Origin of the sequence: Vibrio eleionomae, from assembly GCF_009874545.1 — a bacterium.
In the GTDB taxonomy this organism is placed as follows: domain Bacteria; phylum Pseudomonadota; class Gammaproteobacteria; order Enterobacterales; family Vibrionaceae; genus Vibrio; species Vibrio nitrifigilis.
This window is the reverse complement of sequence record NZ_WEKT01000026.1, coordinates 1-57,671: the sequence shown is the minus strand read 5'-3', so window position 1 is coordinate 57,671 and position 57,671 is coordinate 1. Positions and strand designations below refer to the sequence as shown.

Annotated in this window: 54 protein-coding genes, 1 tRNA gene and 1 pseudogene (1 of these 56 running past the window's edge); 26 read left to right on the top strand and 30 right to left on the bottom strand. The window is 41.7% G+C overall.

Features of this window, described 5'->3' with window-relative positions:
- Positions 1-482, bottom strand: partial view of a sensor domain-containing diguanylate cyclase gene (locus tag F9817_RS14045; RefSeq protein WP_161156590.1) — the 5' portion only. 1,204 nt of this gene lie to the left of the window's left edge; only the first 482 of its 1,686 coding nucleotides appear in the window; it begins with the start codon at positions 480-482; its stop codon lies off the left edge, out of view.
- A gap of 379 nt (positions 483-861) precedes the next feature.
- Positions 862-2,976, bottom strand: a complete 2,115-nt coding sequence (locus F9817_RS14040; protein ID WP_161156588.1) for a TonB-dependent siderophore receptor — start codon at positions 2,974-2,976, stop codon at positions 862-864.
- 393 nt (positions 2,977-3,369) lie between these two features.
- On the opposite strand from F9817_RS14040, the gene F9817_RS14035 reads away from it, so the two are divergent.
- Positions 3,370-4,029 carry an AraC family transcriptional regulator gene (locus F9817_RS14035; protein ID WP_237476258.1) on the top strand — a complete coding sequence of 220 codons (660 nt, stop codon included), beginning with the start codon at positions 3,370-3,372 and terminating at the stop codon, positions 4,027-4,029.
- 60 nt (positions 4,030-4,089) lie between these two features.
- Here the strand turns inward: F9817_RS14035 and F9817_RS14030 are convergent, their stop codons facing one another.
- Together F9817_RS14030 and F9817_RS14025 are read right to left on the bottom strand one after the other, a co-directional pair.
- Positions 4,090-4,974: an MBL fold metallo-hydrolase gene (locus F9817_RS14030; RefSeq protein ID WP_202436464.1), complete on the bottom strand. Its 885-nt coding sequence runs from the start codon at positions 4,972-4,974 to the stop codon at positions 4,090-4,092.
- A 281-nt stretch (positions 4,975-5,255) separates the two neighbouring features.
- A complete protein-coding gene (locus F9817_RS14025) occupies positions 5,256-6,488 on the bottom strand; it encodes an MFS transporter (RefSeq protein WP_161156586.1) in 1,233 nt (410 codons plus the stop codon).
- A 134-nt stretch (positions 6,489-6,622) separates the two neighbouring features.
- Between F9817_RS14025 and F9817_RS14020 the strand changes: the two genes are divergently transcribed.
- The 5 genes from F9817_RS14020 to F9817_RS14000 all read left to right on the top strand — a co-directional run bounded on the left by F9817_RS14020 (position 6,623) and on the right by F9817_RS14000 (position 11,595).
- Positions 6,623-7,492, top strand: a complete 870-nt coding sequence (locus F9817_RS14020; RefSeq protein ID WP_161156584.1) for a LysR family transcriptional regulator — start codon at positions 6,623-6,625, stop codon at positions 7,490-7,492.
- A gap of 192 nt (positions 7,493-7,684) precedes the next feature.
- Positions 7,685-8,446, top strand: coding sequence for a basic amino acid ABC transporter substrate-binding protein (locus F9817_RS14015; RefSeq protein ID WP_161156582.1), 762 nt, complete (start codon positions 7,685-7,687; stop codon positions 8,444-8,446).
- 71 nt (positions 8,447-8,517) lie between these two features.
- Positions 8,518-9,282: an amino acid ABC transporter permease gene (locus F9817_RS14010; RefSeq protein WP_161156580.1), complete on the top strand. Its 765-nt coding sequence runs from the start codon at positions 8,518-8,520 to the stop codon at positions 9,280-9,282.
- Positions 9,269-9,991: an ATP-binding cassette domain-containing protein gene (locus tag F9817_RS14005; RefSeq protein WP_161156578.1), complete on the top strand. Its 723-nt coding sequence runs from the start codon at positions 9,269-9,271 to the stop codon at positions 9,989-9,991. The genes F9817_RS14010 and F9817_RS14005 overlap by 14 nt, the downstream gene beginning before the upstream one ends.
- A 383-nt stretch (positions 9,992-10,374) precedes the next feature.
- A complete protein-coding gene (locus F9817_RS14000; RefSeq protein ID WP_161156577.1) occupies positions 10,375-11,595 on the top strand; it encodes a phosphoribosyltransferase family protein in 1,221 nt (406 codons plus the stop codon).
- A 343-nt stretch (positions 11,596-11,938) separates the two neighbouring features.
- Here F9817_RS14000 and F9817_RS13995 read toward each other — a convergent pair whose 3' ends face one another.
- A complete protein-coding gene (locus tag F9817_RS13995) occupies positions 11,939-13,966 on the bottom strand; it encodes an alpha/beta hydrolase-fold protein (protein ID WP_161156575.1) in 2,028 nt (675 codons plus the stop codon).
- A gap of 346 nt (positions 13,967-14,312) precedes the next feature.
- Here F9817_RS13995 and F9817_RS13990 point away from each other — a divergent pair, with 346 nt between their 5' ends.
- From F9817_RS13990 to F9817_RS13980, 3 genes and pseudogenes are all read left to right on the top strand, one after another.
- The gene (locus tag F9817_RS13990) at positions 14,313-15,275 is read left to right on the top strand and encodes a transposase (protein ID WP_161156573.1); all 963 of its coding nucleotides are present in this window, start codon (positions 14,313-14,315) and stop codon (positions 15,273-15,275) included.
- Between the two features lie 609 nt (positions 15,276-15,884).
- Entirely contained in the window at positions 15,885-16,841 is a 957-nt protein-coding gene (locus tag F9817_RS13985; RefSeq protein ID WP_161156571.1) for an IS110 family RNA-guided transposase, read from the top strand.
- A 100-nt stretch (positions 16,842-16,941) separates the two neighbouring features.
- Positions 16,942-17,073: pseudogene (locus F9817_RS13980) on the top strand (IS110 family transposase); the annotation flags it as partial.
- A gap of 31 nt (positions 17,074-17,104) precedes the next feature.
- Here F9817_RS13980 and F9817_RS13975 read toward each other — a convergent pair.
- Both F9817_RS13975 and F9817_RS13970 read right to left on the bottom strand, forming a co-directional pair.
- On the bottom strand, positions 17,105-17,863 hold the full coding sequence (locus F9817_RS13975; RefSeq protein WP_161156569.1) for a sensor histidine kinase: 759 nt from the start codon (positions 17,861-17,863) through the stop codon (positions 17,105-17,107).
- Positions 17,863-18,546: a hypothetical protein gene (locus tag F9817_RS13970; protein WP_161156567.1), complete on the bottom strand. Its 684-nt coding sequence runs from the start codon at positions 18,544-18,546 to the stop codon at positions 17,863-17,865. The genes F9817_RS13975 and F9817_RS13970 overlap by 1 nt, the downstream gene beginning before the upstream one ends.
- A gap of 656 nt (positions 18,547-19,202) precedes the next feature.
- Here F9817_RS13970 and F9817_RS13965 point away from each other — a divergent pair.
- Both F9817_RS13965 and F9817_RS13960 read left to right on the top strand, forming a co-directional pair.
- Positions 19,203-19,733: an inorganic diphosphatase gene (locus F9817_RS13965; protein ID WP_161156565.1), complete on the top strand. Its 531-nt coding sequence runs from the start codon at positions 19,203-19,205 to the stop codon at positions 19,731-19,733.
- 347 nt (positions 19,734-20,080) lie between these two features.
- The gene (locus tag F9817_RS13960; RefSeq protein ID WP_161156563.1) at positions 20,081-20,299 is read left to right on the top strand and encodes a CCE_0567 family metalloprotein; all 219 of its coding nucleotides are present in this window, start codon (positions 20,081-20,083) and stop codon (positions 20,297-20,299) included.
- 202 nt (positions 20,300-20,501) lie between these two features.
- On the opposite strand, the gene F9817_RS13955 is transcribed toward F9817_RS13960, so the two are convergent.
- The 6 genes from F9817_RS13955 to F9817_RS13930 form a co-directional block, all read right to left on the bottom strand.
- Positions 20,502-20,870 carry a hypothetical protein gene (locus tag F9817_RS13955; protein ID WP_161156561.1) on the bottom strand — a complete coding sequence of 123 codons (369 nt, stop codon included), beginning with the start codon at positions 20,868-20,870 and terminating at the stop codon, positions 20,502-20,504.
- A gap of 160 nt (positions 20,871-21,030) precedes the next feature.
- Complete coding sequence (locus F9817_RS13950) at positions 21,031-21,993, bottom strand: DUF3137 domain-containing protein (protein WP_161156559.1); 963 nt, start codon at positions 21,991-21,993, stop codon at positions 21,031-21,033.
- A 12-nt stretch (positions 21,994-22,005) separates the two neighbouring features.
- Positions 22,006-22,566 (bottom strand): LemA family protein, encoded by a 561-nt coding sequence (locus F9817_RS13945; protein WP_161156557.1) that lies wholly within the window; start codon positions 22,564-22,566, stop codon positions 22,006-22,008.
- 65 nt (positions 22,567-22,631) lie between these two features.
- Complete coding sequence (locus F9817_RS13940) at positions 22,632-22,958, bottom strand: hypothetical protein (RefSeq protein WP_161156555.1); 327 nt, start codon at positions 22,956-22,958, stop codon at positions 22,632-22,634.
- Positions 22,959-23,189: 231 nt separating this feature from the next.
- Positions 23,190-24,455: a cytosine permease gene (gene codB, locus F9817_RS13935; protein ID WP_161156554.1), complete on the bottom strand. Its 1,266-nt coding sequence runs from the start codon at positions 24,453-24,455 to the stop codon at positions 23,190-23,192.
- A gap of 184 nt (positions 24,456-24,639) precedes the next feature.
- A complete protein-coding gene (locus tag F9817_RS13930) occupies positions 24,640-25,431 on the bottom strand; it encodes a class I SAM-dependent methyltransferase (protein ID WP_161156552.1) in 792 nt (263 codons plus the stop codon).
- A gap of 358 nt (positions 25,432-25,789) precedes the next feature.
- On the opposite strand from F9817_RS13930, the gene F9817_RS13925 reads away from it, so the two are divergent.
- The 4 genes from F9817_RS13925 (at position 25,790) to F9817_RS13910 (ending at position 31,809) form a co-directional block, all read left to right on the top strand.
- A complete protein-coding gene (locus tag F9817_RS13925) occupies positions 25,790-27,130 on the top strand; it encodes a diguanylate cyclase (protein ID WP_161156550.1) in 1,341 nt (446 codons plus the stop codon).
- A 226-nt stretch (positions 27,131-27,356) separates the two neighbouring features.
- Positions 27,357-28,703: a sensor domain-containing diguanylate cyclase gene (locus F9817_RS13920; RefSeq protein ID WP_161156548.1), complete on the top strand. Its 1,347-nt coding sequence runs from the start codon at positions 27,357-27,359 to the stop codon at positions 28,701-28,703.
- Positions 28,704-28,892: 189 nt separating this feature from the next.
- Positions 28,893-30,257 (top strand): sensor domain-containing diguanylate cyclase, encoded by a 1,365-nt coding sequence (locus tag F9817_RS13915; protein ID WP_161156546.1) that lies wholly within the window; start codon positions 28,893-28,895, stop codon positions 30,255-30,257.
- 235 nt (positions 30,258-30,492) lie between these two features.
- The gene (locus F9817_RS13910; RefSeq protein ID WP_161156544.1) at positions 30,493-31,809 is read left to right on the top strand and encodes a glycoside hydrolase family 5 protein; all 1,317 of its coding nucleotides are present in this window, start codon (positions 30,493-30,495) and stop codon (positions 31,807-31,809) included.
- A 52-nt stretch (positions 31,810-31,861) separates the two neighbouring features.
- On the opposite strand, the gene F9817_RS13905 is transcribed toward F9817_RS13910, so the two are convergent.
- Positions 31,862-32,644 (bottom strand): NAD(P)H-dependent oxidoreductase, encoded by a 783-nt coding sequence (locus F9817_RS13905; protein ID WP_161156542.1) that lies wholly within the window; start codon positions 32,642-32,644, stop codon positions 31,862-31,864.
- 90 nt (positions 32,645-32,734) lie between these two features.
- Here F9817_RS13905 and F9817_RS13900 point away from each other — a divergent pair, with 90 nt between their 5' ends.
- Together F9817_RS13900 and F9817_RS13895 are read left to right on the top strand one after the other, a co-directional pair.
- On the top strand, positions 32,735-33,637 hold the full coding sequence (locus tag F9817_RS13900; RefSeq protein WP_161156540.1) for a LysR family transcriptional regulator: 903 nt from the start codon (positions 32,735-32,737) through the stop codon (positions 33,635-33,637).
- Positions 33,638-33,673: 36 nt separating this feature from the next.
- On the top strand, positions 33,674-33,835 hold the full coding sequence (locus F9817_RS13895) for a hypothetical protein (protein WP_196122999.1): 162 nt from the start codon (positions 33,674-33,676) through the stop codon (positions 33,833-33,835).
- Between the two features lie 75 nt (positions 33,836-33,910).
- Here F9817_RS13895 and F9817_RS13890 read toward each other — a convergent pair whose 3' ends face one another.
- Genes F9817_RS13890 through F9817_RS13880 form a run of 3 tightly spaced genes read right to left on the bottom strand, consistent with a single transcriptional unit; the run spans position 33,911 to position 36,673 of the window.
- Positions 33,911-34,633 (bottom strand): DUF554 domain-containing protein, encoded by a 723-nt coding sequence (locus F9817_RS13890; protein WP_161156538.1) that lies wholly within the window; start codon positions 34,631-34,633, stop codon positions 33,911-33,913.
- Positions 34,634-35,227, bottom strand: coding sequence for a UbiX family flavin prenyltransferase (locus F9817_RS13885; protein ID WP_161156536.1), 594 nt, complete (start codon positions 35,225-35,227; stop codon positions 34,634-34,636). It abuts the gene before it with no gap.
- A 30-nt stretch (positions 35,228-35,257) separates the two neighbouring features.
- Positions 35,258-36,673, bottom strand: coding sequence for a UbiD family decarboxylase domain-containing protein (locus F9817_RS13880; RefSeq protein WP_202436463.1), 1,416 nt, complete (start codon positions 36,671-36,673; stop codon positions 35,258-35,260).
- A gap of 301 nt (positions 36,674-36,974) precedes the next feature.
- On the opposite strand from F9817_RS13880, the gene F9817_RS13875 reads away from it, so the two are divergent.
- Complete coding sequence (locus F9817_RS13875) at positions 36,975-37,862, top strand: LysR substrate-binding domain-containing protein (protein WP_161156534.1); 888 nt, start codon at positions 36,975-36,977, stop codon at positions 37,860-37,862.
- Positions 37,863-37,868: 6 nt separating this feature from the next.
- Here F9817_RS13875 and F9817_RS13870 read toward each other — a convergent pair whose 3' ends face one another.
- The 4 genes from F9817_RS13870 to F9817_RS13855 form a co-directional block, all read right to left on the bottom strand.
- Positions 37,869-39,437 carry an EAL domain-containing protein gene (locus tag F9817_RS13870; protein WP_161156532.1) on the bottom strand — a complete coding sequence of 523 codons (1,569 nt, stop codon included), beginning with the start codon at positions 39,435-39,437 and terminating at the stop codon, positions 37,869-37,871.
- Positions 39,438-39,517: 80 nt separating this feature from the next.
- Positions 39,518-40,087, bottom strand: a complete 570-nt coding sequence (locus F9817_RS13865) for a GNAT family N-acetyltransferase (protein ID WP_161156530.1) — start codon at positions 40,085-40,087, stop codon at positions 39,518-39,520.
- Between the two features lie 22 nt (positions 40,088-40,109).
- Positions 40,110-40,955, bottom strand: coding sequence for a DMT family transporter (locus tag F9817_RS13860; RefSeq protein ID WP_161156528.1), 846 nt, complete (start codon positions 40,953-40,955; stop codon positions 40,110-40,112).
- 130 nt (positions 40,956-41,085) lie between these two features.
- Entirely contained in the window at positions 41,086-43,002 is a 1,917-nt protein-coding gene (locus tag F9817_RS13855; protein WP_161156526.1) for a methyl-accepting chemotaxis protein, read from the bottom strand.
- A gap of 349 nt (positions 43,003-43,351) precedes the next feature.
- Between F9817_RS13855 and F9817_RS13850 the strand changes: the two genes are divergently transcribed.
- Positions 43,352-43,978, top strand: coding sequence for a 3'-5' exonuclease (locus F9817_RS13850; protein WP_161156524.1), 627 nt, complete (start codon positions 43,352-43,354; stop codon positions 43,976-43,978).
- Positions 43,979-43,992: 14 nt separating this feature from the next.
- On the opposite strand, the gene F9817_RS13845 is transcribed toward F9817_RS13850, so the two are convergent.
- The 3 genes from F9817_RS13845 to F9817_RS13835 all read right to left on the bottom strand — a co-directional run bounded on the left by F9817_RS13845 (position 43,993) and on the right by F9817_RS13835 (position 45,847).
- Positions 43,993-44,340, bottom strand: coding sequence for a nitroreductase (locus F9817_RS13845; protein ID WP_161156522.1), 348 nt, complete (start codon positions 44,338-44,340; stop codon positions 43,993-43,995).
- 267 nt (positions 44,341-44,607) lie between these two features.
- Positions 44,608-45,210, bottom strand: coding sequence for an alpha/beta hydrolase (locus tag F9817_RS13840; RefSeq protein ID WP_161156520.1), 603 nt, complete (start codon positions 45,208-45,210; stop codon positions 44,608-44,610).
- Positions 45,211-45,229: 19 nt separating this feature from the next.
- Positions 45,230-45,847 carry a LysE family translocator gene (locus F9817_RS13835; RefSeq protein WP_161156518.1) on the bottom strand — a complete coding sequence of 206 codons (618 nt, stop codon included), beginning with the start codon at positions 45,845-45,847 and terminating at the stop codon, positions 45,230-45,232.
- A gap of 239 nt (positions 45,848-46,086) precedes the next feature.
- On the opposite strand from F9817_RS13835, the gene F9817_RS13830 reads away from it, so the two are divergent.
- A complete protein-coding gene (locus F9817_RS13830) occupies positions 46,087-46,605 on the top strand; it encodes a ferritin-like domain-containing protein (RefSeq protein ID WP_161156516.1) in 519 nt (172 codons plus the stop codon).
- A gap of 42 nt (positions 46,606-46,647) precedes the next feature.
- On the opposite strand, the gene F9817_RS13825 is transcribed toward F9817_RS13830, so the two are convergent.
- The 3 genes from F9817_RS13825 to F9817_RS13815 form a co-directional block, all read right to left on the bottom strand.
- A complete protein-coding gene (locus F9817_RS13825) occupies positions 46,648-47,580 on the bottom strand; it encodes a ketopantoate reductase family protein (protein WP_161156513.1) in 933 nt (310 codons plus the stop codon).
- Positions 47,581-47,734: 154 nt separating this feature from the next.
- Positions 47,735-48,547, bottom strand: coding sequence for a heparin lyase I family protein (locus F9817_RS13820; protein WP_161156511.1), 813 nt, complete (start codon positions 48,545-48,547; stop codon positions 47,735-47,737).
- A 185-nt stretch (positions 48,548-48,732) separates the two neighbouring features.
- Positions 48,733-50,685 (bottom strand): PhoX family protein, encoded by a 1,953-nt coding sequence (locus F9817_RS13815; protein WP_161156509.1) that lies wholly within the window; start codon positions 50,683-50,685, stop codon positions 48,733-48,735.
- 470 nt (positions 50,686-51,155) lie between these two features.
- On the opposite strand from F9817_RS13815, the gene F9817_RS13810 reads away from it, so the two are divergent.
- From F9817_RS13810 to F9817_RS13795, 4 genes are read left to right on the top strand one after another with little or no spacing between them, the layout of a single operon-like run.
- The gene (locus F9817_RS13810; RefSeq protein WP_161156507.1) at positions 51,156-51,410 is read left to right on the top strand and encodes an HvfA family oxazolone/thioamide-modified RiPP metallophore; all 255 of its coding nucleotides are present in this window, start codon (positions 51,156-51,158) and stop codon (positions 51,408-51,410) included.
- Between the two features lie 55 nt (positions 51,411-51,465).
- A complete protein-coding gene (locus tag F9817_RS13805; protein WP_161156505.1) occupies positions 51,466-52,329 on the top strand; it encodes an HvfB family MNIO-type RiPP peptide maturase in 864 nt (287 codons plus the stop codon).
- Positions 52,307-53,023: an HvfC family RiPP maturation protein gene (locus F9817_RS13800; RefSeq protein ID WP_161156503.1), complete on the top strand. Its 717-nt coding sequence runs from the start codon at positions 52,307-52,309 to the stop codon at positions 53,021-53,023. The genes F9817_RS13805 and F9817_RS13800 overlap by 23 nt, the downstream gene beginning before the upstream one ends.
- A gap of 21 nt (positions 53,024-53,044) precedes the next feature.
- On the top strand, positions 53,045-53,671 hold the full coding sequence (locus tag F9817_RS13795; RefSeq protein ID WP_202436462.1) for an HvfX family Cu-binding RiPP maturation protein: 627 nt from the start codon (positions 53,045-53,047) through the stop codon (positions 53,669-53,671).
- 62 nt (positions 53,672-53,733) lie between these two features.
- Here F9817_RS13795 and F9817_RS13790 read toward each other — a convergent pair whose 3' ends face one another.
- Entirely contained in the window at positions 53,734-54,486 is a 753-nt protein-coding gene (locus F9817_RS13790; protein ID WP_161156501.1) for an SDR family oxidoreductase, read from the bottom strand.
- Between the two features lie 75 nt (positions 54,487-54,561).
- On the opposite strand from F9817_RS13790, the gene F9817_RS13785 reads away from it, so the two are divergent.
- Both F9817_RS13785 and F9817_RS13780 read left to right on the top strand, forming a co-directional pair.
- Entirely contained in the window at positions 54,562-54,930 is a 369-nt protein-coding gene (locus tag F9817_RS13785; protein WP_161156499.1) for a winged helix-turn-helix transcriptional regulator, read from the top strand.
- A gap of 187 nt (positions 54,931-55,117) precedes the next feature.
- Positions 55,118-55,774: a porin family protein gene (locus F9817_RS13780; protein WP_161156497.1), complete on the top strand. Its 657-nt coding sequence runs from the start codon at positions 55,118-55,120 to the stop codon at positions 55,772-55,774.
- 93 nt (positions 55,775-55,867) lie between these two features.
- Here the strand turns inward: F9817_RS13780 and F9817_RS13775 are convergent, their stop codons facing one another.
- Together F9817_RS13775 and F9817_RS13770 are read right to left on the bottom strand one after the other, a co-directional pair.
- Positions 55,868-57,118: a DEAD/DEAH box helicase gene (locus F9817_RS13775; protein ID WP_161156495.1), complete on the bottom strand. Its 1,251-nt coding sequence runs from the start codon at positions 57,116-57,118 to the stop codon at positions 55,868-55,870.
- A 153-nt stretch (positions 57,119-57,271) separates the two neighbouring features.
- Positions 57,272-57,347, bottom strand: a tRNA-Thr gene (locus F9817_RS13770).
- Positions 57,348-57,671 lie beyond the last annotated feature (324 nt).

Sequence of the window (57,671 nt, the reverse complement as noted above, 5' to 3'; positions counted from 1 at the left end):
AAGGGATCGAGAGAATAACCACGAATATAAATACTGCTCTCTCCAGGGGGAAGCTGAACGTTAAATACATAGCCAATATCTGGCAATAAATGGTGGTTTGCATGTTGCCCATCACCAGTGAGCCAATGAGATAACACTTCTCCATTGTGAACAAGATAAACATCGAGTTTTTCGACCCAAATTTGCCCCGCTCTTAGTCTTCGTTGCACGGTTTGCATCGTATCGTTATATACTGACAAACGTATCCATGTTGCTTTATTGCTAATACCGAATGTCAACGAGCGGGTTTTAGCGCTTATTGCCTCATCATTTTGAAAGCGCTTTTTTGCCTCAAGCAAGGATAATGGACTGTTAGGCTGCTCCTGAAAATAATCCATTGAACTAATGTCTATACGAGCATTGTTACTTTCAATAATGGGATGGGCAAATACGGGAAAAAATGGAAAAAATACAGCCAATAATAGTGCAACATAACGAATCATTATGACCAAAACCCTCTCATATCATTGACCCTAACTAAAGTCCTACAGGTATTACTTTAGTTCATTCCCTGCGCCTTACGACAAAGCAGACACAAAAAGCAAGCTAACGAGTATAAAGGACAAGGTCATAACGTCTCCCATTTCTTGCTTGGGGAGAACTAAGAATTATTGAGAGTCTTAACTATGACACAGTATCACTTTCAGTAATATCATGTTTAACGAGCTTGCAGTGCAATACAGATAATAAGAAAGAAAAAGTAAAAAAATGTCACATTGATTATGCGAATCATTAGGTATGCAAACGTAGCCACCTTTAACAATAGCAAGCGACTACGTTAGACAATGATCATTTCACTAAATAAAACAGAGAAACCGTTGCTTAAAACACATAGTTCATTGACAGAGTGCCACTCAGTGGTTCGCCATAATGAACTTCGTTATCTGAATCTAGATAGTTATAGTATTTTTTATCGAACAGATTATTGAGGGTAAGATTTACCACCACATTATCACTCACTTGATACTTCGCCATCATATCCACCAGGCTGTAAGCGGATTGGCTAACATCACCGGCATACGTTTTATTTTGCCAACGTAGTGATACGCCCATCGTCAATTGAGGTAACCACTGCATAAACTGATAGCTACTCATCAGTTTCAACTGCTTGCGAGCAAAATCCGTATTGACGGCTTCGCCATCTTTGTCTTCTGCTTTGAACTGCGTATAGCCTAAATTCACATCAAGACCTTCTAGCGGTTGTCCCACCAGTTGTACTTCAAAACCTTTACTCGTTACCCCATCAGCGGCAACTTGTGCGGTATTTTGAGAATTAACTATTGTAGCCCCCGTGGGATCGTCTTGCGCAAGGTTATCTTCCTCAGTCTGGAATAGCGCAAGTGATAATCGTAATCTATTGTCGAAATAATGATTCTTCATCCCGACTTCATAAGTATCACCTTCGACAGGACCTAAGAACTCACCGTTACTTTTTTGCGCGTCTTGTGGCTCGTAAATGGTTGCATAACTTGCATAGAGACGCGTGTTTTCATTCCAATCATAGAGCGCACCGGCATAAGGCATAAAAATGCCATTATCAGAGTGTGTTGCATCAACCTCGTAGCTTTGACCTTCTCGTTTCCAGTTCGCAACACGTCCACCAAGAATAAGCTTGAAGTCATCGCGGATATTTAAACGTGTTGAGGCAAACATCCCCTGCTGTTCGGTTTTTAATTCTTCTGCTAAATAAGCACTAGATGACCATGTTGGTTCACTATAATGATTATTCCAACTCGAAAAATTGTTTACCATATCCGAGTAATTATCCGCGTATATCTCATAGGATCTGACTTTTTGGCGGGTATAGGTTAAACCAACCGTAAAATCATGCGCACGTCCTAATACAAGATATTGACCAGTCAGCTGAGTACTGATGCTGTTCTGCTCACTGTTACTATGATCTTTTTCAGGATAGGCTGAAATGGAATCATCGCTAGCGTCTAATGTACTCAAATAAAGAAGCTCATCCTTTTTGTTATATTTTGCATAACTGTAGTTAGTCTTCCATTGCCAGCCATTACTTAACGTATGTTCAAAATCGACAAAAGCGCCCTTGTTTTCTGTATTCCAATAACTCCAATCTGCAGCAGTCGTTTTTGAACGAGCAAAGTGAGTCTCAGTACCATTTGAATAGGCACCCGGCAACCCACCCCATGACGCCCCGTCGATATCATCGCTCTGGTAGTTACCGCCGACGCGTAATAACGTGTCGCTGTTAATGTCCTTTTCTATTACGCCATAAAGTACTTTGCGTTTTGAGCTGTAAAGATCAACGTAAGAGTTTTTCTCACTGTATTTAGTAACAATACGTCCGCGCAGCGAACCATCATCACTTAATGAGTTTTGCACATCAGCCGTCACAGCATGATGATCCCAACTGCCTATGGTTGCTTCCACGTTACCTTTTAACGTGTCACTATCGGCATGTTTACGCACCAAGTTAATCGAAGCAGATGGATCACCGACTCCAGTGGTTAATCCCGTTGCGCCACGAACGACCTCTACTCGATCATAAATGGACATATCCGCCAACGCTTCACCCGAACTATTGCCCACATCTCCCCACGTATAAGGAGTGCCATCAATCTGAATGTTATTAATATCAAAACCGCGAGATTGATATTCAGTACGAACATCATCATCATGCTTAGCCGAAATACCAATCACGCTATCCAACACATCATTGATCGAATCCATGTTCCAATCTTGCATGGTATAAGTATCAACCACGCTGACAGATTGTGGGGTTTCCTCAGGCGACAAAGCCATGCCTGTTCCGCCTGAAACTGGTGTAGATTGTGTATCACTGCCCACCACAGTAATCGTTTCTGTAGATGTATTTTTTGTCGGTAGGCCTGTATCTTGGGCCCATACAGAAAGTACCGGTGAAGCAATCATAACACCAAGGGTAAGGCGTCTAATTGACAAGATTTTCATTCTGATTGTCCTATAGTTTTTCTAATTCTCTATTTTTAATATCGACAGGAAGAGCAAGTAGAGCTTGGATTGTTACCAGCCGTGTTATAAGTAGCAACACGGCTTAAAATCACGTTAAACTCATGATTCAGAAATGATGTAACGAACTAGAAGATAGATAAAATGAGTTCATTGAATATTGATATTGGTTACTCAACACCACTGCAAAAACATGTAGATGCATATCGTTCTCATTTTCATTTCTAAACAAGTGCAATGTACATGATTAGTTCATGATACTATTATCGGTATATTGACATTTAATACGGATATTCGGCCATCATTATCGATATCGAGTCATTTAAACTGACAGAAACCTACGAAACTCCTTGGCATGAACACCAATGGGGGCAATTGTATTGGTTAGAAAACGGCATTATCAATGTTGAAACGGGAAAAGCCCAGTGGTCTGTGACCCCAGGTTCAGTTGGGTGGACACCCAAGGATTGCAATCATAAAGTGAAAATTTTCACGGCAGTCCAAGTGCATGTTCTAAACCTTGATTATTCCTCAGCGCAAGGTTTCCCAGCAGAGCCAGGCGTGTATTGCATGAATGGTTTTCTTGATACCCTGTTGCAACGCGCAATCGAATGCGGTAATTCAAGCTATCCAGACAGCTATATATCACATCTGGTCGCTCTGTTAGCGTTCGAAGTCGCCAGATTACAAGAGCTCCCGTTAGGGCTCCCCCTTCCCATCGATCGCCGCGCAAGAAATATTGCAGATGAATTGCTAAAATCGCCATCTAGCCATTTATCCCAAGAGCAACTGGCAAGTCATTGGGGGGTGAGCGTACGCACTCTCAGCCGTATTTTCATTAAGCAAACCGGCATAACGTTCAGCCAATGGCGTCAACAATCAAAAATTATTACCTCGCTTGCTCTTATCGAAAAAGGGCTGAGTATCAACGAAGTCGCAGCGCAAAGCGGTTACACCAATGTCAGTGCGTATATAGAAGCGTTTCGCCAACGCTTTGGTGAAACACCCGGTAAATTTCAAGCGAAGATGATTTAGAGCCGTGAGAGGAAGTTGCGAGCTAGTCGATACCACTAGCTCAACCCTGCCTAAAATGACTTACTGATGAATATCAGGTCGGAAATTAAAGTAGGACTGGTCGATTAGAGTACGGTAAACGCCTGCAATATTTTCTGGTAACCACTGTTTGTACATCTTGAGGTTGGAATATTCAGGCAACGTTATTTCTTTTTGTAAGGTTTTCAGATCCTTTCCTGCTAACATGCCATCACGGACTTTGGCATAAAGCGCTTTAAGATACCCTAGATAATGTTCCACATCTTTTCTATCACCGGCCTCTGCATGGCCCCCGACTAACAGATCAAATTTGGGGCCATTGAGTAACGCCTCGGTTGAATCTATCATTCCCTGAATATCGTAACCTTGTAGATCTTTATAAGGCATCCGCCCAAGTACAACCCAATCGACGACAAACATGACATTTGCTGGCATAAAATGCATACTCACGTTGCCACGACCATTATTCACCCCATAATATTTCAACTCAACATCACTATCGCCAAGTTTGATATGTAGATGATCCCCAAAAGTGACATCAGGCAACCGTGTTGGTAATTGTGTGAATTTCATATCTTCTGCAGCTAACTCCTGCCCTACGACAATGGTATCAGCATCTGCGAGCTTATCTCCGCCAAGGGAATGATCGACATGATTATGGCTGTATATCATGTAACGAATGGGTAAGTGATAGCGCTTTTTGAGCTCTTGTTTTAACCAAGATGCAGCACTGGGATTAATCGGATCAGTCACCAAAATACCTTGTTTAGTCACCATAAACACTGAGCGATAATGTCCGGCAGTAAAACGATAGACATTACCTTTCATCTGTTCAATGGTATAACGAGATTGCCCTTCCGCAGCAACAGAAGGGAAAGCCATCATTGCACTAATACATGCCACTATTAATACCTGAATAAAACGCATAAACCCATCCTTCTCCAATGAAACCAAACCGCTTAACCAGCCGTTATCATTACTTTTAGATAAAGTAATGTACTGAAATATGTAGAGTTCAGTGATACAGATTTTTAATTTGTATCGAAAGTTAGGTATAACAGAGAGGGGGTAAATTGCCTATTTCAACGCAGGAGTTAAGTCACTAACTATGAGGTACAATCCAAAATATTTATGCAAATTGATGCAAACCAAGGCCATAAAATCAAGCATAATTGGATATCCCCCCATTACTTTGTATGGCGTTTCAATTATTCATTCTTTTGAATTAACGGATTGCAGATGCGCTTTATCGCTATTTGTTCAAAACAGTACAAAATGAAACCTACTAGCATAACCATCCCCATAATAACTAAGCCGAACGTCGATCCTTTGTGATCGATATAAGCACCTATAGATAAAGAAAGCCCACATTGAAAAATGAGCGATATCCCGAGTATGACCGACATCATTCGCCCCATATATTGCTTAGACACCAATTTCATTAATATCGCGCCAATTAAAATGCGTAATGACGAGTTAGAAATGCCCAAAACCAAACTACATAGATAAAGGTTGAACGTCACTGTGTTATGGCTTAGACATAGCAAATTCACAGCAGCGATTAAGAATAACAACCCGATGAGTTTTTCTGATTTTAATTTGCGACTAAACAATGAGATAAGAACGCCTGACACTAGTCCTCCTATCCCATAGGACATATCAGCGAGACCAAAAGTAACACTACCTTTTCGTAATGTATTATTCACATATTCAGGTAATACAACGTTGTACATCATTGTGACTATAAGAGGCACAATAGAAATAATACCTAACAAAAAAATAATTTTATTCCGTGATAGAAATTGAACGCCTCCCTGCAATGAAGATAAATAATCTTCTTTTTTATCGATAAAAATTTGCGATTGGTGATTAAGAAAAATAATGGCAACGGCACTTGCAATGAACATTGCTGTAATGATTAATAAAATCCCAGCGAAACTACAATAGTTGTATAAAACCCCTGCAGCTCCAGCGGCTAAAAACATCCCTACTTGCAAACTCACTTCTAATAGAGAATTGCCCTGAACATAGCTGTTTTCATCAAGTATTTCTTGCAAAAGACTTCGCGATGACGCGATATAAAGAGTCCAACCTATGCCGTTGATAGCAGAAAAGGCATAGAGCACAAAGAGATGAAAACCGTAAAAATGCAATAGAAAAAATATGCCAATAAACCCGATAGCTCTTAATAGGTGTGTCCAAAATATCAAGGTCTTACGCGGTATTCGATCTACTACTCCCCCCAAGATAATGGTTGTGATAAAACCTGCGATCACATTCACTGCGAGTAATGTTCCGACACTGGATGACTCGCCAGTCTTCATAAGTACATACCAATTGGCACTTAGCGTTGCCATCCCAACACCAAAACCAGACAAGATATCTGATATAAAGAAAACGCTAAATTTGGAATTTTTCAGAATTGAAATATTGAGGCTCATAATTATTTTCATATCCACTTAATGTTTTCGAAATATTAAGCAGGCAAATAATATGAATAAATACTGGTTACCGACAAAGACTTAGTACATTATGTTCACAATCCAATAGCCATTGGGATAACAAAATGAACTTCATGAAATCAGTCAGCGCATTTGCTCTTACTGTAGAAAAAGGCAATTTTACTAATGCGGCGAAAGAGCTCGATATCACGCCGAGTATGTTAAGTCGACAAATCCGTGAGCTTGAAGCCTATTTAGATTGTAAGTTAATTAACCGAACCACCCGAAAACAAGGCTTAACGGCCGCAGGTGAATGTTATTATCGATATTGCACTCAACTGCTAGCTACCGCGGAACAAGCCAAAAAAGCGGTACATCAACTCAACGATTCAGTGGTTGGCCATCTAAGGCTAAGTGCGCCCATCGCCTATGGGAATCGTATATTAGCGCCCATCGTGGCGGATTTTATAAAACAATATCCGGCAGTGAGTATTGAAATGAATTTGTCGGATCATCGGGTTGATCTCGTTGAGGATAACTATCAAATTGCAATCCGTATTGGTGATGTGGTTGATGAAGGCGTAGTAGCGTTACCTCTACCACCGTATAGAATGCTACTTGCCGCATCACCAGAATACTTAGAAAGCCATCCGATACCAGAAAATCCTCAGGATTTATTGCAGCATAATTGTATTAGCTTTTCTCAATGGCGTTCCAATAAGTATTGGACATTAAAAAACGCTAATGAAACCCACCAGCTAGAAATCACTCCAACACTACTATGTAATACTGGCGAATCAATACGGCAAGCCGCATTAAGCGGTGCGGGGATTGTGCTTAATTCTGAAGTGATGCTCGATAGAGATATTCAAACTGGCCGCCTAATTCAGATCTTGCCTAATTTCACGATTGCCTCTCATACCATGCACATTCTACGCTGCCAAACGACGCCCGTTCCTCCCGTCATTGACATGTTTATCAAACACGTTTTAAAAGCAGTCTAAGTAGAAAAAAGTCTGAATGAAGGTTCTAGGGGTTCTCTTTCACCCGTTTTAATGGTGTGTGTCGTGTTTGTTTTATTCTAAGGCGCTTTTATACTCTTGAAAAATAAGGGGATAACTATCGAATATGGATTGATTATTAATGCAATAAAATGATACTTTTATTCACACCCCCTCTTAAAAGGATTTATAACAATGAAAAAATTATTGGGCATTCTATGCATTGCTGTTGGCATGGCTCCTTATTTCGTTAATGCAGAGACATATGTTGTAGGTGCGGGAGGTACTTATCGCCCATTTGAATACGAGACACCAAGTAAAGAACTGAAAGGTTTTGATATAGACATCATCAAAGCAATTGCGAAGAAAGAGCATTTCGATATCAAACTCGTTAATACCCCTTGGGAAGGCATCTTTGCCACTTTAAATTCAGGTGACCGCGATATTCTTGTTTCTGGTATCACGATTACCGATAAACGCAAACGAATTGTCGATTTTTCAAACCCATACTTCCCTGCAGAACAAGCGATTGTTGTACCTAAATCATCAAAAGTACATGCCCTTTCCGAGCTAAAAAATGAGAACGTCGGCGTGGTTAACTCAAGTACTGCCGATGTCATTGCTTCTAAAGTATTAGGCATTAACAGCACAGCTATCAAACGTTTTGATAATACACCTCTCATGTTGCAAGAGTTGTATGAAGAAGGATTGAGTTCTGCCATTGGCGATGTAGGTGTCGTGAAATACTACATCAAAACTCACCCAGAAAAAGACTTTAAGCTAGTCTACGATGAACATTTCAAACCACAGTATTTTGGTATAGCTGTAGCAAAAGGCAACGATAAACTTCTGGGCAAAATAAACACTGGTTTGAAAGACATTATTGCAGATGGAACCTATGCGAAAATCTACCAAACTTGGTTTGATACTGACGTTCCAACTCTTCCTGCTCAATAATTTCACTTTTTATATTTATACCGAAAGCGAGTATCTATGCTCGCTTTTTTAGCTGTACTCCAGGAAATACTATGAACGGATTCCATTGGGATATCATACAAGAATATTGGCCACTCTTTATGAGTGGAGCCCAAACCACTTTAGAATGCACGATTATTTGCGTTATCACCGGGACGTTATGGGGTCTCATCCTAGGGTTAGGCCGACTTGCAGAAGCTCCGCACGGACCATGGAAATACATCCTACATTACGGCATTCAATGGCCAGTTCGCATTTATATCAGTGCTTTTCGTGGCACACCGTTATTTGTCCAAATTATGGTTGTTCACTTTGCCTTAATTCCCCTATTAACTAACCCTCGAGACGGGCTTTTTGTCGTTCATGGCATCATGAGTTCAGATTTTGCTCGTGAGTTACGATCGAACTACGGCGCATTTCTTTCCTGTATTGTCGCCATTACACTGAATTCAGGCGCCTATGTATCAGAGATTTTTCGAGCAGGCATTCAATCCATTGATAACGGCCAAATGGAAGCGTCTCGCTCATTAGGAATGAGTTACCTTCGCTCTATGTACAGAGTTATTTTACCGCAAGCTTTTCAACGCATGTTGCCACCACTAGGCAATAACGCGATTGCAATCGTAAAAGACTCCTCACTTGCCTCAGCAATCGGTCTGGCCGATCTTGCGTATGCCGCTCGCACAGCTTCAGGCGCTTACGCTAGTTACTGGGAACCTTACTTAACCATCAGCGTAATTTACTGGGTATTTACCTTTTTACTATCGCTCTTTGTACAATATCTAGAACAAAGGAGTAGCCAAAGTGATCAACGTTAAGAATCTGAGTAAAGCCTTTGGCTCGTATACCGTCTTAGATAATGTTACTTGTGAGATTAACGAACAAGAAGTTGTCTGTATTATTGGACCTTCCGGTTCAGGTAAAAGCACGTTTCTTCGTTGCTTAAATGCCTTAGAAGATTTTCAAGGAGGGAAGGTTTGGATAAATGACCACGCGTTGCATGAACGCCAAACTAATTTAAATGCCATGCGCACTCATGTAGGAATGGTTTTTCAGAAGTTTAACCTATTTCCACATATGACCGTTTTGGACAACCTCACGATGGCTCCGGTCGATGTACTGAAGCAAGACAAAACAGAAGCCCAAGAAAAAGCGCTCAAATTATTAGACAAAGTAGGCTTAAAAGACAAAGCCAATGCATGGCCCTCTACCTTATCGGGCGGCCAACAACAACGCGTCGCCATTGCCCGAGCATTAGCAATGGACCCTTCTGTTATTCTTTTTGACGAACCCACATCGGCGCTCGACCCAGAATTAGTGGGTGAAGTTTTAGAAGTGATGAAACAACTGGCTAATGAAGGTATGACCATGGTGATCGTAACTCACGAAATGGCTTTTGCTCGTGAAGTCGCAGACCGAATTATTTTTATCGATAAAGGCCAGTTTCAAGAAGTGGGAACACCAGAACAAATTTTCACCACACCTACAAACCCTCGCACCGCAGAATTTTTAAGTAAGGTACTATAAAAACACCACAATAACGGTCGCTGTGATATTGGTATTCATTAAGAAATGATTCTAATTTTGACTAAGATATAAAACATAAAAATCCGGTATGGGTAGCCCATATCGGATTTTTAATTTTGAACAAACATCATGACATGGTTCACTAACATTAGTGGCCATAAAGCTGAAGTCAGCCGTTATACAATAATCACCAACGCCGACTTAATGCCAAAATTCCAAGCCTCTGTGATTGAAATGGCGTGTGTCCTGTTTATTTTGTTTATTTCTGGTATTACATAGAAAAAATCATCTATTGACGAAATTATAGTGCAACTCAATGAGGATTTTCTTAGTTGAGGCGTGTAAACTACGCGCAAAACTCAGTTTCCTCGTAAGGACCATCCATGACTTTGTCGACCAGCCCGTCACCCAACGTCGTTGTTGTAAGTAACTCTTCTGATAATCCGTTTGCTATTGATATCGCTTATGCCATGGGACAGCATGAAGACATCGCTGATATCATCAGTATGAAGCAATTTATGAATTCCGAGTTTTGCCCACGCTTCATCTCGGACGAAGCCGATTTCGACAATATCGGTCGTCAGCTTAACGGTAAGGTGGTCGTCATCGTTAGTACAACGAGCCGTATTCAAAGCCGTCAAGAATTAGCCATGGCTAACTTCATTATTGCGCGTGCTGCAAAAGAAAACGGCGCCGAACGCGTCGTATTGGTAGAACCCGATTTATTTTACAGCGCACAGGATCGGGGCGCACACAATGAATTAGGTGAAACCAGCTTCGAACGTGACATCAAAGACATTAAGAAATTTGATGGTCAACCATTTACCGCTAAGCTATACGCGCAAATGTTAAAGCTGTCGGGTGTGGACACTGTCATGACCATTCATAACCACTCAGACTCCGTTCAGAAGATCTTCACTGACGTTTTTGAAGGTAACTTTCATAACCTGATTCCTTACGAAATCTATGCGCATTACTTACTCAACTCCGACATCCTAAACTGCGGAGAGGAAGGGGAAGGCCTAGTGCTTTGCGCACCAGATAAAGGAGCCCGAGACTTCGTTAAAAAAATGTACGACACGCTTGGTTTAAATAAAGCTAAGTTCATCATGTTGGATAAAGAACGGACTGCCGAACGTAAAGTTGAAATCACTCTTCACAAAGAAAGTGAAGACACATTTGAAGGTTTGGAAAACGCCAGCATCGTTCTGTTTGATGACATGGTTCGTACCGGATCTACAATCATTAAATCTTGTAAATTCTTGAAGCAAATTAATCCCGAGCGCATTGTGTTTGCTGTATCGCACTTCTATGCGAGCGTCGAAGGCCGTGATCGTATGGCTCATCCTGCATTAGGAGAGATCTTAACACTGAACACGTTACCAACCATTTTGAACCGAGATGAACAAGGTCGTCTACGTAAAAAAATGGTTGTTTTAAAAGTGGAAAAATGGCTATCTCAAGAGCTTTGCAATATTTTGGATTTACCACAAACGAAAGAAGCAAACCCTTACAAGATTGATATGTCGTCTAAAAACCCTCGCTTTAGACGCAAAATCTGGTCTAGTGAAGAACTACACGACCTTAATAAAAGCCGCCAATAAAGCGACTTAAAGTACATAAAAAGCCGTCTACGTTCTGAACGAGACGGTTTTTTGTGCCATGAAATCAAATGACTTATCGAACAATACCTACAATCATCTTTCTGCTCAAAACACCACAACCTCAACGATATCAATAACCTCTTTCATCTATGGATTGGCTTTAAGTGACTTTGCCGATAAAGTTTTTAAGGTTAGCACTTTTGACACAAGAATAATTAAGGGTGTGTGTCCCTGTTAATTGTACAAGCACTACAAACTATTTTGCGTGAATACAAAAAATAGCCAACGCAGGCACTTCGGTGTCTGCAGTGATTCTCTGCTAAATAAGGTGAAACTTTAGCGGTTATTTTTGCTGAGTGAATAACCAGTCACGAATCGCGTCAATTGAATAGGCGTATTGCCATGTGTAACGGTGATTACCGCCTTTAAAGACCGCGTATTTAATCGACGTTCCTTTATTCATCATATCAATGGCTTGTTTATCCAGCGTTGCAGTAGGTGCTTGTGCATTCCATGTTGCGTTTGCGACCGTTGCACCATGTTTTTTCAACTCTGCTGTAATCGCGTCCATACCAGGTTTTGCTTTCGTGTCGCCTTCCGAAACAACAATCCACAATGGTTTGTTTGCCATAGGAACCACCATCTTAGGTCCCCACTGACAAGCGACTAAATACGACGCGGCAAACAAATCGGGATATTTAATGTTCATCGCAATGGACGCCATTCCTCCCATCGATTGTCCGGTATTGTAAAGACGATTCGCATCGATAGAATATTCGCTGAGCAAATGTTTTACGAGATCGACCGTCACATCCATATCGGCTGTGGTTACAGAATTGTCGCCCGTCATCACTGCATTGTACTGAGGTGCTAAGACAAAGCTTGGATGTTTGGCTTGATCGCGTGCCGATGCCCAAACGACAGCGCCTGAGCCCTGAGTTAAGGTTTCGATCGGGTTATTACTCACAGCGCCAGCATCGTGCATAAACAGCACTAAGGGATAAGACTGGTTAGGATCGTAATTTTTCGGTATGTATAAGTTATACATCAAATCGCGATTTAACTTCTCATCGTGAAATACAAATTGTTTAAAACCTTGAATATCTGGATTTAATGTCTGGTTACTGGTGAGCTTATCTTGGCTTGTTGCAGTTTTAACTCCGTTATCCAGCGTCACTTCACCAGACTGAATCACAGATGCTTTTAGCGTCACAGGTATTGGTGATTTGTTCGAGCGTTCACCTAATTGTGGACCACCGTGACCTACTGGTGCTTTACCTTGATGATGACCTTGACCTTTTTTAGGACCTCCTCCCATTTTACTACTGTCTGGATCAATCACAGTTTTTAGCTGCACAATAACAAAAGACCCCGTTGCTGACGGCTTACCTAGCTCTGCGCTATGACTGAGGTAAATTTCGTTCACTTCACGCCCCGGAACAGTAAAATCAGACAGGTCTAAAGAAGCAGGATCGACATTATGAGTGTATTCAATCGCGACACCAGCCACTTTCTGCCCATCACCAAGCACCTTAACTAAAGCGGTCACATTCATTATTTCTAGATGTTTAGGGTATTGATATTGTGCAATTTTTTCTTTTGCTCCTGCATCTCCCAAAGCAGCCGCTTTCTTATACCAAACTAATGCTTGCTGGGTATCTTTTTCGACACCTAATCCATTTTCATAAACATGACCAAGTGCCAAAATGGCGGGTAAACAAGGTAAATCGCCACGTTTTGCAGATTTTTGGTACCAATCCAATGCCTTGGCATAATCTTGTTTCACACCGTGACCCGTTTCGTAAAGCTTACCTAGGTAGTATTGGCTGGTAATATCTCCTTGAGTAGCACCTTGCTGGTAATATTGTGCCGCCTTTTGCGCATCGACCGCTGTTCCCCAGCCATTTTGATATATCAGACCAAGATAACGCGGCGCTTTCATATCCCCTTTTTGCGCGGCTTTAATAAACCATTGATGGGCGCTTTGTGGATCTTTTTTCACACCAGTGCCATAGAGGTAAAGAATCCCTAAATTCGTCATAGCTCGAGCTTGACCGCTCATTGCCGCTTTTTGGGTATACTCAAACCCTTTTTCTATATTATTCAAGCCATAACGCTGATGTATATAGGACTCTCCTAAACGATCCCATGCCATGGGATCATTGTTTTTAGCCGCTAATTCTAAATAATACAGCGCTTGTTCATCATTGCCTTTCGCATTCTCTTTTTCATACATTTTCATATATTTGGATAGGTTTTGAGAATGCCAGCCATGGTGCGATTTCACTTGATGGTGCTCCGTTGGTGTGGTGCTACAGCCAGCCATTAAAGCTGTTGCAACCAAACATGCAATTGTGGTCATTTTATTCATTCTAAATTGCCTTTATAAATTTTTTACAATAATACTAACGCCTAAAGTTGGAAGATAATGTCATGACCACCGCCATGAGCTCTTTCATGAAACATCATTATTGCGCTAGAGATATAGCTTTTTTACGATCTCTTACATAATTAAAAAAGGGTTGAGAAATTTAATAAGGACAGAAATTTAATAAGGACAGAAATTTAATAAGGACACACGCCCTAACATACGCTCAATTTACCGCTCCGATTACTCGCTATTTCTTTGAATTCGGTCGTAAGTTTTCGCTCGTCTTATATCGCCTCCATCAACAAATTGCCAAGCTTAATCACGCTTAGATTCTCGGAGTGAACGAATGACAACGGCCAGATCTCAACTCATTTGCCCTAACGTAACACCCTACTATCACTGTGTTTCTCGCTGTGTACGCCGTTCCTTTCTCTGTGGTAAAGATAATTCTACTGGCAAGTCTTATGAGCACCGCCGTGCATGGGTTGAACAGCGTATGCTAACCCTCTCTTCTGTGTACTGCATACGTATTTGCTCTTACGCCATTATGAGCAATCATTACCACCTCGTGGCATTCGTTGATAAAGAAGCCGCCCTCGCCCTTTCTGACCTTGAAGTAGTAGAACGTTGGTGCAGTGAGCATCAAACACCAGTGATTATTCAGCGTTGGCTGGCAAACCAGCTCAAGTCAAAAGCTGAATCACACACATGTAAACAGTTGATTGAGACTTGGCGTCACCGTTTGTATTCCCTAAGCTGGTTTATGAGAGAACTCAACTACGACATTGCCGTACAGGCTAACAAAGAAGACCAATGCACAGGCCGCTTCTGGGAAGGTCGATTTAAATCTCAAGCCTTATTAGACGAGAAAGCACTACTGACCGCCATGGCTTACGTCGATCTCAATCCGATAAGAGCAAAAATGGCCGATTCCCCAGAGAAATCCGATCACACCTCAGTAAAAGCACGTTTGAACAGCTTAGAACGCGGCGAAACCACCACGCCATCGCTTGCCAACTTTATGGGATATGAACACCATGATAAACATCACGGGATCCCATTTCGTTTGATGGATTATATAGAGTTGGTTGACTGGGTAGGCAGGCAAATTAGACAAGATAAGCGCGGGTATATTGATAACAGCATGCCGGCCATTCTTGAACGGTTGTCCCTGCCCCAGCAAGAGTGTTTAACGTTATGCACTGAACTAGCAAAGAAGCCCAGAGCTTGGGTTGGCTCAACCAAAGAACTCTATAATGCGAAAGCCAAATTGGGTAAGAAAAGAATGGTGGCCCTACTGATTTCATAATGAATACAACGTTAAGCCATTAGGCTTCAGTAACTAATTGGTTTCTCACAACTCCTACAATCATCTTTCTGCTCAAAACACCACAATCTCACCGATATCAACGACCACATTCATCTCTGAATAAGCTTTAANTGACTTTGCNGNCAAAGTTTTTAAGGTTAGCACTTTTGACACAAGAATAATTAAAGGTGTGTGTCCCAGTTAATTGTTTTTTAATACGAAACCATTAGAAAACAATGAGAATGATCTACAAATCGATCCTTTGTAAATGTAAAAACATGCGAGAAAGGTCAATAAAAATCGTGGTGATATAGATAATTCTGTCCCTAGTTCAGCCCTTTAAAATCAAGGATGTTCATGCGGTTTCCCTGTACTCAAAACACCACAATCTCACCGATATTTGTATGGATAATAATTACCGATTTAGGGTAATGTGAGACCCAGGCTTTAGCTGCAACTAAAGCTTTCTATGTCGTAGTTCGATTGAACGTTGGCTCCTCTATTGAGAGACCGGTAACAAGATGGAACGCGACATAGGACTCCAAGCACCACACTCGAATAGTCTTCTGGGTCTCGAACCCGCATTATGCAAGCAAGAGTTAGCTTATTATGAATACAAACACACTTCAAAACATTAATGTCGGTGTGGATACCGGTAAATCACAACTTGATATCTACATTCGTCCTCTCGATATCTATTTTTCTGTTTCCAATGACAAAGCTGGTATCGATAAGGCCATTAAAAATATCAAAAAGTACTCTCCTCAACGCGTCGTTATCGAAGCAACTGGTCGTCTAGAAATGCCGTTTATTATGGCCTGTGCCGATGCAAAACTTCCCTACGTCATCGCCAATCCATTACACATAAAAAAGTTCGCTGGCGCTATTGGCAGAAAAGCAAAAAACGACCGACTTGATGCAGCACTTATTGCCCACTTTGCTGAAGCCATCAAACCTAAACTCACGCAATTAAAACCAGAAAAAATACGATTAATGAGTGACTTAGTCGCTAGACGTAATCAGCTATTAGCGATGCAAACCATGGAGAAAAACCGACTTCAAATCATGCCTAAAGCATTAGCTTCATCGATTACCCCTGTACTCACTGCTTTCAAAAAACAAGTTCAAAAGATAGAAGAAAAAATCATTAAACTTATTGAACAATGCCCTGAATATACAGCGAAAAATGCCATACTTCAGAGCATGCCCGGCATTGGAAAAATCGCCGCAGCCTCCATCATCAGTAACGTCCCTGAGCTTGGATACATCACTAATAAACAGGCGGCCTCACTGATTGGCGTTGCCCCAATAACTAAAGAAAGCGGCAAGTACAAAGGCAAACGTATTATCCAAGGTGGTCGCCATCAAGTTCGCACCGTTCTCTTCATGGCAATGATGTCAGCAATGCAGTGTAACCCCGTTTTTAAGGCCACATATCAGCGGCTACTTGATGCTGGAAAGCCTAAAAAAGTGGCCATTATCGCCTGCGTTAGAAAGATGGTTGTCATACTAAATTCTATGCTGAGAGATGGAACCATGTGGGATGAAAACACATCAAAAATTTAACGCTTGACGCCATAGTCTCTTGTTAGGCAAATTATTCCCACGGAACTGATACTCAACTTTAAAGTTTGAATAGGGGATTCCGTCTACTTCATACGTATATTTTTCNCGGCTACTTGATGCTGGAAAGCCTAAAAAAGTGGCCATTATCGCCTGCGTTAGAAAGATGGTTGTCATACTAAATTCTATGCTGAGAGATGGAACCATGTGGGATGAAAACACATCAAAAATTTAACGCTTGACGCCATAGTCTCTTGTTAGGCAAATTATTCCCACGGAACTGATAACTCAACTTTAAAGTTTGAATAGGGGATTCCGTCTACTTCATACGTATATTTTTCTGACTCGTATTTCACAGTTATATCATGTAGCTCTGCAATATAGTTTACAAAGTACAAACCAAGCCCTCGCCCAACACAATTTTCAAGATTTAAGGCGTTCCTACCACGAAAATGTTTTTTAGTAAGATTTTTTATTTCATCTGAACCAACAAAAGGACCAGAAGAACTTATCTCTATGCTTGTACAATTAGGGTAATATGTAAATTCCACATAAACATCACTGCGCTCAGGGCTATATTTTATGGCATTATCTAAAAGTAAATACGGGAGAATATCAATTATAGAATAAGCATCCATGACTCTACGCACTTCATTGTCTGCCTCAATATGCACTTTAACTTTCTTCTCTCTCGAAAGAGAGTTTAACATTTTTCTAGCCTTGTAAAATTTGCCGTAGATATTTACTTGTTGAGTTGCCAAGTGTTCAATAGCGTCTGGGTTTAGTTCTACATCGATAAAGTCTAATCTAGTTGTGAACAACTGAGATAAGTTCAGAATACCTTCTGCTACGACACGAACTTGGTCTGCTTGTGAGGGCTTCATATTTATTGGCTTATCTTCGCCAATTTTCTGAGCATGAAGAGCGATACTTAGTTGTTCAGATAGGTTTTTCAACCGTTGATTGAAGTAACGCAATTCATGCATCGATTCAAGCACCAGCTCATTGTAGTCCATATTTGACATTAAAATATTATCCCAGAAATGAAGTTAACTAATAGACCTTTAACGATGTCATTTGCATGAGCAACCGCCTTACTATTTTCAAGTTTGCTTTTATCTTTTCGCAACATTGAAGCGATGAAATCTTGCTCAACTTCCCAAACGTCATATAAGTCCATATTATGTACATTCAGTAGATTATCTCTCAGTCTCAACCATCTGAGTTTATTTGATCGCATCGTATCAACCGCCTTGCTAATAGAGTTGATAACTCGATCAAGGTCTGTATCTCGAATGATCTTATCATCAGCAACTTCTATGATTTTTGCGACATTAATTTTGTAGACAGCTGAAGACATAGCAATAATATATTTTTCAGGGTACAACTGACGCGATTCTTTTATGATGTATGCGCCTTCTAATCGAGATCTAAATTTTTTACCAACACCTTTGATATCACAAACAATAACTGAGTATGATTTGAGCATATCAAAATCTTCAATATCTCTGTAATGTCTGACGTTATACCCACTTCTTTGCAAACTATCTAGATATGGGACATCCATATCATCAATTATTGCTATTTTAATATTTGCCCTATCAATTAAAAGATCGTTACCTTGCCGATTGAGCTGCTCCAAATATAATCTTTTTTTAAACATAACAACCTTATCTGAAAATACGACTATTTGCCTAACAGTTCTCATACAGAACTCTTATACTGATATGCTCTGCTTTTACTTGCTATGTTCTGTATTTGTCACCGAGAAATCGTCTTTCTCACTTAGTTTTGTTGCTCTTGCGCAGGTTATACCGAAACGAAAATCCGGATTCTTTCCATAGTTCATGTACAAAACTAGTCGCTTCACCTATCAACAAGATAGTCAATAATATACATAACATTCACTTGCATATATAAATACCACTTATAGGACTTGTTTTATATGGCATTTATCAAAAAATATACTGTTGGGATGCTTTTTCTTATACATGTGACTAAAAATCAGTATCTTGCATTAACAATTTGATGTTTAGTGGTGTGCTTTCTTTTTAATGGACAAAATACGTCCTTACTATGTGCCTTGTATGTCCCCTATCTTTGCTGGCATTTTGATCGATCTACCACTTATTTTTGCTGAGGAGAGCTAATGTATTGGCAGCTTTAAGCAAACAGCGTTTAGCATCACGCCTCTTGCTGGTGATATTAAGCGGGTTATGTGGTGTGCAGTGTTGTTTGTGATTGACAGGGTTTCTTGGAGTGTCTTCATAATGAGCAGTTGCTTCATCTGTGGATGATTATCGTTACCGCTGAGTAACAAAAACTGCTAAAATGCGCCCCGAAACATTGATATAGGAAGCTGAAATGGCAGATTTTAATAAAATTTTAACTCCAGGCGATTACGAAAATGGCCTAGTGAACGTAGTTGTAGAAATCCCAACTGGTAGCAACCACAAAATTGAATGGAACCGTGAGCTTGCTGTGTTCGAACTTGATCGCGTTGAACCACAGATTTTTGCGAAACCAACTAACTACGGTTTCATCCCACAAACTCTTGATGAAGATGGCGACGAGCTTGATGCACTGATCATCACTAGCGAACCTCTAACAACAGGTATCTTCCTAAAAGCGAAAGTTATCGGTGTAATGAAGTTTGTTGATGATGGCGAAGTTGATGACAAAGTTGTTGTTGTACCTGCGGACGACCGTAGCAACGGTAACGCGATCAACTCTCTAGAAGATCTTCCAGCACAACTTATCAAGCAAATCGAATTCCACTTCAATCACTACAAAGATCTGAAGAAAGCTGGCACAACAACAGTTGAAAGCTGGGGCGACATCGCTGAAGCGAAAGAAGTAATCGCTGAATCAATCAAACGTTGGAACGACCAATAATTGATTGACGCTATTAAGTAACATGCGCCTTTATTAAGAGACACATATTACTTAAGGCTCAGAATAAAGCCGTTGGCCTATTTGTAAGCCAGCGGTTTTTTTATACCTTGTTGTTTACTTCCTTGCTGCTTTGGGCTCTCTTGCCAACTTCCCAACCTGCCCGATTTCACTACCGACACTTTGTCGTATTTCTCCCAATCTCGTGTCTTGTTTGTACCGTTATCCGTACTAATTATTTTTATCTTATTCATTTTTAAACAGATTTTATTTGGTATGAACATTGAAGGTTATTAGATGATTAAGCATGACGTAGAAAATAAAGTCAGCCTCAACAGGGAGTCCAATTCATGGAAGAAGAAGAACTACAGGCATTGCGCAAGCAAGTCAAAAAGGCCAAGCGAATTGCATCGGAGCGCGCAGGTGAACTGCACGATCTTGTCGAAGAGCGTTTACCGCAAGCATTCGATGAAATTCCGGCTTTGGCAAAAGCTTGTTACGATGCCTGCCAACACTGGGCCGATGTTACCCAGCAATTAAAAGAAGCCGAATCGGTAGCAGATCATTAACTGCTAGGCTTTTCACTGTTAAGCGCGTTTTAAAGGACAGGCACCGATTTCGGTGCCTGTCCTTTTTATGAATCTTTTTCAGCACACCACTATCATTTAATAAAGTGAGCACTATCGATGAAAAAAGGCGTTAGCCGATATCACCAGCTAACGCCTTAAACCAAACCATCATAGTATTATGATGGGTATTGAATTCTGAGGATTACTCGTCTTCGGTCGCGCTTTGTAGAGCAATTTCGTGTTCAAAAACTAATGCGTCGTTCCCTTCTTCTAGCAACTCAGCGATTTCGTTTGCGACTTCTTGCTCATCATCAGCTTCGATTTGGTCAGCCAATTCTTCATCTGTGTAACCGTAGAAATTCAGCAGAAGGTAATCGCGAGCTTCTTCTTTAGTACAGGTCACGTTCACTGCAATATCGGCTTCAAGTTTGTCTTGCGCGCTCATCTCAGCGATCTGTGCGAGAACGTCTTCTTTCATAGCAGCCGTTAACCAACCCAGATCGGTACTTGCTTTCGTATTTTTATCGTTAAAACAAGGAAGTTGATGAAAGTAATATTGAAAGTCAGCCATGGTCATATCTTCTCTAAGTGTTGAAGTGGAGGATTATGCGCGTTTTTGAGGAAATTACTACATCAATAACACAAAATCGCTTCAGTACATTAGCTGGAATCGATTAAATCGGTGCCCGTTTACAAGGACAGGCACCGTTATCGCTAATATTGGTAAAGGTTTATTTCTTAGTCCAAATCCGTGTGTTCAAATCCAAATCCTCAACAATATCCGTTAGGAATTTAAGTTGCCCATAAAACTCTTTAACCACCGAAAATGACGTCGCAGGGGTAAATAAGCTAGGTTCAAAATGGTTTACATTGGATTCGATAGCAATAAAAAGCTTTCCGTCAATAAAGGAGATGCGAATAGGATTAATGAACGAACGACGAAACTCGACTAGCCGTTCCATTAACGTAGGAGAAAGGATATACCGCGCGTCAGTTTGATCTGAACCATACACTTCAAACAGCTTTTCGAAATCTGGGTTTTCTAGGGTAACTCTCGTTCCCATGCGGTTAGAGTCACTGCCGAACATTTTTCCTATTGAGGAGAACAACCCACCTTCAGGGACAATAAAGAGCTCAGAAGAAAAACGCTTGTTAAAATCGGCAATAAAAAACACACCTTTAAAAATTGTGTGCCAATCTGTTTTGGTATGGCCCTTAGAATCTTGACTGGTTGTCTTATACTTGGATTCAAGTTCGCAAAATTGTATCGCCGTTTTACCAATATTCCCTTCTATATAATCTTCGCCCTGAATTGAATCAAAGTGATGGTCATAAAGTTCACTTTTCTTATAAAGTTTAGACTCAATATGACCGTTTGGCGTGTATTCCAAATTCGGAAACATCGTCGCTAACATGGTTTCCATTACTTGGATTTTGTAATGGTTTCGATAGTCACCCCACACACTAGAAAAATAGCTATGGTAAATAAACACAGCAACCCCAAATATCGCCAGTCCAATGCGTGGATCATAGTTATTGTATCTAATAATTTCGTAGTCAATAAAACCAATAATTGGGAAGATCAAAATACCAATAAGCATCACCATGACGGCTTTCGTTCGGCGTTTATCGAGTGGTGCTAACTTTGGCTTATAATCCGTTTCAAATGCAGCTTCTAGTTCTTGTAAATTCATGATGACCTCTGACTAGTTTTTAAACAGCTCGCCAACATTTGGATTCACTTTTTCCACTTCAGGGATATCGAATAATTCACGAGTGGTAATCCCCATATATTTAGCAAACAGATTGGTCGGAATCATTTCTACTGCATTATTTAGCTCGTTCACAGCGGCATTAAAAGAGCGACGTGCTGCGGAAATTTGTTCTTCAACATCATTTAAAGAACGCTGTAACATTATGAAATTCTCACTTGCCTTCAAATCAGGATACGCTTCTAGTGAAACTCGCAAGTTGCTCATTTCTTGGTTAAGCTGCTTATCAATCGCCACCTTTTCACCTTGAGTTAAATTGGCTCTCATTCCCTGAGTACGTAGTTCGGTAAGGCGCACAAGCGTTTCGTTTTCATGTTTCAAATAAGACTTAACACTGCTCACTAAGTTTGGAATGAGATCAAACCGTTTTTTAAGCATTACATCAATGCTCGATTCAGCGTTATTCGCGGCGTTCTTTTTTCTGATCAGGGAGTTGTAGGTCCCGAAAATAAAAAGCACCAACACAACAGCGATAATGATAAAAACAACTGACATAGTATTTCTCCAACTCGTTTATTTATTGTCATTCTAGTTAGCAAAAACTAGATTCAAGCTTTTGATTAAAATTCTTTATTACGAGATGCTAAATCAAACTTAGACAGTTGATTAACAATACAGATGAGACCAATAATGATGGCAAAACTGAGGCATAGCCACAACGTAAACACTCGATGTGCTATCGAGTTTCTCGGATAAAACGAATTCGTTTTTAGCTGATAAAAATAGACTGAATATGGATACAGAAAGCAATTTACAACAGCGTATGTACCGAATGCGATCAGTCCAGTTGCAATACTAATGCTAAATGCAATACAGAGTTGAGTGAAAAAATATTTAGGTGGAATACCAAGCAATATGAAGCGAGGTAAGTTTTTTAGTATTTCCATAATTAAGCCTTTTTTAATTTTTATACTCGAGTGCTTTATTGGGAGCCAACTCATTGCCCAATGCACTTATATTGTTGAGTATCGTTTTAGGCTTATATACAGACAGCGCAGAGCTTTGTCATCGGTTTCTCAGGACAAAGCTCCACTTTTTGAACCACATCTACATAAATAGTTACTGTTAACTTACAGTTTCATTATCAAGCCCTAAAGTTCGGCTTTTCCCCTCTACTCTTAGTTAGTCAGATGTACCTGCTCGCTGCTTGTTCTGAAGGAAAAACAATGAGCCAGTAAAGTGTAACTGACACTTGCGGCTATAATCCCCACCAATGGTGGCATCCACGGAGAAAAGTAAGCACAACCTGACCCAATCACATAGGCTCCTAACCCAATCCAATTATAATCAGGCAGTGTGACACTCGCTAATTTGGGGAATGTCCCTCGGTAGGTAAACCAGTAGGAACTCATAATGACCGCCCCGATTGGAGGAATAAAAGTACCTAGCAACACAAGAAATGGAATCAAATAGTTATACATTCCTAATACCGCTAATATGGTGCCAATAGCCGCTCCTACAATGGTGATGGTACGTCTTTTATCACTGCGTAATAAATTACAACCTGCAGCAGCAAAGTTATAAATAGTGTTATCTTGGGTTGTCCATAAGTTGGTAAATAACATAGCAATAGCTAAAAAAAGAAAGCCTTGAGCGACTAGAACATCCACAATATCAGCATGTTGATAAATTAATGCACCATACGCACCAATAAACACCATCAGACCGTTGCCGATAAAGAATGCTATGAGCGTTGCTAGCACTGCTACCCTTCCTGATTTGGCAAATCGACTCCAGTTAGTAGCCTGTGTTGCACCGCTAATAAACGTACCTATAACAACGGTAATAGCTGCACTCATTGTCATGTTAGGTGCCGGTTGAATACCAAACAGAGCGACCAAACCACCAACATCCACTAGGCCGCGATAAAAACTAATCGCAATAAAAATTAGCATCAGAGGTACGGATATTTTGGATAATATATCCATTGCACGATAACCAATAAATGCGGTGACGCAGAAACCAAAGCCAAATAGGACCATTAAAGGAAGCTGCCAAGATTTCTCAAGTTCTAGCAGTGTGGTGAGCACAATGGCAATGGTTGCCACACCCCATGCGTACCAGCCAATCTGGGTAAAACCCAATATAAAATCGGACAACCGACTGCCTTTTTCTCCAAAACAGTATCGGCCCAATAACACCGTATTTAACCCCGTTTTGTATGCTATCCATCCTAGTGCCGCAGCATAGATCCCCAAGATGAGATTACCTACAACAATAATCAACAGTAGGTTATCAAATGAAAATGCCTTACCAATATTACCACCAGCCCACATTGTTGCCGTGTAGAAAGTAAATCCCAATAACATAACCGCCATGGATACCATACCCTTACGATGGCTATCGGGTACCTCGCTCAATGGGAAATCCGTATCTTTTTGCATATTCAACGCTCCTGCGTATTGGTTGATTATGCAACATGGTTACAAGGATTATGCCAACAGAAAAATCCCTGTATCAGCGAGTAATATTCGGAATGAATACATTGAAATGAACTAATATTGTGCAGATAACAAAAACAGGCACCGTTATAGGTGCCTGTTAATCAGAACTAGAACTAAACCACGTTTAACACTGAGCAATGACTAAACCGTGGTTGCTGCTGCCAAGCAGGGTTGGTTCAGCGCAGGTTTGCAAATGATATTCAAACCAAGCTTGGTATTGCTCTGGGGTCATTGGGTTGATGCCATCGGCGATATAGCGACTAAACGTATCGGTGGCGATATGGCTAACCAGTTTAAACCCCTGCCCTTCGACTAACTCTTCCATCTCTTTTGGCGTAGCGAAATAACCAACTTGAAAGAAACGATCAGCCTCGGCACTGGTCACCACACCTTCATTGAGTAATTTGCTATAAACGTCGGGCGTGACCAATTCAGGAAATTTCTGGGTAAACATGCCAGCAATGAAGAAGCGTGAGATATAGGCAACGGCAACAATGCCGCCCGGCTTTAAAATACGACGGGCTTCGGCTATCGCTTGTTCGCGCAGATCTTGGGATTGTATGTGATAAAGCGGCCCCAAAATAACACATACGTCTTGGGAATGATCATCAATAAATGGCACGTCACAAGCATTGCCTTGGTAAATAGACAAATCAAGATTCTGTTGCGCCGCTTTTTCTTTAAGGATACGAACCTGATCTGGAACCAGTTCAACCGCAGTCGTCGTTAACCCCATTTGGGCAAATGTTAATGAGTAACGACCGGTCGCAGCACCCAATTCTGTCACGTAGCAACCGGGCTTTAAATAAGGTTTTAACTTCGCCATGGTGGTATCAAATTCAATTTGCGCAATATATTGACGAGTTAAGCGCGAATCTTCATCCGCCCCAGTGTACTGCTCTATCAGTGCATCCATTAACCTATCCTTTGTAGTTCAAACATGCCAGTCACGAAAAAACCATTATATTCAATAAAATAGTGACGATTAATTAGTATCAGAGTGCTTATAGGCTAGCAACATATATTTGCTTTAATTCCTCAACCAACACAGCTAAATCAGTCTGTCCCAATCGATCTCATCAAGTGGTGAAAACGACTTCGTAGCTTCTCTATCTGTTAAATATTTAAGGACAAAACAACCACTCCCAAGTTCACTCGCAAAACTATCAATTAGAATTATTCAACATTCAGGGATTTCAGCTATATTTCTTTAAACAAAGACACGCTATACGCGATTGGTAGCTGTAAATAACTGTTCACACATGGTTTAAAGAGTGCATAAACAAAAATACTTTAGCGCTAATTCCGTTATTTCCACGATCACGTGGCTTATTGTCGCGATGATGATCGCAAGCCTCGTCTTGATTAGTTTCTTCTTTCATATCATTGATGACCAAACCAGAACGGTAGACGCCGCCAGAGTAGACGCCTCGATTAAGCACGAGAACCTACGCTACACAGATATTTCTTATGAGTACACCAACTGGGATTTAGCCTATCAAAAAACCGTTGTTGAACGCGATATTGAGTGGATGACAGAAAAATACACCATTTACCTTACTGCTCATTACAACATGAGTGTCATTGCGTTAATCAAAAGCAACGAAGAGATTGAATTACTCGGTGGTAATGCTCCAAACGCAGAGAAATATGCCAGTAAGCTACTTCAATCGCCCTCACTTAAACAGCTATTTGGTTGGAGTAAACAACATGATAAGCAAGCCTTAAACAAAACTTACTTTACCAATATTGATGGCGTCACCTTTTTTATTTCAGCGCAGCCTTTTACTACCGAAGAAAATGAAGAGATTGTCGATGGTAGTATGCTTGTTTTTGCGCGAATCATTGATAATCAATCTTTGAAAGAGTTTGTAAAGGCTTATCATCTCCCGGCTCTTCACATCAATGCTGATGCAAAAAAATACGACGATTCCCTATATCTTAAAGAGTTGGACGGGAAACCAGTGGCCCAACTCTCTTGGCACATCGACCATAGAACGACTGCGTTTGTCCCTTACCTCACTTTATTTCTCTTAGGGTTATTGGGTATCGCATTGATCATTGCTCGTACCGTTTTACAAAAGGATCAAAAGGACCGTTCACAATATGAGGATGTACTTTTTACTGCTGCAACCACAGATCCTCTTACCCAAACATACAACAAGCGATATTTTGCCAGTTACACTCGTAACCAGATCATGCTCTTTGAACGGCAAAAGCGCCATTTATCGTTGATCGTGCTCGATCTTGATCACTTTAAATCGATTAACGACCAATACGGTCATGACGTTGGCGATGCGGCGTTAATTCATTTCAGTACTATTTGCCGTAATAATCTTAGAGGTGCAGATGTGTTGGGAAGAATTGGCGGTGAAGAGTTCGCGATTCTGCTTCCAGGCGCAGATATCGACAATGCTTGTAAAGTTGCAGAACGTATTCGCAAGTCAATCAGCAATGAACCACTCACTATTGGCACACGCCAACTGACGATAACAGTGAGTATCGGTGTCGCGACTCATCAAGATAGCCTCGAGTTTGCTGAGCTAGTCAAAGAAGCCGATGAAGCCATGTATGAGGCCAAACGCAGCGGGCGCAACAGAGTTGTTGCACATTAATCGTTTCCTTGAAAACAATGCCGTTTAAAACCCAGAGCTCTGAAGTTACTTAAGATGTGCTCAATTTGTAATACCTACCCTTTAGAGGTATTTATCGACTCCCTCCATTGAGGTAATTTGCATCTCTTCTAAAAAGACCCAGTTTCTTCAACTATACTTTGGCACACCGAGATTCAAACCTTGATCGGTATTCTATTTAATCTCTGTTTACGTATGGATTTAAAGAGTGCATAAGCAAAAATACTTTAGTGCTAATTCAGTTATTTCAACCGTTTCGTGGCTGATCGTCTCTATGATGATTGCTAGCATTTTGCTAATGACGTTTTTCCTATCAGTAATAGATAATCAGTCTAAAACCGATATGCATAATCGCATAGATGCAGCGACCAAACACGAGAGCGCTCGGCTGAAAGATCTGTCTTATGAATACTCTAATTGGAACTTGGCCTATCAAAAAACCATTGTTGAAAATGATGTCGATTGGATTGATAAAACCTATCGTGATTATCTTGCTGATTACTATCAATTTGATCTAATCATTTTAATCAGAGCCGATAAAAGTGTAGAAGTGTTAGGAGGTACAAACCCCAATGCAGAGAAATACGCACAAGGCATACTGCAATCACCATCCATACAATTAAAAATTAAATTGGCGCATGCAAAGAGTGATAAATACATTGGTCGTATATTCACAACAAAAATTAATGGTGTTCCCTTCATTATGTCAGCAGATCCTTTTACTGACGAAGAAACGAAAGCTGTCTTTGATGGCAGCATACTCATATTCGCAAGACAGTTGGACGACGATTTACTACAAAAATTGTCTAAAGATTACGATTTACCCAAAATATATGTCGACAATACATCACAAAGTTTCGATGGTTTCCTCTACATTCATAATCTAATGGGTGACCCCATTAGTCTTATATCATGGAATATGACACGTACCGTCACTTCTTATGTTCCATATCTTGCGATCTTTTTGGTCGGATTATTGTGTATTGCTTTACTTATTGTGCGCACGGTCTTACGTACAGATTTAAAAAATCGGTCAAGTTATGAAGATGAATTATATTCTGCTGCGACGACAGACCCTCTCACTAACGCCTATAACAAACGTTACCTCACTAGCTACGCTCGCCATCAACTTAAACTTTATGAAAAACGCAATAAAGATCTCTCAATATTGACGTTGGATATCGACCATTTTAAATCAATTAATGACACATATGGGCATCATATTGGCGATAAGGCTCTCGTCCATTTTTGTGACATTTGTAATAAAAACTTACGAGATATCGATGTCTTTGGCCGCATTGGTGGTGAGGAATTTGCAATTATTTTACCCGGTGCAGAGTTAGAAGATGCCACTATCATCGCGGAACGAATTCGTACTGATTTGAATAAAACACCATTGGATGTAGGGCCAGCGCTAGTCACAATTACAGTAAGCATTGGTGTTACGACTAGAAGAAATGGCATTAGTTTCGAAGATCTACTTCGAGAAGCAGATGAAGCAATGTATCAAGCTAAAGAATCGGGTCGAAATCAGGTTGTTTCTTACAAAGGGTAACGCACTCATAGAGTTATGTTCGTAAAGTTTCTTGGGCAATTTTTCGATAGTGAATCAAATCAAAATCTGTGTAAATAACATTAAAAATTTGATGACCTGCTGATTATTTGCTCTATAATCCGCCTCTTTCCAACTGGCGTACCCTAAATTTGCGCTGAACGAATGAACTTGGTGATGGGCTGTTAGAGCATGATTAACGAACAAAAATACTTTAGCGCTACGTCGGTTGTATCTACCATATCGTGGCTGATCATCTCCATGGTGATTACTAGTATCTGTTTGATCGTATTCTTTTTTCATATAATTGATAACCAAACTAAACAAGAGATGATTGGCCGTGTACAGGCATCAATTAAACACGATAGCTTACGTATGATCGACCTATCTTACGAATACACCAGTTGGAATTTAGGATATCAAAAAACCATTATCGAGCACGATGTCGACTGGATGAAACTCAACTACACTGAGTTTTTACCCGAGCATTACAACTTAAGTTTTATCGCGCTGGTAAAGCCTAATCATCAAGCAGAATTACTTGGCGGTATCAATAAACAAGCGCTTAAATATGTGAATGATATTTTTCAGTCCCCCTCAATAAATCGCAAATTAGCACTTGCCAAACAACGCGATGAACGTTTCATCGGACACACCTTTTATACAGTAATCGATGGCGACGTCTTTTATATGATTGCCGATCCATTTATCGACAAAGCAACGCAAAAGGTATTGTCTAGCAGTTTATTGGCCTTTGCTCGCAAGCTCGATCCGAACGAAGTCATGCGTTTTGCCAACGAATATGATTTGCCGCCACTTTATATTAATGCCCATGCTAAACGATATGATGGTTCGATATTTTTACATGAGCTCAATGGGGTTCCGGTTGCTCGGATCTCATGGCATATCACTGAAATTATTGATGTATACCTGCCTTATATCGCATTATTTTTATTGTTACTACTGGGTGCAGCTTTAGCGATTGTACGACTGGTGTTGAAAAAAGACTCTGAAAACCGCGCACAATATGAAGATGAGCTCTACATTGCTGCAACAACAGATCCATTAACCAAAGTCTATAACAAGCGCTATCTTGCGAGTTATGCAAAACATCAATTTAAACTTTACGAACAGCGTAATCGCCCAATTTCAATCCTAGCGCTTGATCTCGACCATTTTAAGCAGATCAATGACACTTATGGTCATCACATTGGTGATAAGGCGTTAATCCATTTTTGTAAACAGTGCGAAAAAAACTTACGAGACATCGATGTGCTAGGCAGAATTGGGGGCGAAGAGTTTGCCATCCTATTACCTCGAGTGACTCTAAATGAAGCCATAGAAGTGGGCGAGCGAATTCGTCAATCCATAGAGAAAAACCCGCTAAATACCGAGCAAGGAGAAATTAATCTTACAGTAAGTATTGGCGTTACCACGCGTTGTGCAAAAGTGACCTTTAGCAAACTGTTGCAACAAGCCGATTCCGCCATGTATCAGGCTAAACGCAGCGGGCGAAATCAAGTTGTGGCTTATGAAACGCCATTATGTGAGATATAACTCAACCCAGCCGCGATAATAATCACCCTCGTTATATAAAAGATCGCTTATATTATTACTACACCTATCACCAAGAAAAATACTTAATATATAAACAATAATAAATAATGACTGATAAGTATTTCCCATATAAACATTATCTATTTTATTCACTCTCATTCAAATAAANTGATAAATTTGTTCGTATACGTATAGTTACATGACTTAAAATTCATACAAATGTAAACCTTATAAAATGAATAAAAAAATAGTCACACTGTCTCTGTTAAGCATCATTGCCACCGCGGGATGCAACAGTGCAAGTGGAAGTAGTAGCAATAGCAGTGACGATTCAATCAGTTCGCAAAATAGCTCAACACTGAATGATTCCTCTTTAAGCCTCCTGAGTACCAGTGGTACTCACATCGTTAACGAAGATGGCGATACCGTGCAACTCAAGGGGTTTAACCTAGGTGGCTGGTTTGTATTAGAAAACTATATGTCCCCCGTCGATGCCAACGACGATCCTCTTACCGATTCCTATTCGGTTATGGAAACACTCAACGATCGGTTTGGTGTCACCACGCAGCGCGAACTTATGAAAACTTATCAAGAGTCATGGATTCAAGAAAGTGACATCGAGAACATCGCCAACGCAGGGTTTAATGTAGTACGTATTCCTGTGTGGTGGGGGCAATTTTTCGATTTGGACAATCCAACAGAATCGGGATTTCGTGATGATGCCTTTGATGTGCTCGATAATATTATTAACGCGTGTACCGATAATAATGTCTATGTGATTATTGATATGCATGGGGCGATTGGTAGCCAAAGCTTGCAATCTCACACTGGTAGAGCTGATACCAACGAATTATGGGATTCTGAAGACGACCAAACCATGACCGCGTGGCTCTGGAAAAAAATCGCAGCCCACTATAAAGGTAATAACACGATAGCGGCCTTCGATTTATTAAACGAACCTGATGTTCGCAGTGATACTAGCACCAGTTGGACAACTGCCGATACTAATGAAGTGCTAAGTGTGTATGATCTGTTTTACGATGCAGTTCGAGAAGCCGATCCTAACCGCATGATCATGATTGAAGGTACGTTTGGTAATTGGAACTGGGACCAACTGCCTGATCCCGATGATTACGGCTGGACCAACATTGTGTATGAAATGCACGAATATCAGTGGGATTCAGATGGAGGTACCACCACCAGCGCCTCCACTATTGAAGCTGGCATCGAAAACCAAGTGGAAGACTTCGAAAATCATAAAGATTGGAATGTGCCTGGTTATATTGGTGAATTCAACACCTTCCAAACCACGTCATCGGTTTGGCAATACGCTATCAATGAATTTGATGACGCTGGGCTCAGTTGGAGTATGTGGTCTTATAAAGCCGTTAACGGCACCGCTCCTAACTTTTGGGGTTGGTATGACCCAACCTATTGGCCATCGCGCCCGGATCTCACCAACGATACCGCCGACGACATCGCCACCAAATGGCAAAATTGGGCGACCACCGATACGTTTGAGCTAAATAGCGCATTAGGGATTGAGCCTTAGAATTTATAGTAAATAGGTCGCGTAAACGTTGAAGTCTACGCGACTTCATTCCTTATTTTGATATCAAATGAGCATCAAAGCCCTGCTTATCCTCATTAACCCCATCCTTCAACGTCAATTCAGGGATTCGATAGGCGCCGCCATTTTGTTTCAGATATGAAATTGGCTTAATCGAATCTAAACCATTTAAGCGAGCATGGAGTTCTAACTTTATTTTGGAAAATCGCTGAGTATCCATCTTACCCGCTCGATAAATCACCATTGGTGGTAACACATCAAATCCAGGATAAAACAACATACCGTGATTAATCGGGAAAAGGATATCTTCAATCGGTCCATTGACACCCCTTGCACTGTAATGGCTCTCCCATCCACCAACAGTAACTAATAACATCGCCCGCTTCCCCGATAGATTTCCTTCACCATAACGGTCTCCCCAATGAACATCAGAATGTTCCCCATAACCATAGGCAAAACCATAGGCGTATACCCTTTCAAACCAGCCTTTCATTATGGCTGGCATAGAAAACCACCAGAGTGGAAATTGAAAAATAACCGCGTCAGCCCAGAGGAGTTTCTCTTGTTCTACCTGAATGTCATTACTTTGAGTTCCCGATTCAAAGGCAATTTGTGAATCTCGAGATGGGTGAAAAGGAACACTAGAATCTCGTTGCGGCATGTCACCTTCATCCAGAGTAGACTTCCAGCGCATCGCATACAAATCCGAAATCTGTACGTGATGCCCCTGACTATCTAAGTAAGAGACTATCTCTGTCTTTAAAGCGGCATTAAATGACTCAGGTGCTGGGTGAGCATACACAATAAGGATATTCATATCATTTTCCTACTAACAATAGATGGATGATTTATCCTAAGAACTTCTCTGTTATATTAGAAATTAATTACTGAAATACTTGGTATTAGTATGATTAATTTTGCTACTACAGATTTAAATCTATTGAAGACGTTGGACGTGTTACTGACTGAACACAACGTTACTCGTGCAGCACAAAGGTTACATCTATCACAACCTTCAGTAAGCGTTCACCTAGCTAAATTGAGGGAACTGTTTAATGATCCATTATTGATTCCATCATCACGTGGAATGAAGCCTACTCTACTTGCAGAAGAGTTACGTCAACCTCTAAGAAACGCTCTACAATCATTAGAAATGACATTAAATAACAACCAAGTATTTAACCCCGTATTAGAGAACAAAACATGGAAAATAGCCGCCGCTGATTATGCTGAATTCATAGTCATCAAGCCAGTAATGAAAAATCTTATTGGCCAATCAAGCCACTCGAAATTAGCTATTAAGCATATGATTCCAGACAAATTGGTACGTCAACTGGAACGAGGAGAAATCGATATCGCATTTCATGTAAGAGATGATTCCCTTGGAGAGTTGAAGAGTAGAATATTGCTAACCGAACATTACGTTTTGACTGCAAGGAAAACACATCCCTCACTTCGACCCAAAATCGATCTAAAACAGTTTTCAGGCTTAAAACATGCCATTGTTTCACCTAACGGCGGAGGCTTTAGTGGAGAAACAGATACACTCCTAAAAGCGCTGGGGATTGAACGTAACGTTGTTCTATCGGTGCCTAATTTTTACTTTCTGATTGATAGTATTAAACAATCGGATTTGGTTGCTATGTTACCAAGTCGTCTGGTAACAAATGATCCCGAACTACAAATTATTGAACTGCCTTTTACACCACCCTCATTTGAGTTGGTCATGCTATGGCACCCACGTTCACATTCAGATCCGGCACACCAATGGTTGAGAGATCAGGTATTAAATACTGCTTTAATCCACTGAATTGCATCGTTAACTAACGTATCTTTAGCGCGCTTTATGCCAATGACCAATAAAGAAGGCTTGCTTACCGCAGAAATCGATATGGGTGACATTGCTAAAGCCCGTTATGACCTTGATGTGGTAGGCCACTACGCGCGCCCGGATGTATTTACTCTGCAAGTGGATGAAAGTGAAAAAAAGAGCGTCATCACCAAATAGTGCCCTAATCAGTGCGTAAGTTACCGACAAAAATGCCTCCATCATCGGAGGCATTTTGCTTGATACTTAATGGGATTAACCGAACACACTGGTCCATAACGATGAAATAGGCATCACAATAACTAATGCTGGCAGCATATTGGCTACAGGGAAGCTCTTAATACCGCAAATACGAAAACCGGTAGCGAACATTAATACCCCACCCGCGGCCGTAAAATCAGCCTGCATCATCGGTGTAGTCAGTGGCATAATAACCGTTGCGCCATAAGCCAAACCCAGCTGTATCATCGCTTGAGGAATCGCGATGACCGCAACCGAATAACCCAATGTCGTGGCAAAGATGCTCGCGGTGAAAAAGTCTAAGAAGGATTTTGCAATCAAAACAGATGCATCACCGGTCATCCCTTCATGCATCGCACCAAATATCCCGGTGCCACTAGCACAAAACAACACAATAATCGCCACATATGCATTTAAAAAGTCCGCTTGTGATTCGTTCGTGCCGGGTTCTGAACGGGTAACAAGCTCGACTAACCCCTTGGCTTTACTTCCTAATTTGGCAATGCCTTTTTCAAGGTAGACTAACTCACCAAATAACGTACCAAGCACTATCGATAACACCATGACAGGCATATTCGCGCCTTTAATCACCAGCATGATCCCCATACACATGGAGACACCACCGAAAATCACTGGCATGGTAGTACGAATGCGCTCGGGCATTTTTGAGCTTAATAATGCCCCGCCAATCCCACCAATTAAGACACATGCACCGTTTATATATGGACCAACTATCACTTACTCTCTCCCATCATTATCTAAGGAGATCGTTTCGCCCCAGCGTGGCATCTGTTCACACTCTATCCCAAACATGCCCAGCGCTCTTGAAACGCTATGGTCAATGATTTCTTCCACCGATTGTGGTTTGGCATAAAGCGCAGGAACCGGCGGAAATACAATCCCACCCGATTCCGTTACCCACTGCATATTGCGAATATGACCGGCATGTAACGGTGTTTCACGCGCCATTAAAACCAAGCGTCGACGTTCTTTTAAAGCCACATCCGCCGCTCGAGTCAGTAAATTGTCTGTCACACCATTCGCGATAGCCGCTAGTGTGTGCATTGAACAAGGAGCAACGAGCATCCCTAGCGTCTTAAATGAACCGCTGGCAATGCTTGCTCCAACTGCATCAATGGGATGAACCACATCGGCAAGGTCTTGGATTGCGCTGGCTGAAATGTCGGTTTCATGTTCTCTGGTTAAGTCTGCTGCAGGCGACATCACAACGTGTGTTTCAATGCCCAAGCTGCTTGCCATCTGTAATGCACGAAATCCATACATAAATCCGGAAGCGCCACTAATACCAATGACTAGTCGATCTTTCGTCATCCCCGATACTCCTAAAATGTCTTGTTTAATTTATTTTTTATTGAACCCTGGAATAAACCGTTCTACGTCTACTTCCATAAATTCACTGCGTTTGAAGTTCGCCTTCAAATCATATGGCACTGTACAATCGAAGATCGTCTTACAAGTGATCCCATGGTCACGAATCGATGGGCTAAACGCCGGATCCGCAGAAGGATCGAGTGGATGGCAACGTACCCCCGGAATAAAAACAGTGCTTACGTCACCTTGATAACGTGTGGTCATGGCCCACATTACATCATCTGTATCAAACGGATCTACATCTTCATCAACAATAATCACATGCTTTAACTCAGAGAATGCGGAGAATGCCAATAATGCTGCTTGGCGCTGACGTCCTTCATCCACTGGTTTAGTCTTTTTCACCTGTAATACGGCTAAGTATTTACCAGTACCTGGTGATGGGCAATGTACGTTTTGTAGTAAACCTGGTAAAGCCTGTTCGACCATATTAAAAATACTTGCCTCTGTTGGAATCCCGGCCATATTCGTGTGTTCATCACTCGGACCAATACAGGTTTGCATGATTGGGTGTTTGCGGTGCGTAATCGCTTTCACTTTAATCACAGGTACGGCTGCTTTAGCTTCACCGGTATAACCTGGAAACTCTGGCATCGCTTTCCCTGTATTGGTGTTTTGATCTTCACGTACACGCACGTTCGGTAGTAATTCACCTTCAATCACGATTTCCGCATTCGCAATACCGAGCGCATCGACGCTCACACATTGTGTTAGTTCAACCGGTTGTTGGCGCAAACCACCAGCGACAGAGAGCTCGTCAAAACCCAGAGGTGTCGTTGGCGCTTCAAAACAAGCACCAATTTCAATCGCGGGATCAACACCAATACTAATCGAAATTGGAAGTGGCTTTCCTGCCGCTTCCGCTTTTTGACGGAAGGTATCTAAGTGACGACCTGGCACAAAATACATCGAAATTTCATCTTTACTCTGCACACATAAACGGTGGATAGTGACATCCGAATCGCCATTTTCAGGGTCTTTCGCATAACACATACCCAATGTGAAATACGGGCCAGCATCTTCTGGTGTATTGGTAGGTGCAGGTAGGATTTTTAAGATATCAAAATCAGGATCCGTGGCATAGTGTACCACTTCTTGGCACACGGCTTTCTCTTTTCCGACCACAATTGGATTAATCGGTTTTTTCACCGCTTCACGAAAGTAATTAGTGATATTTTCCGACGTGGTATTAAACATACGCGCAACACGTTGGCGGGACGATAATAAGCCAATTAACACACGCATATCATCGTAACCTTTGACCTTATTAAAGATCATTGCCGGCCCTCGCTGGGTAGGACGTTTCACCGTGCCATGCGCGCCAACATAACGATACACACCAGATAGCTCTGCAATAGGATCAACTTCTGTATCGGTTTCAATCACTTAGTTATCGTATTGACGTAGCACGTTAAGTGCACTGCGTAGATCAGTCACTTGGGGAAAATCGGTCGGTTGATTTGAATCAGACATCTTCACCTCTCCTTACTTGATTTACTTTCCACTTAGCGGTGTTTACCCCGCTCCATACTTGTATCCGAGGCGGTAAAGAAAGCACCGTGATGATCCCCGCCTGACCAAGTGCTACCCATTCTAAAAATGCTGTGATAATTTACCAATAATATATTAACGCTCTGTGATTCAATTTTGTTATCACAGAAATATACCCGCCACCCGAGGTTTCATTATGGATTATCGCCAACTGCGCTCTTTTTTGACCTTAGCGGAAGAGCTCCATTTTGGCCGCAGCGCGGCTCGAATGAATATTGCTCAACCCGCTTTGAGCTTACATATCAAAAATTTAGAGTCTGAGCTTGGCTTCCCTTTGTTTATCAGAGATCGCCGCCATGTCGCGTTAACCCATGAAGGGAAACAACTGGTTGATAATGCACGTTTAGCGGTAAATCATTATGAAAAGTTCCGCTTGGCAGCTCGCAGTTTAAAACAAGGATTTAAAGGACAATTATCGATTGGGTATGTGGGCTCAGCCATCTTAGATCCTGCTTTTCTTAGGTTAATCAATGGTTATAAATCCACAAAGACTTCGATTGATATCACGTTAGAAGAGTTGGATGTTAACGAACAGTTACAGTATTTACTTGATGGGCAAATCGATATAGGCGTGGTTAGACCTCCAGTCCCTGCGGAAAGCCGTTTTGAATCGATTGATTTTGTCACTCGCCACCTGCTCGCCGTGCTGCCCGAATCTCATCCATTGGCAGACGGCCGTCCTATTGCCTTACCAGACCTCGCCAATGAGCGCTTTTTCATACAAAAAGATCCGACTGGTGTGGGGCTCGGTTGGTCCTCTATCGCGGCGTGTCAAAGAGCAGATTTTACGCCGCAACAACTTGAACTGACAAAAGATGTGTCGGTCGCCATAGGCTCGGTCGCAATGGGACTGGGCGTTTCATTAGTCCCTGAAACTCAAGCTTCTGTGCAACTATCAGGTATACGCTATTGCCCACTAAGTGATACTGAGGCAACAACATCGCTGCGCCTCGCTTGGCTAAAAGAAGGTAGCAATCAAACGGTCACGGATTTTGTGCGTTATACACGTGAATTAATTGAGTAAACTCGTTTAAAAATCAACTAATAAATTCTCTTTCGGTTTCACTTTATTTAAATGTTCATTCGCAAAATCATCAAGAGGTTGCGGCCGACCAAAGTGATACCCTTGAAAGAGCTCAACCCCTTTGTCTTTTAGATAATCAAACTGCTCGATCGTTTCAATACCTTCGGCTACAGCCGGAATATTGATGCGCCTTTTCAGATCGATCACGTTATCGATAATCGCATGATCTAGATCATCAGAGAGAATAAGATCAACAAACTGCTTATCAATTTTCAAATAGTCGAAATCAATTTTTTTTAAATAGACCAGTGAGGAATGCTCAGTACCAAAGTCATCCGCTGCGATTTCAATACCTAACTTTTGGTAACGTTCTAATTGTTCGAGAAATACAGGAGTGAGCGGTATTTTTTGCCGTTCGGTTATTTCCACGACCAAATGGATATGCTCGCCAAGTTGCTCAACAAAACGACTGCAATCTTCATAAAATTGTCGGCTGTTAAGTTCAAAAGCACAGGCGTTAAATCCAATATGAAATCCTTCGGGAAGTGACGTTTTATATTGCTCAAAAAATGCGATAACTCGATCCATCAACATATGCGATATCGATGAAATTTGCCCACTCTGTTCAGCACAGGAGATAAATAAGTTTGGCGGGATGGTCCCCAACAGTGGGTGATGCCACCGAGCCAACACTTCCACCCCAACCAGACGTTTTTCACTATCAATCAGTGGTTGGACATAAGGGACAAATTGCTTTTTATACAAAGCTTCTGTAATCGCTAGGCGCAACCAATCAAAATCTTTACAAAACATATAGAGCAGAATACACAGCAGTAACGTACCCACGGTAAACAATAAGTATGTTGAAAGATTGGGATCCACCAGATTGGCGAGAAAGTCTTTGCCATCAATCGAGTAATAGATATCGATATATGGGTTACTAACCACATCTTGCATTCCCATATGATCCATATAACCGCTCATTTTCGGCAACGCTTTCGCATCAAGAACATGCCCACCGATAACGGCATTCAGACGAAAATGGACATGCTCCAAATCGGTAAATAAGAAATTGGACAGCACCTGTGGCGTAATACCAAACAACATGTGGGCGTCACTAACCTTGATGTTTAAGATCACCACATCAGCGCTGGCATTATGAATAAAGACTGGACTTTGAGCGTAATAATTCAGTTGGATGGGTAATTGCTCATTAACAGAGAGATAAGGGTTACCATTAACGCCAGCGATTGTACTGCAGCTGATATGTTGATCTTTCACCACGCTGACTGAGCGAACATATGGGCTAGTCAGTACATAAAGCTCTGCAGCATAAGAAAACTCTGCACAATTACCCGCTAAAGGATAGAGCCGCGATTTGCTCTGCTCAGAAATACTTTCCACAATGGAGTTGATGCGATTTAAAGCTAACTCGCTACCTTCTTTAGCATGCTCTTCTAATGAACGAATGGATGACACTGTGATTAAAGAATAAGCGATGATATGAGCGATAAAAAAGAGCAATACGACGGTAAAAGCGGTTAACTGCCGGCTGCTGTATTTCTCATAAATCATCCTAATTATCATATACACGCAAACTCTTAGATAAAATGCGTATAAATTATAGACAAAACACAGTGTTATCGTTTTAGTATTTATTTCGTTTGGTGAGCTCTATCAACAAACACATCATCAACGTGCTTAGTCATTAAATATTCAGAGATCGATTCACCATCAATGCGATATTTATCTTCCAGCTTGCACACAATATCAAACCCTTGATTTTGATATAAATGAATCGCCGATGAGTTATCAGCTAGCACTTCCAAATCCAGCCATTTAATCTTACTTGATCGCCTTGCATAATCGATCACGGTTTTCAATAACGCAGTTCCAACGCCGCAGCCACGACATTCCCGTGCAACGCCCATGCCTAACCATACCCGATGAGAACTGGTTTCTAATTCATCGCGCTTAAGCACAGCATCCCCCATCACTTTGCCATGATCATCCTTTGCTAACCACACCCTTCGCCAACCAATATCTGAGTAACACGTACCAATCCCATATTCATAATTAAAGCGCATAGAGTCATTCACTCGTGCAGTGCCTCGATTATTAGGCATAAACAGTGGTGATCCGTTCATCCCATTATCGTCAAACTGATTTTGCACATGGATAAAAAAAGCATCGAGATCTCCCACCGATGCTAACTGTATATACATATTGTTTTTGCCCTATACTAGTTTATTCGTTACTGCTGATTGATGTTGATCGCACACGGCGACTGTTAAGCATTAATAAGATCCCAACAAGTACAGTAACCATAGATACGACCATTCGGAGCGTTAATGGCTCATGCAAAAATATCAAACCACCAATGGTTGCTAAACACGGTACGCTCAGTTGCGCAGTACTGGCTGTCATCGAATCTATTTTGGGCACAACACGATACCAAAGCGCATATCCGCAAGCGGAAGCAAGTGCTCCCGAAGCAACCGATAACATTAAACCACGCTCATCAATATGCCATTGTGATTGCTGCACTAAAAACGGTAACACTACAAACGGAATAGCCGCCAAAAAACTAGAGGTAGTCAGTGATAGCGGTTGTCGTTGTCCCTGCCCTGCAATCGTAAATCCCGCCCAAGCTAAGCCAGATAACATCATAAGTAATGCGCTTGTCAGTGGCGGAGAGTTCGTTCCTGGTAGCAGTAAAATGATCGTCCCTACCACTGCTAATCCCATGCCACTTGCTTTCATCCAAGTTAATCGCTCTTTACGCCAAAAGCCATGTAACACCATGGTGATTTGCACCGTACCAAAAAGGATTAATGCACCAATGCCAGAGTCAAGGTGTCGATACGCGAGAGAAAACGCACTAATGTAAATGGCCAATAAAAAACCATGTCGCCATGCACACCGAAATGACCATTGACGACTGACTAAACGATTGATCAGTAGCAACGCAGCGGCTCCGCTAACAACACGTAGCAGTGAGAAACTTGTATCATCAATATGACCATGACCCAACGCTAAACGACACAACACTGAATTTGCAGCAAAGGCGATCATTACCAAAACTAATTGCATATTGAAGATATTATCCTTAGCTAAAGTAAGTGTCTATATTTAAAAAGAAAGATTAAGGCTTACCAATAACGAAAAAAGCCGCTTTGTATTCAACAAAGCGGCCAATGTTTTAACCTTAATCTATGTGAAATTACACTTTGAAACGTTGAACAATATTGCTCAGTTGCTGATTCACCTGAGCGACAGTTTTCATCCCAGCTAAGGTTTTTTCGCCATTATCCGCTAAGTTATTCACGATTTCATTAAGGGCATTCATATTACGGCTTACATCGTGTGTCACACTGGTTTGTTCTTCTGCAGCGGTCGCAATCTGGCTGCTTAAATCGTTAATTTCCGTTACAGAATTAATGACCGTTTCCAATCCATCGTGCACGCCTTGCGCCTCTTGCGCTGTTTGTTCACATTGCGTTTTGGTATTTTCCATCGCAGCAACAATTTCTCTACTACCCGCAACCAAACGTTTGAGCACGACACCAATCTGTTCGGTACTCTCTTTTGTTCTGTTCGCTAATTGACGCACTTCATCGGCCACAACAGAAAAACCCCGCCCCTGCTCACCAGCTCGCGCAGCTTCAATCGCGGCATTCAAAGCAAGTAAGTTGGTCTGTTCTGAAATATCACCAATAACCCCTAAGATAGTATTAATATTTTTAGTTTCGTCATTCATTTCGTTGACTCGCAAAGAAGCGGCGTCGACTTCACTGATTAACGAGGCAATATTGTTCTGCGATTTTGCCACCAGACGACTGGATTCATAGCTTTCCTCATTGGTGCGCTCGGCCAAGCTTGCTGCGTTGGCAATGTCACTAGCCATTGCGCTGGTAGTCGCACTCATTTCATCAATCGCAGTCACAACTTGCTCAGTCTCAATCACGTGATGATTGAGCATATCCGAGTTATCTTTAGAAAACTGCTCCATTTGTTGTACGTTATCTTGCAACGTTAAAGTCGCGCTGCGAATCTCTTGCATCATCGACTGCAACTTATCGACGAAGACATTAACGCTTTGCGCAATTTGGCCTAAATCATCATTGCTGGTGACATCAAGTCTTTGGGTTAAATCTGCGTCACCACTAGAAAGCCCTTGAATCATAGACTTTAAAGATAAGATGGGGCGATAAATCACCTGAATAACCAACAACGCGACAACAGCACTAATCAGCAGCAGCACTACGGTAGTAATAATCGCAGCATTACGCGCAGAAACCAAACTAGCGAACACTTTGTTTTTATCGACAATAACCGCAAAATACCAGTGTTTATTGGCAACATTAATTTGATGAGAAAACAGAACTTTGTCATCACCATCGCTAAAGTTTTGAATCGAGGTCTTTTTACTTACAATTTGATTAACCAAAGGTTTTAGCCAATTAACTTCTGAGCCTTTCATACCTGGCTTAACTGAATTAGGTGCTGATGAGGCCAGTACCGTTGAATCAGAATTTAAAATCAGTGCAGTGGCTAACTCCTGCTTTGCTACATCAACCACCAACTTATTAAGAAACCCTAATTTCATGTCGGCGCCAATCATACCTTGCTTGATACGTTGCACCATACTGATCCAATAGATGTTCGGATCCGATTCATCAGGATAAGGTTCAGTAAGGGCTGGCGTTTCTGCTTTACGCCCATCCTGATAATAACCCATCGTCCGAATATCACCTTCAAACTTATGATTGGGCCAACTGTCGCTCTCTAGGTTCCAATAGGCATCACCACTTTGTTCTAAACCGACAAACGAGCTACCCGTGTTCAGTGTTGTCGCAAAAATATCGGCAAGTTGTACCAAACCTTGTGGTGTACTCGCTGGTAAGTCCGCATTCTTGAATCGTTCTCCTAACCCTTTTAAGCCAGTGATTTTCTCACTAATAAACTGTTCAACCAAGGTTGCTTGATCAGCGACTAACCCACTGTGAGCTTTAAGAATTTGGTTAGTTAAGTTCTCTTTTTGTTTGGCATAAGAAAGGTAATTGGAAATGGCAACAGATAAGCCAACCAACATTAAAATGGAGATGATGAGAATAGACTTCAGGCCTAGCTTATTCATAGTTCGTCCCTGTGTTCATCATAAAAGAAATATATTGCGCGTAGTTAGAGTATCGACGCGTCATTCTGAAAGTTTAGCCGAAAGTCTCAATTTTAATTGAGAATTTCATTATCAATAGAGACAGTATAATAAGGTCGTTGCATAACAATATTGGCATAATACTTCATCTGTATTTAAGCAATTATTGCGCCGTTTTATATCGCCCCCGACCATGTGGTAAAAAAGTGAGCATTACTGTCGTGAATGAGCTTGCTCTAGACGCGTTGCTGACTCAATCCCCCCGACATCTTGAGGTCATTGGGGTATACGATATAATCGTTACCGAATTATTTATTGTAGGATTGTAGTTATGCCCCAACCCGCCCATTCCGTTATTGTTCTCGACTTCGAAACGACGGGCCTATCGCCAACGATGGGAGATCGCGCTATTGAAATTGGCGCAGTAAAACTCATTAATGGCCAAGTGGTGGACACCTATCAGCAATTAATGAATCCGGGATTTCGAGTGAGTACTTTTATTGAAGGGTACACAGGCATTACCAATAACATGCTGCGTACAGCACCGAGCAGTGAAGAAGTCATGGCAGAATTTGCCGATTTTATCGGTGATAGTCCTTTAGTCGCGCACAATGCCTCATTTGATAAACGCTTTCTTGATGCCGAATTCGAACGTATCAACACAACTTATTTGGGTCAATTTGCCTGCTCGATGTTAATTGCCCGACGTCTCATTCAAGATTCTCCAACGCACAAACTGGGTGATTTAGTTCGTTTTAAACACATTGAAAACGATGGCACTTTTCACCGAGCACTCGCCGATTCTCAGATGACCGCTCGTTTGTGGCTTTTAATGATCCGAGAGTTAGAAGAGATGGGGATTCCATCCCCAACGATGGGGTTAATGCAGAAAATTAGTAAAACCAATAAACACGCCATTGCACCGCTACTTAAAAAACTCGGTACTGCCATTCAATAAATGGTAAAAGCACCTTAGCTCATATGTTGTTTTGCTCTCTTTTTCGCGTGTTCGCGCTCTTGCTCGGTACTGGCCGACTGAGCAAGCGCTTTAAAATGCGGGCCAATAATACCGTGTAATTTTACGAATAGTGGGGATTGCTCAAGCAAAGCACGTTTAGTAAACCGGATACAACCACTACAATCTGGGTTCTTAGCAACATAATCTCGGGCCTTAATACCATGCCAGCGCGCTAATAGCCGCATACCAAGCAATAATGGTTCACGTAACAAAGGAAACCACCATTTACGTTCGTAGCACCGTTGCATCAAATACATCGTACAACTTCGACAGCCGCCTGCTGCTTTTTCATTTATTGCCATACTCACTTCTCCCTTGAATATAAATCCATATGTCCATAATTAATAAAAGGATGAATGTCAGATTCCTTATAAGGATCAAACGAATAGTTCAATATAGCGCGATGTTGAAAAGCAAATTTGCGAGCATTATCGAGGTATACGAATGATTATACCCAAATGACCTCAAGATGCAGGATTCAGAGGTTACTTGGGTGCATGCAGATAGGCGATAGTTAACCACATACCCGCGTTGGCTGTTTCACTTCCATATTTCAAACAGCCCTGTAATTATTTTCTGAGAAAAGAGCGGGTCTCAATAAAAGAAACGATTTGATCGACCACCTTTTGGGAATAGATCAAAGAGGTGTGATTAAGCTTTAACTCAATCATGTCTTTCGCCTCTGGTAAGATGGCTTCGGTAACCTCAACGACACCATCACCGTCACCAATCTTTATAAAATTTCCCAACCCAATGTTCATTGTGCCTACAATGCACCCGACATCCGGTTCTTGAGATGAGGTATCCAGCCCCTTAGCCAACACATCACTCGTGTTTTTGAAAGGAAATCGCCCCAGTTTACCCTCAATATAGCGTGCCACTCGGCTTCCGTTATGTGGCGTACCAAGTGTCACAATACAAGGATCAACGAAGTTAGGTTGATAACGTGAAAAATACTCACGGATGAGTAAGCCACCTAATGAATGACCAACAAACACAACATCTCCACCTTGTTGTACTTCTTGATTAAGCTTTTCAACCCCTTTATTAAATTGCAGCGTGTTATATCCGAACACTTGGACCTTGTAACCACGAGGTTTCAGCCTATGCGCCAATAACTGCATAATATTCTTGGGCATATATAAACCATGCACCAACACGATTTTCTTCATATTTTCCTAGCCCTGTATTTTATAAAATATCGAATTCTTGTATCAGTTCATACAATACCGGCATCACTGACAGAGCCAGTAACCCACCCATAGAAAAGTTAAACCACCGACGATATCGATCGAGAGTTAGGTATTGTTTCAAAGCCACCCCAAACATTAGCCATACGCCAACACAAGGAAACGCAACCACGAGAAAAATGCTACAAAGCAACAAGTTTTGTGAGATTGCCGAGCTGCCTACCGCCCCAAAAGCAGCAATAGCTCCTGTGGCGACGACCCAAGCTTTAGCATTAACCCATTGAAATAAAGCGCCTTTAAAAAAGGTTAATGGCTCAGATTGAGTGCTTGAATCCCCAATACCACTTGATGTCATGATGAGCCAAGCAAGATAAAGTAAATAGAGTGCCCCTAATGCTTTAATGATAGTGTGCAGCACTGGAAACCAAGCAAAGACTTGTCCTAGCCCTACTCCCACCAGGAAAATCATAAGGGCAAAACCAACACAAATCCCCGTGAGAAGCGGTAAACTTCGTTTAGAACCAAAATTGACACCAGAGCTCATTACCAAAATATTGTTAGGTCCCGGGGTGACGGATGTTGTGATAGCGAAAATCACCATCGCTATTAAGTAGTCCATTACTTGATCTCATGATTAGCCATTATATGTTCAACTTATCGACAAATATAAACAATTTCAATTAATTATAATAATTTTATTCAGCGAACCTTGGTCAATGGAAAAGTATGTCTGAACTGACACAATTAGTGTGGTTTGTTTTACCCGTCTTTACGCTTTGCCGCAGGAGTTTTTAGCGTATGCCTATTATTATTTAATTAGCAATAGCTAATTAAATAAAGCGTAATGACGAGGACATAATGATGAACAACATCACATCTACCCTACTACTTAGCGCGCTGGCTACATTGCCGATGAGTGCTCTCGCCACTAACACTGACTTTGGAGCCCAAGGTGCAAAACAGACCGCCAATCCGACTCTGGAACAGATGATGGAATATGCCATTCAAGATGAGTATCACGCTAAGGAAGAATACCGCTTGATCATGCAGACTTACGGCGCAATACGCCCCTTTACTAACATCATTAGAGCAGAACAGAAACACATTGAACGCCTAACTTCCTTATATCAACAAAGAGGGGTTGCCACCCCAGATGATACAGCGAAAGAGCATGTGGTTGTGCCAGATTCACTTAAAAATGCCTTTAGTACCGGTGTTTCGGCAGAAATCGACAACATTGCTATGTATCAGTCGTTTTTAAATTCTGAGTTACTGAAAAAGCCTGAAAACAGCGATATTAAGGGGGTATTTACCGCTTTAATGAACGCCTCCAAAAATCACTTAAGCGCTTTTGAACGACATGCCAATCGTTATTAGCCACTGTATCAGGCAGGGAGGATATCCCTGCCTATGCTCAGGCTAACTGGCAAATTTGTTGCCATTTTTCTCTTCTAACACTTTGATTCCGTGATAAAACATAAAGCATAACGGCGTGGTAATATTGAGCATCTCACCAAGCTCTAACACCTTGCCAGCAAACATATCAATTTCAGTACGCTTATTTTGCTCTAAATCTTGCAATGTCGAAGGTTTATTAGGAAACGGAATTTTGCCCACAGTCTGCTCTTGGCGATCGATATCGTCTTGAGTCAGTTCAACCCCTTTCGCATTGGCAATGGCTTTAACTTCGTACATGGCTTGACGACGAATCGCATTGGCATGTTCACTCACATGAAAAGCCCCAAAAGGAACACCTAACAACGCGCAGGTTAAGTTCTCGGAGACATTGCACATAAACTTAAACCACAGGCCCTTGATCATATCGTCATCGGTGCGATAAGGAATATCAGCACGGTTTAATAATGCCTGAATCGCGGCAACACGTTCACTTGTAACCGTATTTTTTGCTTCACCAAAATGAACCCAACCACCTTGAGGATTAAAGTTCGCCACGCCATTCGTCATCACAATGGAGATTCGCATATAAGAATAGAGTACACGCTGCGCACCATATTTAGCGATTAAACGTTCTTCACTATCGATACCGTTCATGACACAAAGAATTTGAGTGTGCTCCCCCACAAACGCCTCAATATCTTGCATGGCCTGTTCAAGCGCCATCTCTTTCACGGCGATGATAATAAGATCCATTGGTTGCCCGTTTTGGGGAGAAACGATACGGAATGTTTCCTTGGCTTGGTTGATGGTCACCCCTTGGGTTTCCAATCGAGTTTTTCGTTCACCACTGGCAATCACGCAGAAATGTTCGTTTCCAAGCATTTGATTAAGCCTTGGTGCAAAAAAAGCGCCCATTGCCCCTAGCCCAATGAGTGCGACATTGTTTATCTCCATCTTCCCTGTCCTTTTATTATTTTGCTCTGTTATTACCTTACTAAAAGTGGCGCAATAACAATATGAACTGAGAGGGAAAAACACAGCAACGTACTAAAATTGCCACCAAAGAAATCCCAATGGTTCAATTTAATTCCAGACGGTGATTTGCGCCTTAAAGCCGTTTCCTTTGGTAATCATCGGCATACATCACAAAAGTATTGGGCGAATCTTGACGATAGATGCCCATTTTGAAATAGGGACCAAAACAATCTTGATATGCTGTCGGCCCTATATAATTCACCACCTGTTGATGTTGAATCCACACTTTGACATACCCATCGCTAGACCAACTCCAATTGACATCGACTTTCATTTGATACCACTGGTTTTTCTTAATGGGCTCGCTGCGATACAACACCTTGCGTTGCATTTGAGTACGGTTATCGTGATTCACTGCCACTGAAGAAGTTTGCAACTTAATCAACAGTTGGTCACCATGAACATCTAGAGCCAAATTAGGGCTGCGACTCACTTCACCAAGATGTAAATCAGGCGTCGCATGCCATTGAGCAATCAGCGCTCGAACATTGTCGCTATGCCATTCATTCGGGAAAAACACCCGGAATTGGTACTGAATCGGATGATGAAATGGCGCCCGATATTGCTCGTAAAGCTCAGTTCTGGGCCGATTGACTGTGCGAGTCTGTAACGTTTCCCCATGGCGAAGTTCAAAACGCACCACCGAGTTCTTCTTGTTGGTAGGATCGTTGGCTAAATGCAGGGCTCGGTGATTAGGCGCTTGCACCAACCAGCCTTTTAACGGCCATTGGTTAGCGTCGAAGGTGTGCAATGTCGTCTCTGCGCCAGGGAAATGACGAGCAGGACATGTTGTCAACTTGTCCGTATTCGCCAGCACACTCGTACTCACCAACCCAAAGCCGCTGAACAACAGCATCTTGATAAGCGTGTCTGCCCATTTTCTCATGGTAAACAAAACTCTTTTCAACGGATAATGTCGCCATCATAAGCAACAATAACCCACCAAAGCGTGCGCTAAAGCGTGATTTTACTTTGCTTAATGTAACCTGCACAAAACGCTGAAATATAAAAATAGATTAAGAAAGGCAGCCTAAGCTGCCTGTATGAATTTACTGATGCTGAAAGCCAGCACTATGCTAATTTCGGCATGCCCGTGATATAGCCGACCATCGAACCATAGCCACCTTTAAAGTTAGCGCGAATATAAGGGTCGAGCGTATCTTTGACTTTATCATGCAGTGGGCTTTCCCAATCACCGGGGTGCTGAGAGTTACTCATGATGTAAGTCCAGCCATTGATTTCATCCACAGCGTGTAACCCTGTTGATTCAGCGCCAGCGGCGCAAGACATCACACGAGAGAGCTCGCCCGTATCCACATTATAAGCCCACAAGAAGTTATTAACGTGTAAGCCACTGTCTTCACCAATAAATAGTGTGCGCAATTTTTCAGAGAATTTAATGTTATCTGGGTTCGCAATTCGCTCTGCATTAGCCAAGTTACCTAGATAATCCGGTTTGGCTAAATCTTCACCCGCTAAGTTATACGGCACATGCATATGCGTTGAAACCCACTCACTATCAATCGGTTGACCGTGGTTGTCTTTTTGCCCGCCTAGCAAAGTGTGCTCAAACACTGCGCCAGCTTTTGGCCCTTCAACGTGAATATCGGTAGAACCATCAGTCATACTTTTATAGATGTAAGACATCGCTGAATACGCTTTTTTATCTGCGATATTGACGGTAGTCCCTTCCATTTTGGTAAACCCTAAAGAACCGCCTACCAATGCTGCGTAACGATGCGTTTCTAAATAAGCCGCAGCTTTTTCCATGCCCGGTTTAAGTTTCACCCAATTATCCTTGCCGCTGTAACGGATATGAGTAAAGCGATTATCATGGGGATCTTTGGTGCGAATATCCATGATATCCGAGGCTTTAAGGCCGCTATCCACCAGCTGCTTGATTTCATCGCTGGTTGCATGACCCAATTTTATCCAGCTGATATCACCAGCACCCGGCCCTTTACCTGAAACCTGAGTCCATTTCGCTACGTATAATTTGCCCGAAGACAAATCACGTTTTCGGTCAGCAATGAACATGAACAAACCACCATTGGTAGCATCATCTCCCATAATCACAGTGCGCTCATCCGGCATCACCTGCACCAACTCATGGGAAATGCGACCTAAGCAATAGTGCTTGTTCATCGAGCCAGTCCCATCTTTATTGACTGTCACTTCAGGCAAATGACCATAGTTATAGGGATTCGCTTTATTTTCATCACCAAACAGGTGTTTGCTATAACTTTTGAATTCTGCGTTATCAAGATCAGAGGCATCAGGTTCATATTCTTCGCTCGATAAGTGAGTCCCCCACGGTGATAAACTCGCCCCACATGTGATCCATAAACCACCCACGCCCGAGGTATCCACGTTACTGTATTTCACCAGTTTTAATTCACCTGTTTGTGGGTTTTGATCCAATGTTAAAACTGCGATAGGCGAAGGCAAACGTCCATACATATCTTCTTGCGCGCCATTTTGGGACGTATATTCAAACTGAACCACCGCAAATACTGGGTTACCGTACACACCATCAACATGCGCACCATCCACCGTTAATAGGCTCGAACCATCTGGACAATCAGAAAAGAACTGACGATTGTTGGCCGTTGGATCAAGAATCGGTTGACTATTGATATCGTAGTAACCACCTGCAACAACCGTATTGCCCTTGCCATCAGGAACAAGATCACCAGTAATAAAGAAAGGTTTGTAAGCCAGCGCGACTTCGCGGCTTGTCCCATCTGTAAAACGAAGTTGCATTGATGATCCGATAGTCGTTGTCGACATCGCAGCTGGATCAGATAGAGACGGGGCATCCATCGATATAAAACGCACCGCATTAAGCTTGGCATCACTGCTGGTAGCTGCTAAGGAGCTGGCAACAGCCGTTGAACTGCAGCCTGCGGTTAAAAAACTTCCAGCAAGAGGCAATAAAGGCGCTCCGGCTAAGAACTGCATCATACGACGACGACTGCTATCGACTGAATTGGTTTTATCAACTGTATTAGATTCGTGAGACATTGAACGCTTCCTTGATATAAGACTGTAAGTCCGAATACCAACATTCGTCTTTTCTTTATTATTGATATACCCAACGGTTCATGATTCCGCTGCAAAGCTTTTCTCCACCAGCGTCTGTGATCAGTTAGGTATATAAGCCTGACGATGTTAGTCCTGAATCCAACATAACCGTCTAATATGAACATTATCTTGCAGTTCTATTAAGACTAAAAGTCACGGATTCAACTTGAGATATATCTTCACGACGCCAATTTAATAATTAATTTTTGTGCTTATCATTAAATAAATTCACTATTTATTAATCAGTTAAAATTAAAAAATAAAATTCAGTGATTTATTTTCGATAAATATTACCTTTCACTGTAAGAGTTGCCCTGGTGAGTACGACTAATGATTGAAAACAGAAAATAACGGCTTGAGGAACTTAAACGCCGTCAACAACATTAGCCATGATTTAAAAGGAACATATTATGAAAACCTCTCTACTCTCTACTATCGCTTTAACATCATCAATGGCACTTGCATCAGGTACAGCAATCGCTAGCGATAATCCATTTAGCGTTCAACCGCTAGATTCTGGCTATCAACTGGCCTCTCATCACGGAAAAATGGGGGATGCGAAATGTGGCGAAGCCAAGTGTGGTGAAGCAAAATGCGGCGCAACGATGATGGAAGAAGAGAAAACCATGGAAGGCAAATGCGGTGAAGGAAAATGCGGTAGCTAATCTATTTTCTAGCATGGGAGAGGCTTCCTCTCCCATTCACTGCTAAGGAGCATGTATGCACACACTTCAAGGCGCAGGGTTAGGCTTTCGCAGAGAAATGCTAAACGATCTGAAACAATCGCCCCCCAATGTCGACTTTTTTGAAATTGCCCCTGAAAATTGGCTAGGACTTGGAGGGCGTTTCGCCGCTGATCTGCACGATTTTACTGAACGATATCCGTTTGTTTGCCACGGTTTATCCCTCTCCCTTGGCGGAACAGAACCGATTGACAAGCCCTTTTTACAGCAGGTAAAGCAGTTCATTCATGATCATCAAATTCGTTTTTACACCGAACATCTTTCTTGGTGTACCGATGACGGCCATTTATACGATTTGCTGCCGATTCCTTGCACTTTTGAGGCAGTTAACTGGTTAGTAAGCCGTATCCAGCAAGTGCAAGAGATTCTCGGAATGCAAATAGGGATAGAAAATGCTTCAACGTATTTAAGGCCTGATAACGCTGAGATGTCAGAAGAGATGTTTATTCACGAAATCGTCCAGCGGTCTGGTTGCTTTTTGCATCTTGATGTCAATAACATCTACGTTAACAGCCAAAATTTCCATTTCAATCCGCTTACTTACCTAAACGCACTGCCACTGGATAAAGTGGGTTACATCCATGTAGCAGGCCATTACACCAGAGACGACGGCATCATTATTGATAGTCATGGTGCTGATGTGATTGACCCTGTCTGGCAGTTGCTGGCCGACGCGTACTCGGTTATCAACGATGCCAACCTCGCCACTTGCCTCGAGCGCGATTTCAATTACCCAGGAATGACCTCCTTACTCAAAGAGGTTGATACCATCAAGCAGCTGCAAGCTTGCTTCTCTCATGCCAGACAAGGAGAGGACCATGTCCGCACCAAATTCGCTTAGGGAATTTCAATTGTCTTTCGGTCGTTACTTGCGAGCTGATGATACGAGCCCGCCACCACCTTGTGTTGATCATAATCGTGCGGCTATCTACAAAGATCTGCTAAACAATAATGTGGCGGGATTCATTAACCAATGCTTTCCTGTGACCCGTAGCTTAATCCCGACACCGCAATGGACACAGCTCTGCCAACACTTTTTTACTGAATGGCGTAGCCCATCGCCTCTCTTTCGCGATATTCCCCATCAGTTTTTGGAATTCATACAACAAAGTCATTACCTTGATGAACTTCCTGCTTGGTTTACGGATCTCGCACATTATGAGTGGGTTGAGCTTTATCTAGAGACGGTGCAAGTGGACTCCATCGAACCAACGTTAGGTAAACTGACCCTCAATCAACCTGTGATCCCTTTGGTATATTCTTGGCCCGTACAACAATTATGCGTGGACTGGATACCAGACACACCACAAGAAACGTATTTGATTGCGCTTCGAACCGCGACCCATGACATTAAATTTATTTCTGCCAATGCACCAACATTATTGATACTGCATGAACTGTGCGAAAGCCCACTCACTGAAGAAGCACTTGTGCGACGTCTCGCCGTACAACTTGGTAGACCTTGTGATGATGCCTTTTACCATCATTGCCAACAAGTTATCGAACAATTAACTGAGCAGCAGGTTTTGCTATAACGACGCAACCTAGGGGTTACTATGACTATGTTTTATCGATTGAATCATCATTGGCACTGCCTACTAAAAGCACTAAGGCATATCGATTTTCTTGGTCCATTAGCACTTCGAATCTATCTTGCCCCCATTTTCATTTTGGCGGGCTGGCACAAATTGAATGCCCTCGATAATACGGCATTTTACTTTGGTGAATACCTACATTTACCAGCACCGATGGCAATGGCGATCTTGGCTGGCTCGGCCGAATTTATAGGCGGTATTGCCCTGTTACTAGGAATTGGCCTACGAATAATGACGATTCCATTGATGATCACAATGATTGTTGCTGCAACGACTGCCCATTGGGAAAATGGCTGGCATGCGTTACCAGAAACTCAGCTGACCGTTCCTTGGGAATGGCGCTCCGACCTCATTGAAGAGGCACAGCAGCGCAAAACCGCTGCCATTTCCCTGTTAAAGGCGCATGGCAATTATCAGTGGCTAACCCAAGCGGGTAGCTTCACGGTATTAAAAAATGGCATCGAATTCGCAGCCACCTACTTCATTATGCTGTTAACACTACTGTTCACCGGCGCCGGACGCTTTGTCAGCATCGACTACTGGGTTGATAGACACTGCAAAACTAAGCACGTCGATGAAACGGTGTAATAACGATGCCTCGGAAAAGAATTGGACTAGTGGCCAATAGATATTGGCCATAACAAATATATTTATAAATTTCCTACTCCTCCATCAATGAGTAATTCAGAACCAAGCATATAAGCAGATTCATCAGAAGCTAAAAAAACGGCTGCTTTTGCTAATTCTAGTGGCGTACCCAAACGCTTCATTGGCACCAATTCTTTTACTTGATTAATTAAGGCTATTTGTTCTTTCTCGGGCAGACCAAACTTATCGAATGCGTCTGTCTGTGTAGGACCGGGACTTAAGGCATTAACCCTAATTCCCAGATGTTTTAGCTCACCGGATAATGTTCTAGCAAGTGATATTAATGCTGCTTTACTTGCAGAATAAACACTACTCTGGGGCAACCCTATCTGAGCAGAAACACTTCCACAAAGAATGATAGAGGCTAAATCAGATAACAATGGCAACAGTGAGCGAATAAGAAAGAAAGGTCCTTTTAAATTTGTATTTATCACACGATCAAAGCTTTCTTCATCCCATTCATCTAATAATTTGTGTGTGACATCACCTGCATTGATGTAAAGAATATCTAGTCTTGGAAATACTGTTTTAATTTCTTCAGCCAAATGATTTTGCTGAGGAACATTAGATGAATCATTTTGAATCAGTAGTGTGTCTTTTGCTAACTCACCTTTTGCTTTTTCTAATCCCTTTTCACTACGGCCTGTGATTGCAACCGTTGCCCCCTCTAAACAGAACTGCTTTGCCGTTTCTAATCCAATACCAGCGGTACCTCCGGTTATTAAAGCATATTTATTCTGTAGTCTTAACGCCATGACATCTCCCGTTGTTTTTCTGTACATAGGGGAGCATTATTAGACCTATAGTTTCAATTGTATAGTAGGTACCAAATGGATACTAAAGAGAAAAATAAAAATTATCGTCCGCCTTGTCCCATGGTTGACTTCGTAAATATTGTTTCGGGTAAATGGGCGATTCCAATTCTATATCGGTTAATCGTAACAAATCATCTAATTCGCTTTGGTGAATTGCAAAGAGCAATAGGACCTATTACGCAAAAAGAACTGACCAAACAATTGCGCGCCTTTGAACACTTGGGGCTCGTTCGCAGAATAGTCTATCCAGAAATGCCACCCAGAGTGGAATATTGTGTAACGGATTTGGGGCTAACTTTAAAACCCACTCTAGATTCACTCGCACACTGGATGACTCAGCATAGGGAGCAATTGATTTCCCAGTCCGAAGGATCAAATGAGTAGCACTTAAAAATGCATCTTAAATTAAAGATCAAAGTTAATATTAATGTTTTCTCACTTTAAATATTACTTATATATAAAATGTAAACATCGTGATAAATACATCTAAATTTATTATTTTATTTTAAATACTGGCCATTCAAAGTAATATTCATCCTCTTTGGTTGGCTATTATTTAAAAATAAAATTTATGAAAAAAACACTCGTTACTTTATGTGCAGTGAGTGCACCTTTTTTGACTAACATCGCATTCGCTGCAGACGCAGGCACACCAGCAATAATTGGTAGCTACGATGGAATTGAGTATAACTTCTGGCGTCAAAATTATCAGGTGAATGGCGCTAGAGACGGTGATGAATCAGGCTATATGGCAAGCTTTGTCTATACTCCTAAAATCGTAATTATTCCTAACATGCGCGCCGCAACAACTGAGATTAATGGCAATACATTAAATTATGATAAACAGGATCTCTCCTTATATTACAACATCATTAATACCGATTACGGGTTGTTAAGCCTTGGAGGCGGTTGGTCACAAGCTCTTGGTCACTCTTATTTAAGTGGTCAAAAGAAATCGTTAGACAAAATCAAAGGCCATGTCTTTGGCGCGGTGGAAATAGGCTCTGCAGTGACCGGAATCCTCTTCGCACAGGGTATTTTTAGCGAAGGTCAATACGATTACAAAGTGGGTTGGAAATACCCGTTCAAAGCCGATTCAATCGAATTAGATCTTCAAGCTGGTTACCGAGCGTTCGAAATTGATTTTGCAGACTTTGGTGGACTAAATAATGCAGTAAAAAGCTCTGTCGACGGCTTCTTTATCGGGGCTTCACTGTATTTGCTGTAATCTATTAAACAATAGAGCCCCGCTTGGTTTAGCAAGCAGGGCTCTCATTCATTTCACAGTCAAAGACCAAAACAAGTTAATCATTCTGCCACTTTATTGATTACGCTTTTTCTTCTTTTTACCTGTACCGGCAGGTTTCGCGCGTGGTTTCATAGGCAAAAAGTAAGCTTCACTTTGATCATCTTCTACTTCAAAACCTTCCACTTGCTCACGCTCAAGTTTAAATTTATTTTTCTTTTCAATCACTTTGAAGTGATGATAATCGTCATAATCAATCAACGAGATACCGAGGCCCACTTCACCAGCACGGCCACTACGCCCAATTCGGTGCATATAATCTGCCGGGCTACGCGGTAAATCAAAGTTAATCACGACAGGTAATTTTTCTATATCCAGACCACGGGCGGCAATATCCGTCGCAATGAGAACTTGAATCTCACCAGACTTAAACTCTTCAAGTACACGTGTACGAGCTCCCTGCCCTTGGTCACCATGAAATACAGCGGCAGTAATGCCACGTTTCGACAGCTTTTGTGCCAGATGGTTACACCCATTTTTGGCATTCACAAAAATCAACGTTTGGCGCCATTGATGTTGTTTGATTAAGTGCGCCAGCACAGCCGTCTTTTGCCCTTTATTCACACTGAACACACGCTGTACCAATGTGCTTGCATCTGCACTCTGTAATTGAATATCTACTGGGTCTTTAAGCAGATTTTGAGCTAAGTTCGTTACCTTTTCAGGAAACGTAGCAGAAAACAGCAAGGTCTGTTTGTTCGCAGGTAGCAGTGCCAGAATCTTATTCAGTTCCTCAGTGAATCCAAGGCTCAACATACGGTCAGCTTCATCGAGCACAAGAGTTTTCACTTGATCCAACTTAATCGCGTTACTCGATACCAAATCAAGCAAACGGCCCGGTGTTGCAACAATGATGTCACTACCACCACGTAATGCGAGCATTTGCGGGTTGACCGATACGCCACCAAACACTGCCACCGTTTTAAGTTTGTCTCTTAGATGGTACGAGTAAGATTTAATGCTATACGCGACCTGTGATGCCAGCTCACGAGTAGGAACTAAAACCAAGTGAGAAACAAAATTACCACGACGAGTCTGCATCGCATCTTGCTCAAGGATCTTTTGCAACAACGGCAAAGCAAAGGCAGCCGTTTTACCCGAACCTGTATTTGCACCTCCGACAAGATCCCTTCCTTCAAGTATATGTGGGATAGCATCAGATTGAATGGGGGTCGGTTGGCTATATTCCAACTCTTGTAGTCGTTCAACTAAAGTGGACACTAGGCCGAGGCTGGTAAACGTTGCTTGCTGTGAATTATCTGTCATTACGTGTGTGATTCTGTACTTGGTATGGTAAAGGGCGTGTATCTTATGCTATTTGCCGCAAGGATGTTAGCCATAATTCACAAATACGGATGATTTGGTTCTGGTGCAATTTTTCTAATAGTTGATGAATCAAGCAAGAGGATAAAGCGAGAATGGTGCCGATTATCAGAGTTGAACTGACGACCTACGCATTACGAATGCGTTGCTCTACCTACTGAGCTAAATCGGCACATAACCATAATTTAACGTGCTGATTTTATTCTTATATCGCGACAATATAAACTAGTTTCATCAGAGTAAATTGTTATTTAAATTAGGATTTTAAATCCTAAATGACATATTGATTATCCAACCCTTGAATGGGGCAATCATCACGCCGATTTGCGGTCAATTCCAAGGTAACACAGGGCAAAAGCATGAAGGTGCCCATCATTAAAGGGCTGCGAGAACCTTCTCTAAATACGCTTCACTCATTCCGGCCATCTTCCTTTTGCGTTTTACTCCACCTTTGAACGTTTTTTCATTCGATATCAGTGATACACACATGTGGCGG

Bases quoted from the DNA above. Each gene is read 5' to 3' on its own strand.
- F9817_RS13835 (WP_161156518.1), bottom strand. From the start codon at position 45,847: ATGGACTACTTAATAGCGATGGTGATTTTCGCTATCACAACATCCGTC.
- F9817_RS13995 (WP_161156575.1), bottom strand. From the start codon at position 13,966: ATGAATAAAATGACCACAATTGCATGTTTGGTTGCAACAGCTTTAATG.
- F9817_RS13985 (WP_161156571.1), top strand. From the start codon at position 15,885: ATGAATACAAACACACTTCAAAACATTAATGTCGGTGTGGATACCGGT.
- F9817_RS14010 (WP_161156580.1), top strand. From the start codon at position 8,518: ATGAACGGATTCCATTGGGATATCATACAAGAATATTGGCCACTCTTT.
- F9817_RS14025 (WP_161156586.1), bottom strand. From the start codon at position 6,488: ATGAGCCTCAATATTTCAATTCTGAAAAATTCCAAATTTAGCGTTTTC.
- F9817_RS14020 (WP_161156584.1), top strand. From the start codon at position 6,623: ATGAAATCAGTCAGCGCATTTGCTCTTACTGTAGAAAAAGGCAATTTT.
- F9817_RS14015 (WP_161156582.1), top strand. From the start codon at position 7,685: ATGAAAAAATTATTGGGCATTCTATGCATTGCTGTTGGCATGGCTCCT.
- F9817_RS13930 (WP_161156552.1), bottom strand. From the start codon at position 25,431: ATGGATGCACTGATAGAGCAGTACACTGGGGCGGATGAAGATTCGCGC.
- F9817_RS13830 (WP_161156516.1), top strand. From the start codon at position 46,087: ATGATGAACAACATCACATCTACCCTACTACTTAGCGCGCTGGCTACA.
- F9817_RS13795 (WP_202436462.1), top strand. From the start codon at position 53,045: ATGACTATGTTTTATCGATTGAATCATCATTGGCACTGCCTACTAAAA.
- F9817_RS13960 (WP_161156563.1), top strand. From the start codon at position 20,081: ATGGAAGAAGAAGAACTACAGGCATTGCGCAAGCAAGTCAAAAAGGCC.
- F9817_RS13905 (WP_161156542.1), bottom strand. From the start codon at position 32,644: ATGAATATCCTTATTGTGTATGCTCACCCAGCACCTGAGTCATTTAAT.
- F9817_RS13855 (WP_161156526.1), bottom strand. From the start codon at position 43,002: ATGAATAAGCTAGGCCTGAAGTCTATTCTCATCATCTCCATTTTAATG.
- F9817_RS13885 (WP_161156536.1), bottom strand. From the start codon at position 35,227: ATGACGAAAGATCGACTAGTCATTGGTATTAGTGGCGCTTCCGGATTT.
- F9817_RS13990 (WP_161156573.1), top strand. From the start codon at position 14,313: ATGACAACGGCCAGATCTCAACTCATTTGCCCTAACGTAACACCCTAC.
- F9817_RS13840 (WP_161156520.1), bottom strand. From the start codon at position 45,210: ATGAAGAAAATCGTGTTGGTGCATGGTTTATATATGCCCAAGAATATT.
- F9817_RS13895 (WP_196122999.1), top strand. From the start codon at position 33,674: ATGCCAATGACCAATAAAGAAGGCTTGCTTACCGCAGAAATCGATATG.
- F9817_RS13910 (WP_161156544.1), top strand. From the start codon at position 30,493: ATGAATAAAAAAATAGTCACACTGTCTCTGTTAAGCATCATTGCCACC.
- F9817_RS13945 (WP_161156557.1), bottom strand. From the start codon at position 22,566: ATGTCAGTTGTTTTTATCATTATCGCTGTTGTGTTGGTGCTTTTTATT.
- F9817_RS13870 (WP_161156532.1), bottom strand. From the start codon at position 39,437: ATGATTTATGAGAAATACAGCAGCCGGCAGTTAACCGCTTTTACCGTC.
- F9817_RS13780 (WP_161156497.1), top strand. From the start codon at position 55,118: ATGAAAAAAACACTCGTTACTTTATGTGCAGTGAGTGCACCTTTTTTG.
- F9817_RS13785 (WP_161156499.1), top strand. From the start codon at position 54,562: ATGGATACTAAAGAGAAAAATAAAAATTATCGTCCGCCTTGTCCCATG.
- F9817_RS13805 (WP_161156505.1), top strand. From the start codon at position 51,466: ATGCACACACTTCAAGGCGCAGGGTTAGGCTTTCGCAGAGAAATGCTA.
- F9817_RS13810 (WP_161156507.1), top strand. From the start codon at position 51,156: ATGAAAACCTCTCTACTCTCTACTATCGCTTTAACATCATCAATGGCA.
- F9817_RS13975 (WP_161156569.1), bottom strand. From the start codon at position 17,863: ATGTCAAATATGGACTACAATGAGCTGGTGCTTGAATCGATGCATGAA.
- F9817_RS13860 (WP_161156528.1), bottom strand. From the start codon at position 40,955: ATGCAATTAGTTTTGGTAATGATCGCCTTTGCTGCAAATTCAGTGTTG.
- F9817_RS13970 (WP_161156567.1), bottom strand. From the start codon at position 18,546: ATGAGAACTGTTAGGCAAATAGTCGTATTTTCAGATAAGGTTGTTATG.
- F9817_RS13800 (WP_161156503.1), top strand. From the start codon at position 52,307: ATGTCCGCACCAAATTCGCTTAGGGAATTTCAATTGTCTTTCGGTCGT.
- F9817_RS13790 (WP_161156501.1), bottom strand. From the start codon at position 54,486: ATGGCGTTAAGACTACAGAATAAATATGCTTTAATAACCGGAGGTACC.
- F9817_RS14000 (WP_161156577.1), top strand. From the start codon at position 10,375: ATGACTTTGTCGACCAGCCCGTCACCCAACGTCGTTGTTGTAAGTAAC.
- F9817_RS13775 (WP_161156495.1), bottom strand. From the start codon at position 57,118: ATGACAGATAATTCACAGCAAGCAACGTTTACCAGCCTCGGCCTAGTG.
- F9817_RS13915 (WP_161156546.1), top strand. From the start codon at position 28,893: ATGATTAACGAACAAAAATACTTTAGCGCTACGTCGGTTGTATCTACC.
- F9817_RS13815 (WP_161156509.1), bottom strand. From the start codon at position 50,685: ATGTCTCACGAATCTAATACAGTTGATAAAACCAATTCAGTCGATAGC.
- F9817_RS13875 (WP_161156534.1), top strand. From the start codon at position 36,975: ATGGATTATCGCCAACTGCGCTCTTTTTTGACCTTAGCGGAAGAGCTC.
- F9817_RS13940 (WP_161156555.1), bottom strand. From the start codon at position 22,958: ATGGAAATACTAAAAAACTTACCTCGCTTCATATTGCTTGGTATTCCA.
- F9817_RS13825 (WP_161156513.1), bottom strand. From the start codon at position 47,580: ATGGAGATAAACAATGTCGCACTCATTGGGCTAGGGGCAATGGGCGCT.
- F9817_RS13845 (WP_161156522.1), bottom strand. From the start codon at position 44,340: ATGGCAATAAATGAAAAAGCAGCAGGCGGCTGTCGAAGTTGTACGATG.
- F9817_RS13900 (WP_161156540.1), top strand. From the start codon at position 32,735: ATGATTAATTTTGCTACTACAGATTTAAATCTATTGAAGACGTTGGAC.
- F9817_RS13955 (WP_161156561.1), bottom strand. From the start codon at position 20,870: ATGGCTGACTTTCAATATTACTTTCATCAACTTCCTTGTTTTAACGAT.
- F9817_RS14040 (WP_161156588.1), bottom strand. From the start codon at position 2,976: ATGAAAATCTTGTCAATTAGACGCCTTACCCTTGGTGTTATGATTGCT.
- F9817_RS13950 (WP_161156559.1), bottom strand. From the start codon at position 21,993: ATGAATTTACAAGAACTAGAAGCTGCATTTGAAACGGATTATAAGCCA.
- F9817_RS14030 (WP_202436464.1), bottom strand. From the start codon at position 4,974: ATGCGTTTTATTCAGGTATTAATAGTGGCATGTATTAGTGCAATGATG.
- F9817_RS13965 (WP_161156565.1), top strand. From the start codon at position 19,203: ATGGCAGATTTTAATAAAATTTTAACTCCAGGCGATTACGAAAATGGC.
- F9817_RS13865 (WP_161156530.1), bottom strand. From the start codon at position 40,087: ATGTATATACAGTTAGCATCGGTGGGAGATCTCGATGCTTTTTTTATC.
- F9817_RS13850 (WP_161156524.1), top strand. From the start codon at position 43,352: ATGCCCCAACCCGCCCATTCCGTTATTGTTCTCGACTTCGAAACGACG.
- F9817_RS13820 (WP_161156511.1), bottom strand. From the start codon at position 48,547: ATGAGAAAATGGGCAGACACGCTTATCAAGATGCTGTTGTTCAGCGGC.
- codB (WP_161156554.1), bottom strand. From the start codon at position 24,455: ATGCAAAAAGATACGGATTTCCCATTGAGCGAGGTACCCGATAGCCAT.